Below are 52499 nucleotides of genomic sequence, written 5' to 3'. Positions count from 1 at the left end.
CCCCCCCCCCCCCACACAACCGACTTAGCCAGACAAAACCAACCGGCCGCAAGCTCTCCGCTGCATCGCGGGCACGGGCGCGCCGTATCGAAAGCCATTATGATGTTCACCATCACCAAACAATTCGCCTTTTCCGCCAGCCATCAGCTAGCCGGGCTTGATGCCGATCATCCGTGTTCGCGCCTGCACGGGCATAACTACATTGTCGAGGTGGAGCTTCGCGGTGCGGAGCTTGATGCGCGCGGCTTTGTACGCGATTACCGCGAACTGGCACCGCTTAAACAAATGATCGATGACGAGTTTGATCACCGTCACCTGAACGAGGTCCTTGGCCATGATCACGCCACCGCCGAACGTCTGGCGCTGTTCTTTTATGACTGGGCGCATGACCGCTGGCCCGAAGTCAGTGCGGTGCGGGTGTCCGAAACGCCGAAAACCTGGGCGGAATACCGGCCATGAGCGGAACGGAAATTGAGCCGAAAATTGAATCAGAACTGGCACACGATAAAATCCGCATATCGGAAATTTTCGGGCCGACCGTGCAGGGCGAAGGTGCGCTGATCGGCATGCCGACGGTGTTTGTCCGCTCCGGAGGATGTGATTTTCGCTGTTCGTGGTGCGATACGCTTTATGCCGTCGATCCGGCCTTTCGCGCCGACTGGAAACCGAATACGGCGGCCGAGGTGATGGATCGGGTTCGCACCCTTTCGGGTGGCAAGCCGATCCTTGTCACCCTTTCGGGCGGCAACCCGGCGATCCAGCCCTTGGGCGGCCTGATCGCGCTTGGCAAACGCGATGGCTTTACCTTTGCCATCGAAACCCAGGGCAGCATCGCGCGTGACTGGTTTGCCGATCTTGATTACCTGACACTCAGCCCTAAACCGCCAAGCAGCAGCACCGATTTCGACCCCGATGCCCTTGCCGCCTGCATCACCGCGGCGCAAGCCAATGGCGTGCTTGACGGCCCGGCGATTACGCTTAAATTCCCGATCCGCGACGATGCCGATCTGATGTTTGCCGACCATGTCCGCAAACGCCATCCCGATATCCCGGTCTGCCTGCAACCGGTCAACATCACCCCCGCCGAACCGCACCCGGACGGCCTTAACGGCGTTGATATAGACGGCCTTACGGAACGCTATCGCTGGCTGGTTGATCAGGTGTCAGAACGCGGCTGGTTTAACATCCGCGTCCTGCCGCAATGGCACGTCCATGTCTGGGGCAACCTGCGCGGGGTGTGATTCTCCGCTGCCCCTTGCACGGCAAAGCCCGCGCCACATTCGTTATGCGGGCATATATTTATGAAAAATAAACCATAAATTGAAAATAAATCATCCTGCAGACGACAAGCAATATCAGATAATTAGCCGGTTTTCCGAGGCGTTGCGGCCGCCCGCGATTTGCTTTTGCGCGCCATTCTGACCATTTCTAATAGGGAGGTCTATTTTGCCCTCCTGAACAGAAAGCAGGACAAAATGTCTTTTCGCAGCTTTTCACTGAACCATGTGAAGTCCGGGAAGCAAAAGCCCGCAGAACCGCTGGAAGGCCGCCCGGTCGATACGCCGGTGGCCCTGCCGGAACATTCGCCGCTTGAAGGTCCGCCAACCGTCAAACAGGCAGAAAATCCGGTCGCTAACCCCGCGCCATCCGCGCCACCGCAATAACCGGTTTCACAAACAGGCGGGGGGATTGCCCCCTCCGTCGGTTTTGGTTCCTGTGTCGAAGGCGCAAGGAGCTTGATCATGACCATCACCCGCAACACGCATCGGACCGTCACCTTTTTCCATCCGTTCCGGCTGGAAGGGTATGACGAGCTGTTTCAGGCCGGCACTTACGAGGTCGAAACCCTTGAAGAACTTGATCTGATGGCCGCGACGCGCAGCTATAAAAAAGTTCAGAGCAACCTGCATGTCTGGTCACGCGATGGCAAAACGACCGTTGCACGCCTGCTGGTTCTTGATCCCGTCATTCTTGATAGCGCCCTGGTTCTGGATGCCGATCCCCTGCGCGAGGAAGAACGCGCCCGGATGATCGGCACAACTGGCAAAGATGACGACCACGGCGACGCAGATGACGCAGGAGAAGACGATCACCCCGGCCACGCGACCACCGGTCCCGGCCCTGCCTTCCGTCCCTCCCAGCCCGATCACAGGACGCCATGAAATCATGCAGATCAGGATCGAGTTTTTCCGCGTGCATGACGGCTCTGACGCCCGTGCACGGTTAAATCGGATGGACTGCGTCACCTCCGATATCGAGGCCGCGATTGCGCAGGCCGAAGACCTTTTGAAAGGGGCGGGCATGCCGCAAAAACCAGATGCCTTTGCCCTGTTTGATGATTTGGGGAACGAGCTTTATCAGGCCCGTTTCACCCCGACCAATCCAAGATAGCCCCTTTGATATCGCCTGATCCCGCGCGCCCCAAAAAAAGGAGCCATCAATGTCCTTCAAGATGATCGAGTTTATGAAAATGGCCGCCGGGTCGCTTTCATTTCTGACCGTGACGGTATTCCTGTTCTGGACCATTCTGGGCTAGGGTCCGGTCATCACCAGAAAAAGCATCATAAGGCCGCCGATCCGAAAGGTCCGCTTGCGGATATGCTGCACATTCCGAAGGCCATCATCATGGCCATCGATGGCGTTTGTGACGATACCCTTTCGGGCAACCGTGCTTCGGCCATTATTATCGCTGGGTTTGGTACTGGTATTATGGCTGGTCTTCGTGCTGGGCTTGAAATGGTTTCTTTGATGGTTGCTTTGATGGTTGCTGGAGCGGATCATGTCGGCAGGTTCCTGTTGTGAAATCCTGCCGACCCAGCCCTATTGTGCGACGTCCGGCGTCCGGCCCTGCCCATCCGGCCCACCAGGTGTCGCTCCGGACGGCCTATTTTCTGCCGCTGCTCGCGCATTTGCCCGCACCGCACTTGGCGTATCCCCGGTCAGTTTCTTGAACGCCAGATTGAAGGTCGATTTCGAATTGAAACCGACACTGAGCGCCACATCAAGGATGGTCCGCTCAGGCTCGGCAATCAGTACCGCACGCGCTTCCTCGATCCTCGCCCCATTGACATAATCAAAGAAATTCTGCCCGACATGATGGTTTAAAACATAGGATAACTGATTGGGCGAAAGCCCCACCGCACGGGCGAGTTTTGGTAGCGAAACCAAAGGATCCAGCAGCAAGTCACCGCGTTTACGGATATCGTCAAGCCGCCTGAGCGCGGATGCCACACCGTCACCGTCAAGCAGCGGCCGCGAGATCGGCTCCGCGTCGCCCCCCCTTGCAGAAGACGCAGCAGGAGCCACCGAAACAACAGCACTGTTTGCCGAACCTTGTACTGGCTGGGTCAGGTCCTCTTCATCCACCTCGCCTTCACCCGGCCAATCGGGCATGACAAACAAAACCGGCTGGGTCGCGATTTCATAACTGAGAGCGAACAGCAGCAGCACAAATGCTACCCCGGTTCCCGACATCGCCAGGTCTTCAACAAAGAAAAATGCGGCAATCTTACCGATCAGGGCCGTCAGGAAGATCAGGCTGACACCACCAAGAATGACACCCATCCAGCGGCGCATCGCGTTGCGATCCACGCCGAGCTGTTCCTGTGCCTGACGGAAATACCGATGCGCCACCTTCCAGATCAGCAAAACATAAGTTCCCGCCTGCGCGAAAATCGCAAACCAGCAGAAACTGCTGATGGCGGCAGGAACAGTAAAACTATGTTGAAAATCATCGGAAATGGGCATGCCATTGGTGATCGACCATGCCATGAGATTCAGGACCACCCCAGCCAACACAAAATGCACCCAAGGCTGACGTGACGGCACGCCCGAAACTTCGCGGAAGTAAAGATAAACAGCAGGGGCAATCAGGAAATTGGCCGGAATAAATATCATTTCGACAACCTGATAGCCTTGCTGCGAAAAGAAAACCTCTGCGACATCTTCGAACAGGTTGAACGCCACAGCAGCAAGGAAAAGCATCATCCAGCGATTGGCGCGAAGCGCACGCGCACCTTCGGAACGCAACAGCAGACAAAGGAATGCTGCCTGCGCGATGCCAGCGACAGCCACAAACAGATCAAGATAGTCATATATATCGTTCATAAACGCGCTTTATCCCGTTTGATCGGTGCCCGGCATTGCCCCCTTACCGGGGTGAAGAAATGTCGTCCTATATCGTTTCAATATGCACGAACAAACACAATCGGCGTCCGACGATGCACAACCGGACGCCCGGCCGGACAAATTAAGCCAGTTTGTTTCAACGATAAGCGCGGTTAACCCCAGCCAAATCAAAACACTCGCCCGATTTTGTAACAAACCACCCTTATCAGTCGTCATTAAACCGAAACGTGCAGTAAATTGACTATATCAGTCCGATATACTAATAATCGATATATATCGAAGTGATATAGTTGTTCTGGCACTTTCCCCCGCCGGAACGATGATCGGATCGAGACGCATAACAGGATGGATACCGAACAGAATATGGATGTACGCACATTGTGCCTTGGCGCCCTGATGGGTGGTGAAGCAACCGGATACGAGATACGCAAAATGTTTGAAGATGGCACTTTCAGCCATTTCCAGATCGCGTCTCTGGGTTCGATCTATCCGGCACTGACCAAGCTGACCCAGGACGGGATGGTGACCTTTGTTGAACGCGAACAGGAAAATCGCCCCGACAAAAAGGTTTACCAACTGACCAGCGAAGGCCGCCGAACGTTTCTGCGCACATTGTTGCAAACCCGCCCGGGCGAGGATCGTTACCGGTCCGATATTCTGTTCATGTTGACCTTTGCCGAGGAACTGCCCATCGAGCTGACCGAGGCATTGATCGATGAATTCGCTGCCCGCCACGAAATGATGAAATTCGATATCGATCCGGACAATCCGCAAAAGGATAAATGTCCACTTACCCATGGACGCGATGAAGACGGGCAGCCGACCCCCGGTTGCCGTTTCGTCGCCGGACTTGGGCAGGCAATGTGCGAGGCGACACTGAAATTCATCCGCGAAAACAAATCAGGTTTGATCGAGGAATTGCGAACCCGCAAAGACAGGAAAGCCTGATCCGCCGACAACAATAACAACAGAACCAAGAATAACAAGAACCGCAAGGTTCACCACAAAGCGCCACTTTATCAAGTGCCACACGCATTCCGTTTGGGCATATCTGAGGGAATAGAACCATGAATGCTTCACGCCTTATCGCCATCGTACTTGCCGTCGGGGCGGTACTTTGGGTTGGGTCCGGATTACTGGGCGGGGACGATTCCGCCGAAACAGGGCCGACGTCAGTGGTCGAGAACGCAGACGGTGCGCAAGTCGCGAAAAATGGCGATGCGCCTGTGCCGACCACGTCACCTTCGGCCGGGCACGCCCCACATGCATCGGTCCGCGTCAGAACCAGCGAAGCCGTCGAACATGTCGATGTCCTGCGCATTTCCGGACGCACCGAAGCCGTGGTTTCCGTTGAAATCCGTGCCCAGATTGATGCCATGGTCGAAGAAATCGGCGCAATCAAGGGCCAGCGCGTGAAAAAGGGTGATCTTCTGGTCAAGCTGGCGGTTGAAGACCGTGCCGCGCGCGTGGAAAAGGCGCGTGCCCTTGTCGCCCAGCGCGAACTTGAAAACAGCGCGGCCAAAAGCCTTGCCGAAAAGAATTACCGTTCGAAAACCGGTGTCGCAGAAACCAAGGCCCTGCTGGAAGAAGCGCGGGCGGACCTGAAACTGGCACAGATCGAACTGAACCATACCGAAATTCGCGCCCCGTTTGACGGCGTGGTGGAAAACCGCCCGGCTGAAATCGGTGATCTTCTGTCGGTAAACGATCCGGTCGCGACCCTGATCCAGGCCGACCCGATGCTGGTGGTTGCCCATGTCCCCGAACATTCGATCGGCAGCGTTCAGACAGGCCAGTTGGCGCATATCACCCTGTTTGATGGGCGCGAGGCCGATGGTGTCGTGCGCTATGTGTCGCAGGCATCGGACAATTCGACACGTACCTATCGGGTCGAAGTCGAAATAGATAATACCGACCTTGGCATCCCCGATGGCATGACATCCGAATTGCAAATTCCAATCGGCACCAAGATGGCGCATCGCGTTGCCCCGTCGGTCCTGACGCTGAATGACGAAGGTCAGGTCGGCGTGCGCGTCATTGTCGATGGCAACAAGGTTGCGTTTTACCCGATCGAACTTCAGGGCGGAAACCGAGATGGTATCTGGATTGGTGGCCTTCCGGAAAAGATCGACCTGATCGTGGTCGGCCATGACTGGGTCAAGGAAGGCGCAACAGTCGAAGTCAGCCGGATTGAAACCGGCGATACCCCCGAAGGTTTGCAAAACATGGCCCCCGCCCCCAAGGAAACGGTCGCGCGTTAAGCGTGGCATGAGGAACCGGAGACAGAAACATGTCCCTCATTGATATTGCGCTTGACCGTTCGCGCACCGTTATCCTGACCCTGATCCTGCTGTTGGCAGCCGGTTGGGTGGGTTACAACGCGATCCCCAAGGAAGCCGACCCGGATGTGCAGATCCCGGTCCTTTATGTGTCGATGCATCATGACGGCATTTCGCCCGAAGATGCCGAACGGCTTTTGCTACGTCCGATGGAACAGGAACTTCGCACCATCGAAGGTGTGAAGGAAATGACATCGCAATCCTATCAGGACGGCGCCTCGGTCACGCTTGAATTCTATTCCGATGTTGATATCGACGACGCCCTTGCCGATGTGCGCGAACGCGTCGACATTGCCAAGTCAGAATTGCCCACCGATACCGACGATCCCGAAGTTCACGAGGTCAACCTGTCGCTATTCCCGGTTCTGGTTGTCACCCTTGCCGGTGATGTGCCTGAACGGACCTTGCTGCGTCTGGCACGCGACCTGAAAGACAATATCGAAGGTATACCCGCGGTTCTCGAAGCCAATCTTGCCGGCAACCGCGAAGAACTGGTCGAGTTTGTCATCGATCCGATGAAAGTGGAAAGCTATCGCCTGAACGGAGTTGATATCGTATCGCTGGTGCGCAATTCGAACGCGCTGGTGGCCGCGGGGGCCATCGATACCGGATCGGGCCGCTTCAACATCAAGGTTCCCGGCCTGTTTGAAACAGTCAATGACATCCTTGACATGCCGCTTATCGTTGACGGGGATTCGGTGATCCATTTCCGCGATATCGGCGAAGTCCGCCGGACCTTCAAGGATGCCGAAAGCTTTGCCCGTCTGAACGGCCAATCGGCCATCGCGATCGAGGTTTCCAAACGTGTTGGCGAAAACATCATTGATGTGATTGACCACATAAAGTCGGTCACCGCCGAAGCGGCTCAATCCTTCCCACCCAATATCACGGTCAGCTATTCGCAGGATAAATCATCAGATATCCGCACCATGCTGACCGACCTTCAGAACAGTGTTATCCTTGCGATCCTGCTAGTCATGGTGGTGGTGATCTGGTCGCTGGGCTGGCGGTCGGGGCTTCTGGTGGGCCTTGCCATTCCGGGTTCCTTCCTGACAGCAATCCTTGTGCTTTGGGCACTGGGCATGACGGTCAATATCGTGGTTCTGTTCAGTCTGATCCTGGCGGTCGGGATGCTGGTGGATGGCGCGATCGTGGTTACCGAATATGCCGATCGCAAGATGCTTGATGGATTGCCGCGCAAGCAGGCCTATCCGCTAGCAGCCAAACGCATGGCGATGCCGATCATTGCATCGACGGCAACAACCCTTGCCGCCTTCCTGCCACTGGCATTCTGGCCCGATATCGTCGGCGAATTCATGAAATTCCTGCCGATCACGGTTCTGTTTACCCTGTCCGCGTCGCTTGTAATGGCGCTGATCTTTGTGCCCACGGTTGGCGCATGGTTTGGCAAGCCCGGCTCTGCCTCAAGCGAGGCATTGGACGCGGTTGCCGCGGGCCGGATGGATCGTTTGCGCGATCTTAAGGGCGGAACAGGTTTTTATGTCCGTCTGCTTAAAGGCTCGTTGCGGTTCCACTGGCTGGTTGTACCGATGGCATTTGTCATCCTGATCGGGGTTTGGGCGGCATTTGGTATATTTGGTCGCGGGGTGGAGTTCTTCCCGGCGGTCGAGCCCGAAGTCGCCGCCGTTCAGGTCCGCGCACGCGGCAATATGTCCTATTACGAACAGGATGCGTTGTTAAAGGAAGTTGAGGATCGCATTCTTGGCCTTGACGCCAAGCATGAAGGCGAACACTGGTTCGATACCGTCTATGCCCGTTCCGGCCGCAGTGCAAGCAGCGGCGGCAACGACACCCCCGAAGACGTGATCGGTGTCATCCAGCTTGAATATGCCGACTGGCAGAAACGCCCGAAGGCGACCGAGATCGAACATCGCATCCTTGAAGAAACCGCCGATCTGGCTGGCTTGCAGATCGAAATTCGTGCCGCCGAAGCAGGCCCCCCGCAAGGCAAGGATATCCAGATTCAGCTGCGGTCGCTTTATCCCGATGCACTTGATGAAACCGCGACCAAAATCATGACCGGATTGCAGGAGATGGGCGGTCTTTACAATTTCGAAGACGGCAAATCGCCTCCGGGAATTGACTGGGAATACACGGTTGACCGTGCGCAGGCCTTGAAATTCGGGGCGGACATCAACCAGATCGGCAATGTGATCAAGCTGGTGACCAACGGGATCAATTTTTCAACCTATCGCCCGGATGATTCGACCGAGGAAATCGACATTGTCGGTCGTTACCCGGCCGAACACAGGTCCCTTGAAGAACTGCAAAGCCTTCAGATCGTGACCGACAAGGGGCTGGTGCCGCTGGCCAACTTCGTCAAACGCACCGCAAAACCCAAAACCGGGACATTGTCACGCGTTGACAGCCGCCGCGCCCTGACCGTCAAGGCCGACGTTGCCGAAGGCATCCTGGTCGACACCAAGGTGCAGGAGGTCAAGGCATGGATGAAAAACCTTGATATCGATCCGCGCGTTTCGGTCGAATTCAAGGGGCAGGATGAAGAGCAGCAAAAGTCGGCAGACTTCCTGAAAAATGCCTTCTCGGTTGCGCTGTTCATCATGTTTGTCATTCTGGTCACCCAGTTCAACAGCATCTCAAGTTCGCTTCTGATCATGGTGGCAATCATCATGTCAACGGCGGGTGTTTTCCTGGGGCTGATGATCACGGGACAAGCGTTTTCCATCGTTATGAACGGGATCGGGGTTGTGGCACTGGCCGGGATCGTGGTGAACAACAATATCGTTCTGATCGATACTTTCGACCGGCTCAAACACAGTGCGGACAGTATCGAAACCGCGATTCTGCAAACCGGGGCACAGCGTTTGCGACCTGTGATGTTGACCACAGTTACCACGATCCTTGGTCTGGTACCGATGGTGTTACAGATCAATATCGACTTTGCCGAACGTTCCATGTCGATTGGTGCCCCTTCGACCCAGTGGTGGGTGCAACTTTCGACATCCATCGCGTTTGGTCTGGCCTTTGCCACCGTGCTGACACTGGTCTTTACCCCCTCCGCACTGATGATGCGCCACAAGGCGGGGATCGGCTGGCGGAAGCTAAAGGCACGGATGGCGGATAAATTTGGCAAGGGCGGCACGCCACAATCTGCCGACCATAGGTCATAATCCCGACCACGCCAGACATAACAGTAAAAACCGCGCGACATTCCCCCCGACCCCGCCGCGCGGTTTGACCGGCCCCCAGCTACGCACCGGGGGCCGGTCGCTTTTTTTGGGGGGGTACACCATAAAATCCAGAGCGTCAGGACATAGTTCGATGGAGCACTCACCGCATTTCACAACCGCCCCAAGTGATAGGATAAATCCTTCGTTCGGATAGGACTCCTTACATAATTTGATAATGAGTTGGGTACTATCCTGACGACAAAACAATAACGATCCTTGTAAACTCGGGAACTGAACATGGGATTGCGGATGAAGTTCCGGCTTGGATGTGGTGCAATTTCCGGCCTGACTGGGCTTTTAGCCCTGCCCTTTATGGCAGCAACGGCCAATGCCGATGTGCCAGGCACACTGATCTGGACAGTGCCGCCATTTGCGCCCGCCTTCATCTCCGAAGATGGTAAACTGACGGGATATGCCGCCGATACCCAGAACTGGTTTATTTCGCGACTGGGGGATTATCAGCACAGAATTCAGGAAGTCCCCTTGGCACGGCTTCTGGCAGAAATGCGTGATAGCAGCAACCCGGAAAACGAGCACAACAATGCCCGATGCAGTACCACCCTGATCCCGAATGACGAACGCCGCAACTATATCAGCTTTGCCAAAACCATTCTTTTGCACTTGCCGATTTCAGTCGTTATCCGCGCCGGGGACGAGCAGAATTTCAAACCGTTCATGGATGAAGATGGTCATATTCAGCTTGCACAGTTGATGGCAAACCGGGAGATGGCCACCGCCCTTCGGATCGGGCGCTCCTACGGGGCGCTGATTGACAATTATGTCGAACGATATCGCAAAGCCCCGCAAATCATGCCGGTGGCCGACGACAGCAAACTTTTAAGGTTGCTGGCAATGGGGCGGATCGACTGGATATTCTATTTTCCGTCCGAAGCTGAATTTTACCGCCGCGATGTCACACCACACCAGCAGATCAAATCATTGCCAATCCGCGGTAACACCAATCTGCTGGAAGCCACAATCGGTTGCGCCAAAACACCAGTCGGACAACAGGCCATCACCCGGATCAACCAGATTGTCGATGCCAATCCTGATATGCCTTGGACAAATTTCTATGCCGCGTGGCTTTCCCCCCAGGACCGCGAATGGTTCCTTTCGGCCCGCGCGCAATACATTGATCCCAAACAGTTCGAAGCGTTACTGCAACCAACCAAATAGCATCAGCGTCGTGTTAGCCGGTGACAGAATGCGCACACATCCTATCCTAAAGTGACCGACATGACATGAAGGGGGCTGGAAAAACCATGCACATTCCGATCATCAAAACCCCCAAAAACCGGAAATTATTCCATAACAATGGGATTTATGGCGCAATTTTCTGTCGTATGGCTATTGATCCTCACCACCAACCCACCACCTTTGGATAAGCACAAATCGAAACATCGAACCGCGCATCTTGGCGATCGGAAGACTTGGCATGGGCAGACGACTTTTCAGTTCTCTGATGATTGCAGGATTATTGGCATTGCTGGCCTTGAAGCCATCGGGCGTGATGGCGCAGGACGTGCGGCCATCACCCCCTGAAACCAAAACCGATATCGTTTGGGCGATTGATGCAGACATGCCGGGCTTCATCAAGGTCGAAGACCGCTTGAATGGTTATGGCGCGCAGATGCTGGACTGGTTTATCGAGCGTATGCCCGAATATCATCATTTGATGAAAATCCTGCCACGCCGCAGTGCATATGACGCCATGCGCATGACCGACGATACCGGCCAGACGGTCTGTATTCCCGGAACGCAAAATACCCCGGAAAGGGCGCGCGAATTCATCCTGAGCAACACCGTCGCCCCCCTTCTGCCGTTGTCGGTTGTCGTCCCCGACAGCGCGCTGGTGTCATTCAAGCCCTATATGTTCGGGGACGGCACGATTGACCTTGAAGCCCTGCTGGGAGACACGTCGCGCTATACCGCGCTGGCTAAATCGCGGTCTTATGGACCCGATATTGATCGCATCCTGGCAGAGGCGATTGATTCCCCCAATGTTCTGCGCACCGACAATCAATCAAGTTTTCCTCTGATGCTGGAAATGGGGAGGATCGACTGGATGCTGGCCTTTCCGGTGGAAATCGAGTTCCATCGCCGGGCACAGGGCAAAGCATCCGATACGGTTGCACTGCCTATCGGGGGAATGCCGCGATTGCTTGATCTTGCCATTGCGTGCAACCGGTCATCAACCGGGATCGGTGCGATCACCAAGATCAATGACATCCTTGCCAGCAATCCTGACATGCCGTGGCTTGAATATTATGTCGATTATCTCGGTCACGCCGACCGTGCCCGTTTCAACGAAACACTGCGTGATTTCAAAACAACGCGTGATGTCCCTGCATCCGCGATGCAATGACATCCGTAAAACAAAACAGGCACCGTAAAAACGGTGCCTGGGAAAGTCTTGATCGGGTGTGATCAGTTCTGGTGGACCCTGTTAAGTCCCTCGTCGGGATCGTCGTCGGGTTCACCGTCATCGTCTTCTTCCTCGGCTCGGACTTCTTCCTGCTGGTTTTCAACGCCCATCCGGCGATAGGACCGATAGGACAGCGGGAAGGTTGCGAAATAGACCGCGGCAATCACCGACAGGGTCAACCACGGCGAGGACACCAGAAACGCCACAGACGCCCCGAATGCCAGCATCAGAGGCAAAACCCACGCCCGCGGAATTTTGACCTTTTTGAACGAAAAGGTCGGCATGCGCGAAACCATCAGTCCGGCAATCAGAACACCATATGGTGCGACGATATAGGGGCTGTCAAAAACGCCCCGCCCGAACTGGAAGGTCAGAACAATCGGCCACATCGCAAGAGCGGCTGCCGCCGGGGCCGGAACGCCGGTGAAAAAGCGATAAGCCCATGTCGGTAATTCCGGTTCACCCAGCATCTGGGTATTAAACCGTGCCAGACGCAACGCCATGCACACCGCAAACAGAAGCGACAAGGCCCAGCCGACCGGTCCGAATTCATGCAGCGACCAGAAATACAGCATCATCGCAGGCGCAACGCCAAAGCAGACAAAGTCCGAAAGACTGTCAAGTTCGGCCCCAAAACGGCTTGACGCGTTCAGCATCCGGGCCAGACGACCGTCAAGGCCATCAATGATCCCGGCAATCAGGATGGCGGCAACCGCGGCTTCCCATCGATCCTGCATCGCAAAACGGATCGACGTCAGCCCCGCACACATCCCCATCAGGGTCGCGACATTCGGCGCCAGACGGCTGAGCGATAATGCCTTGAACCGACGGGGGCGATGATCTTGCCGGATGCCGCCTGCCATTAGCGAATCTCCCCGACGGCCGCTTCACCCCCCTTGGCCGCAATATCGGCAAGGATGGTTTCACCCGCAATCGTGGTCTGGCCAACGATGACCTTGGGTTCGACACCTTCGGGCAGATAAACGTCAACCCGCGATCCGAAACGGATCAGGCCGAAACGTTCGCCCGCCTTAAGCTGCGAACCACGACCGACATCGCAAAGGATACGACGTGCTACCAGACCCGCGATCTGGACAACACCGAACTCGCGACCTTCCCTGTCACGCACCAGAAGGATCTGGCGTTCGTTGCTTTCCGATGCCTTGTCGAGTTCGGCATTAACGAATTTGCCGGGCACATAGGCCTCGCCAACGACTTCACCATTGACCGGGCAACGGTTCACATGAACGTTGAACACATTCATGAAAATCGAAACGCGGGTACGCGGTGTTTTGTCGTCCAGTTCAAGTTCCTTGGGCAGTGGTGCCTTGGAAATCATGCAGACGCGGCCATCCGCCGGGGAAATGACAAGATTTTCGTCAACCGGGGTAATACGGTCAGGGTCGCGGAAGAAATAAGCACACCAGAGTGTCAGGATCACACCGATCCAGCCCAGCGGTTCGGCAATCAGAAACAGAACCACGGTGATCGCTGCAAAAATCGCAACGAATTTCCAGCCTTCGGGATTGATCGGCACAAGAACAGATTTCAAAGTCTTTATTCCCTGGTTGCCATGGGTATGGGCATAACAATGACGGTATCGATACTACCGGTTGGTCGCGTTCTTAGCATCTAGTGATGACAAAGGGCAACGCAACCCGAAAGGCCCTGAATAAAAAAAGGGGCAAAACACCATTATCATGTGTTTTGCCCCTCGCAAAGAACAGCAATTACTGCTGGGCGGTTCCATTTTCCGGAAGCGCAAAAATCTGGCCCGGATAAATCAGGTCGGGATCACGGATCTGTTTGCGGTTCTGGTTGTAAATCACCCAGTATTGCAGACCATCACCATAGGTCCGGCGCGCAATCCGCCATAGGCTGTTGCCCGGTTGAACGACATAACGTGTCCCCGGCTCCAGAATCTGATCCGGGCGGGCACGTTCAAACGGCAGTTCAACACGTGCGGTCACCTTGTCGGACGCATCAAGCTGATCGGCGCGCAACTGATACTGGCCCGGCTCAATCGGTTCGCCAATTGTCAGGGCCCAGTTGCCGTCATCCCCGGTCGAGGCACTGCCGACAAATTTGTTGTCAAGGTAAACGCGAATGCTGGTGTTGTCATCGGCCTTGCCAGACATGGCAACCCGGCCCTGTTCGTCATAATCGACAACATCAATCGACAGGCGCGGCATCGCTGCTGCGGGAACTTCCGCCCCTTCCGGCATCGCCTGGGCCAGTTCACGCGCGGTTTCTTCGCTCATATCTTCGGGGGCCGGGCCCTGCATGACGCTCGCGGCACCACCTTTCTTGGGGACGCGCATGGCGATGATCGGCTGTTCTGCCTTGTCATCGTCTTTTGCCGCGTCACCGGACTGTTCGGCCGTTGCGGCTTCGCCTGATGCCGGTTTTTCAGGGATCAGAACCACGACATTGTCATCGCCCTTATAGACTTCGCCAGTGCTGTCTTCGGATTCAAGCGACAATTCCCGGTCACCACTTGCCAGCGGCTTATCAGGCAAAACCACCCATTCCCCGCGTTCATCAGCGGTTGCCTGCCCAATGACTTCGTCACCCTCGCGGATGCGCACGGTGCTGTTGGGGGCGGCGCGACCGGCAATCACGGCATTGCCATCTGGTCCAATGCGCACAACGTCAAAGCTCGGCGTGCGAACTTCGGGTGCGGCGTCGGTTTGTTCCGGCGCGACCTGCGGCGTATTTCCGGCATCCGGTGTCACGGCGGGCGGTGCTGTTGTTCTTGCCGGTGTATCGGCTTCATCTGCCGACTGTGTCAGCATATAATTCAACGAGATCGCAGCGACAATCAGCAGGACGCCAATGATGACGAGGATATAAGGTCTTTTCACCGGTAATATCCTTGAACGGTGGTTATGATTATTACGGGCGGCGTCGAAACCTTGTAACTATCAGTCATTAAGTCCCCCAAACGCCCCGCCCGACGCGTTAATTAGAACCTTGTACTACTTTCGGAACACAGTTTCCATAACGTAACAAACCGAGATTACAGTGCAACAGTTAGGCAAAGATGAATAGAATCAGCGCTGTTGGTCAAGCCTTGTGCCGAATTCCTTACGGAATGGCCTGCATTGTCGCCCCGATATAGGCCACAAGTGCCGCCACAAGCACTGGTAGCGCCAGAACCGATACCCGCACCAGCATCGCCAGAACCGCACCGCCCGCACCAGCATTAGCGCCCATATCGGCAGGCAAATGGGCGGCAATCCGCGCCGCCCCCGACCCGGCAAACACCACCAGAACCAGAACCGCCATTGCAAATGTCGCCCCCGGCGCCGCCAGCATCACACCCGATGCGCTTGCCATCAGGGCGGTACTGATCGCCAACCACAAGGCGGCGCGATATTGCGGGGCGGCCTTTTCGGAAATCAGCGCCACCAACAGGGCCACCGAAAGACCGGCCAGAAACACCACATGATCGTGCAGACCAAACTGGGCGGCGATAATCCCCTGCCCGATGGCAAGCGCGACAAAGGTCGCAACCGGGGCCGGTTTCGCCGCATCCTCGTCGCTTGTAACAACAGATTTTGTCGATGTTTTGGCGGATTTTGCCGATTTGCCGTTCTTTTTGCCCCTGCCCTTGGTCACAGCCGGGTCTTCGTCCTCTTCAAAATTGGGGCGCGTCACCCACAAAAAGGACGCACCGATCAGGATATAGGTGATCCACACCAGCGTCACCAAGCCGCCCGGATGATACAAAAGCCCGGTAACCGGGGCCACCAGAACCAGCCAGCCGCCAAGCAGCATCAACAAAATTGCGACAATCGCGCAAGCGCGCGCACGCAAATGTGCGAAATCAAGGATAGCGCCGCAAACGCCGCCCAGCACCAGCATCAGAAGTGCTGCCCCCACACCGCCCCGGGCGGTTGCAGGCAAACCGATGGCCGCCGGGACGGCAACCACCACCGCCGGAATAACCGCAGCCAGCACCATGCGCCGCGCAAGGGCCCGGTCAAGGCCCAGCCAAAGGGCAAGCATCAAGACCGTGGTAATAACACCAGACACCAGAATGGCGAGCCAAAAGGGACTGTCGACAAACACGTTGGGCGATCCTGCCTTCTTGTTGTTTCATTTCAACCTGCGCGAACATGGCCTGCGCACAGATGCGAATAGCCATCCCACAATCAGGTTCAGAACCTGTTAACCATCGGCGAAAAAATCACCTCGGCTTATCGCGCCCGATCATGGCGATTGCCAAGGCAAAAATGCGGCAAGGATCACATGATATCGATAACCCGATGTCACGGGAACTTCGCAAAGGAAACTATTGACCGGGTGACCGCGCAATAGGCTATGCTCGGCAGATAGACGGGCCACGTCGCCAGACGACAAACGCACCATCCACATGGCGCGATGTTCAGGCGAGAGTTACCTGCGAGATAACAACAAAGAGGCAGGTTGCCATGACAAGAGTTAAATCGATCTGTGTTTTTTGCGGCGCTTCGAACGGCAAAAACCCCCAGCACATGGAAAACGCGATTGCATTTGGCAAAATGATGGCCGAACGCGGCATAACACTGGTGTATGGTGGCGGCCGTATCGGATTGATGGGCGCAGTTGCCGATGCGGTCATGAAAAATGGCGGCAAGGTGGTCGGCATCATCCCGGCCCATCTGGATGACATCGAAGTCGGGCATAAGGGGCTTAGCGAACTGATCGTCTGCAAATCCATGTATGAACGCAAGGTCGAAATGTTCAAACGTTCGGATGCGTTCGTCACCCTTGCCGGTGGCCTTGGCAGCCTTGACGAAGCCTTCGAGGCGCTAACCCTTCGCCAGCTTGGCATCCATGACAAGCCGCTGGTGTTCATGAACGCCCTTGGATATTGGGACAAATGCCTTGATATGATTGATGGCATTATCGAAGACGGCTTTGCACGTGAAAGCAACCGCAATCTGTTTACGGTTGCCGAAACCCTTGATCAGGTTTTCGAACAGCTTGAAGCCGAACCCGCCCCTAAATTCGACCCGCGTGAAAAGCTTCTTTAAGCCCGATTAAACGGCCAGGATATCCAATCCGCAAGATATCGATTCTTGCGGATTTTTCTTTGTAAAATTCCAATCAACATACTGATATTACATTTATTTTAGGCACTTGACATATATCATCGTGATTGCATTTGCCGCCTGTTTTACTTCCCGAACCACCATCATTTGGGAGAGAGCAAATGAAATCGTATCGTGGTCTGGTCGGCAGCCTTGTTTCCATTGCTGCCATGCTGGGGGTCGCCGGGAACGTCCTTGCAGCAGAACCACTATCACCTTCTGACTTGCGCAAGACGGCCCTTGAGCATTTCGAAGTCATTCCGTCAATGGTACCAGCCGTCAAAGGCAACGCGGTCACACGCGAAAAGGTCGAACTGGGCAAGATGCTGTTCTTTGATCCGCGTCTGTCGGCCAGTGCGCTGATTTCGTGCAATACATGCCACAATCTGGGCATGGGCGGGGATGACAACCTTGAAACATCCATCGGTCATGGCTGGCAGAAAGGCCCGCGTAACGCCCCGACCGTTCTGAATGCCGTGTTTAACGAAGCACAGTTCTGGGACGGACGTGCGGAAGACCTGAAGGCACAGGCCAAGGGCCCGGTTCAGGCCGGAGTTGAAATGGCAAGCACCCCCGAACGCGTTGTCGAGGTATTGAAAAGCATGGGCGATTACGTCCAGAAATTCGTCCACGCCTTCCCGGGTGAAAGCGACCCGGTAACGTTTGACAACATGGCCAAGGCGATCGAGGCGTTCGAAGCAACCCTGATCACCCCGGCATCACGGTTTGACCAGTTCCTCGAAGGAAACGATGCCATCCTGACCAAAACCGAAATGGCCGGACTTGAACTGTTCATCGATACCGGTTGTGCATCCTGCCATAACGGTGTGAATGTCGGTGGCACCGGTTATTATCCGTTCGGTGTTGTCGAACAGCCGGGTGCGGAAATCCTGCCGCCCGGTGACAAGGGCCGCTTTGCCGTGACCCAGACGGCAACGGATGACTATGTGTTCCGCGCCGGACCGCTCCGCAATATCGAACTGACCGCACCCTATTTCCATTCCGGCAAGGTCTGGGACCTGGAGCAGGCGGTTGCGATCATGGGATCAAGCCAGCTTGGTGCTGAACTTGACAACAGCCAGATCAAGGCGATTACCGCCTTCCTCATGACCCTGACCGGGGAAGCGCCGCGGGTGGAATATCCAATCCTGCCGGTCAGCAGCAAAACCACACCCAAACCGGCCGCAATGGTCGCAAACTGATCCCACAGGGGTGTGGAAAAGCAGAAAGTAGCCGCAAAGGTGCGAACCCCGACACGCTCTTTGCGAACCTGCCGCCCGACACAACCCGGGCGGCATTTCTTTTGCCTATTTCAGTTCCATTCCCTCACCGCCAGAGGCCCGTGCACCTGATAACTGCATCACCCGGCGTTTATACATATCGGCAACCCAGTTGGTCGCCTGTTTGATACCTTCGGCCGCACGCAGATCGCGATGAACAATCAGCCAGATATCAGAATCCAGCGTCTCGATCGGGCGCGAAACCCGGGCCAGTGCCGGGTCGCTGTCCCCCAGAAAGCACGGCAAAATTCCCGCCCCGATCCCGGTGCGCAATGCATTTTGCAGCATCGCGGTATTGCCCGCGCGAAATAACGGTTTATTGCCGTCAATATGGGCCAGCAACCAGCGCTGGCTTTCATAAAGGTCGAATTCTTCCGAAAAACAGATCCACGGTGCATTGGCAAATACCCGATCCGGTCCCATACCCCGCATATCGTACGCCAATCTTTCGGTCGCATAGACAGCACATGAAATCGTGCCAAGCCGCTTGGTGATGAAATCCCCGGTCAAAGGCAAACCATGCCGGACGGCAAAGTCCGCCTCGCGCTTGGTCAGCAATTGCGTATCATCGGATTGCCGGATTTCAAGGTAAAGCCCATCGGGTTTGCTATCAATCTGACCTGCCAGAAACAGGGCCGACCACGCACTGGCGGTCAGGCGAACCTGCCGGTCGCGAATGCCCGATATCGCATCGCCCTGCCGATGGAAGGCAAAGGCGGCTTCTTCCATCGCCTCGGCGCGCGGGCGTAAATCGCGCCCGGCTTCGGTCATGCGCAATCCTTCTGGCAGGCGATCAAACAGCACCACGCCGACGACATCTTCAAGGGCGGACAAATGCCGCCCCAATGTCGGCTGGCTGACGCCAAGCTCCTGAGAGGCCGCCCTGAGGCTGCCGGTGCGCGCAAGTGCAAGAAACACGCGTATATGATCCCAGTCCGGTTTTTTGGTTGTCATCGGGGGCCTCGGTTGGTGGTGGGGCGCGATACAGGATTGAATAACGGATCATCAAAAAATCCCGTTGTTATTCATTATTGGATCACCGCCGATCCCGCAAGCCATGGTTGCGCGGGCACAGACATAGAGCCACAAGTATTTGCAAGGTATGATTATTCGGGATCGCCGGACTGAGGCAGATGTTCAAAAATGCTGCCCGGTCCGGTCCATTTGCCATCGGGCTCGGTCGGCCAGCGCTGATCGACGTCAGTGGCAAGATCGGCCAGCGTGACCGACGCAAACCGCTCAAGCAAAAGTTTCTCGGCGGCGTCAAACGAACTGCCAAGGGCGGCATTTACCGCCTGTTCAACCAGACATTCGGGATGTTGGACCGCAACCCCCACGGCAAAGATCGACGGATTGCCAAGCGCGTTATGGATATCAAGAAACGTGATTTCCGAAAGCGGGCGAATAATCACCCATCCGCCGCCATGCCCCTTTTCGGATCGCACATAACCGGCATCGCGCAACCCTGCCATCGTACGCCGAACCACAACCGGATTGGTATCAAGCATCCGGGCAATCATGTCGGACGTCATCGCCCCGCCAAACCGATCCATATGGATCAGGACGTGCAACATGCGGGAAAGGCGACTGTCACGGCGCATTGATGGTTTCCTTGGTCTGGCAATATCACGGCCAGACTATCGGGCTTTGGCGCATATTCGCAACACCAAAAGTTTCAAGACCCTTGACATTGCAAAATCACGATACTTATAAAGTTACATGATTCATTTTCAGTTACCGTACGGAGCCCCGATATGTCCGATACATTCGCACCCTCATCATCTGGCCATTCAGTTTCGATGCCGGACTCGCAAAAACTTTATGACGCGATCATCATCGGTGCCGGTTTTGCCGGTTTATCCGCTGCCATGCAGTTGGCCCGTGCCCGCAAAGAGATTTGCATCATTGATGCCGGATTGCCGCGCAACCGTTTCGCCGCGGCATCGCATGGCTTTTTCGGGATGGATGGCAAAAGCCCGGATGAAATTGCCCGTCTGGCGATGGGGCAAATTCGCGCCTATCCCACCGTCAGCATTGCGCATGGCATGGCAAAAACCGCGACCCGACTGGAACCGGACACCGCCGGAACCGGGGACGAAGACAGCAACCGTTTCAAGGTATCGCTGGAAGATGGCCGCCGCTTTCAGGCCCGCCGCCTGATCCTTGCTACCGGCGTGGTTGACACCCTGCCCGACATTCCCGGTCTGATGCCGCGTTGGGGCAAAACCGTGCTGCATTGTCCCTATTGCCATGGTTACGAAGTTCGTGACCGGGAACTTGGCGTGCTGGCAACCGGCCCGATGTCCACCCATCAGGCAATGATGATCCCGGACTGGGGCCCAACGACCTTCTTCACCCAAGGGAAATACGAACCGGAACCTGAAATCCGCACACAGATGGATACGCGCGGCATCACGATTGAACAAAGCCCGATAGTCGAACTGATCGGCACCGCCCCCGAACTTGATGCCGTTAAACTGGCCGACGGGCGCACCAAACCCATTCAGGCCCTGTTTGCCGGGCCAACTGTTTCAATGACCAATCCACTTGCGGAAATGCTGGGTTGCAGGTTCGAAGAAGGCCTTGCCGGACCGTTCATCAAGGTCGACGCATCACAGGAAACCAGCATCCCCGGCGTCTTTGCCGCTGGTGATGCCGCCACCGCGCGCCACAATGCCACACTGGCCTCGGCCGCGGGCGTTCTGGCCGGGGTTGGGGTGCATCAGTCGTTGATTTTTACATAGTTGAAACGCAATCACAGCAATCTCGCGACATGATTTTCACCCGGCCATCGGGGCATCCCGGTGGCCGCAATCATACTGGAGAAGGACCGAAAACAACATTCATACGAATGTCACTCTTCTGAAATCTTAGTGACAACGAAGCTCTATATGATCGCGGTTATGTTCAAAACAACAAATCAAGCGATCAGATGAACATCTCAATCCGGCAACGCCATATTATCGATATTCTGCGCCGTGATGGCTTTGCATCCATTGATGCATTGGCGGACCAGTTTGAAGTCACACCACAAACCGTGCGTCGCGACGTCAATATTTTAAGCGACGCCAATCTGGTGCGCCGACGCCATGGTGGGGCCGAATACGCCGGCGAGCCGGGCATGAACCTGTCATATGACAATCGCCAGGTGACCAACATTGCCGCCAAGCACGCCATTTCGCTGCATGTTGCCGGGAAAATTCCCGACGGGGCATCAATCCTGATCGGGATCGGCAGCACACTTGAATTGCTGGCGCTTAATCTGGCGGATCATCGCAACCTGACCGTCATCACCAACAATCTGAATGTCGCGATGGCGCTGGGCACAAATACCAGCAACCGGATCGTTATTCCTGGCGGCACTGTGCGTCTGCCCGATCGTGACCTGATCACACCGGACGCCGAAGAGATGTTCCATAACTACAAAGCTGATTTCGGTATTTTCGGTGTTGGTGGAATTGAAACCGACGGAACGTTGACCGACTTCGACCATCGCGAAGTCGCCTTGCGTCAGGCGATCATTGGAAACTGCCGAAATTCCATTCTGGTTGCCGATCAATCGAAATTCGGTCGCCCGGCCCCGGCCAAGGGCGGGCACCTCACCGATCCCGACATGATCGTCATTGATCAAAAACCCGGTGGTGATTTTAACGCCCTGTTCCAGCGCCAGGACATCCTCGACCGGCTGCAAATAGCAAAAGGCGAAACTCTCAAATGACGTCTCAGACCCCCGACACCCAAAGACCCTTTATCAGGATCGAAAATGTTTCACGCATTTTTGACGGTGGAAACGGTGTTCATGACCTTTCCGTTGATATACCGCGCGGCAGCTTTGTTGTTCTGCTGGGGCCCTCCGGCTGCGGAAAGTCAACCACGCTGCGTCTGATTGCAGGTCTTGAAACCGCCGATCAGGGTCGCATTCTGATTGAAGATCAGGACGTCACCGCAGTCCCGCCGTCAAAACGACAGCTATCCATGGTGTTTCAATCCTATGCGCTGTTTCCTCACCTTAGCGTCGCAGAAAACATTGTTTTTGGCCTGAAGGTTCGCAAATGCGCCAAGGCTGAAATGGCGAAACGCCTAGCCGATGCGCTCGGTGTGACCGGACTGGAAGGGTTGGAGAAACGCAAGCCTGCCGAACTTTCGGGCGGACAACGTCAACGGGTTGCACTGGCACGCGCCATCGTTGCCGGGCATCCGCTGTGCCTGATGGATGAACCACTATCCAATCTGGACGCAAAACTGAGGCATTCCGTGCGCAAGGATATTCGCGACCTGCAGCAACGCCTTGGCATCACGGTGGTGTATGTCACCCACGATCAAACCGAAGCGATGAGCATGGCAGATATCGTCATCCTGATGAAGAATGGCCGTATCGAGCAGGCTGGAACCCCGGCAGACCTTTATCTGAAACCCGCCACCGCCTTTGCTGCAAGCTTTGTCGGCAGCCCGCCAATGGGGCTATTGCCAGCAACCGCAATCCCGTCCGACGCCCTACCAAGCGGTGCACGACCCGACAATCTGATTGTCGGCATCAGACCCGAAGACATCAAACTTGATACCGACCAGCAAAACAGTGCTTCGGGCCTCTCCGCGACGGTCATATCCAGCGAGTTCCTGGGACCGGAAACCTTTGTCTATCTGTCAATAGACGGAACCGACGGGACAACGGCCCGCCTGCCCGGTCGTGTGCATCTTTCGCCCGGGACACAAGTCTCGCTCAGTTGGGCTGGCGTTGCTGCCCACTGGTTTGATCGCGAACACGGTCATCGTCTTTCGGCGGCGATGAACGACCATGCAACGCAAAAATCTTTTGTTACGACGACCAATCACTCAGCAATTCCGACATCGTAAAAGGACAGAAACCGATGCGTAATTCCATTACCAGTGCCGCTTTTGCTGCCGGTCTGCTTGCTTCGGCGGCAACCCCGGCCTTTGCCGCAACCGAACTGACAATGTATTACCCCATCGCCGTTGGCGGTGCGTTGACCGAAGTAATCGACGGCATGATTGACGGTTTTGAAGCCGAACATCCCGACGTCAAGGTCAATGCGATTTATGCCGGAAACTATGACGACACCCGACTGCGTGCGGTTTCTGCAATCAAAAGCGGCGATCCGGCGCAGCTTTCGGTGATGTTTTCGATCGATGTCTATGACCTGATCGAACAGGATTTGATCATTCCGTTTGATGATGTTGTCAAAACCGCAGAAGACAAGGAATGGCTTAACGGCTTCTATCCGGCGCTGATGGCCAATGGCAAAGTCGACAACAAAACCTGGGGCATCCCGTTCCAGCGTTCAACCATCGTCATGTACTACAACAAGGACATGTTCCGCGAAGCCGGTCTTGATCCTGAAACTCCACCCCAGACCTGGGAAGAAATGGTTGCCGCGGGCAAGGCGCTTTCCAAAGACGGCAAATGGGGTCTGATGGTTCCGTCCACCGGATATCCTTATTGGATGTTCCAGTGCTTCGCCATTCAGAATGGCAAGGAACTGATGAATGCCGACGGAACGGAAACCTATTTCGATGATCCTGCCGTTATCGAGGCTCTTGAATATTGGCGCGGCCTCGCCACAAAAGAAAAGATCATGCCTGAGGGCACGATTGAGTGGGGCACACTTCGTCAGGCTTTCGTGCAGGGTCAGACCGGCATGATGTGGCATTCGACAGGCAACCTGTCTGCTGTCAAAAAAGAAGCCAAGTTTGACTTCGGTGTTGCCATGCTTCCGGCGCACAAAAAGCCCGGTTCACCGACCGGGGGCGGCAACTTCTATATGTTCAAGGGTTCCAGCCCGGAACAGCAGGCCGCGTCGCTTGACCTGATCAAATACATGACCGCGCCGGAACGTGCCGCAGAATGGTCAATTGCAACCGGTTATGTCGGCGTTACCCCGGCATCCTACGAAACCGACGCGCTGAAATCCTATGCCAGCGAATTCCCGCAGGCTGTGATTGCCCGCGATCAGCTTAACGTCGCGATCCCGGAATTCTCGACCTATGAAACGGCCCGTGTTCGTGAATCTCTTAACAACGCCATTCAGGCGGCCCTGACCGGAGAAAAATCGCCGAAACAGGCCCTGATCGACGCCCAGGAAGATGCCAACCGTCTTCTTAAGGCGTTCAACTAAGCCGATCTGCTGCCGGGACGGTTTCCCCCCGTCCCGGCCCTTTTGCTTTCTTCATTTGAAATCCTTTTGAATTCAGGACGTGGCCTCGATGGGTGATCAGCCTCGAAACGATCTGGCAGCAATACAAAGACGCAAACTTGCTCTTTACGGTTGGATGCTGATGGCACCGTCGTTGGCGTTGCTTAGCCTGTTTGCATTTTACCCGGCCATCGCGACCTTCTTTGGCAGTCTTTTTACCCGTGGCACAACACGCCGCCCCAGCAGCTTTGCGGGATTTGAAAACTATCTTGATCTGTTTGCCGATCCGACATTCTGGACCGTGGCAGGCAACAATCTGATTTATGCCGGGGTTACAATTCCGGTTTCGATCATCTTTGCCCTGATCATGGCGCTTTGGGCCAACGCGCATATTCCCGCACGAAGCTTTGTGCGCAGCGCCTATTTCACGCCGACAATCCTGCCGATGATTGCCGCGGCGAATTTATGGTTGTTTTTCTATACCCCCGATCTTGGCATCATTGATCGCATTACCGGATTTTTCGGCGCGGAACCGACCAACTGGCTAGGGCAGCCCGAAACGGCACTGGCCGCGGTCATCATCGTGACGATCTGGAAAGAAGCCGGGTTCTTCATGATCTTCTATCTGGCAGCCCTTCAGACCATTCCGCCGGACCTCCGCGAAGCGGCCCGCATTGAAGGGGCCGGTCGCTGGACCTATACACGACGGGTGCTTTTGCCGCTTTTGATGCCAACCACGATATTCGTCTTTGTCAATGCGCTGATCAATTCGATCAAACTGATCGATCATCTGTTCATCCTCACCAAAGGCGGGCCGAACAATGCGTCAAAACTGATCCTTTACTGGATCTGGGAAATGGCATTCGCCTATTTCGACCGCCCGCATGCCGCGGCAATGACCATGATGGTTTTGCTAGTACTTGGTATCGTCGCAATCGTGCAATTCCGACTGGTTGAAAAACGGACCCATTACCGATGAACGTACATCTCGACACCCGCCCATCACACATCGCCCAACCACATATTCGGTTCCCCGATCTTGCCAGGATTCTCGATACGCTGGGCGCATGGGTTCTTGCTCTTGTCTGGATTGCGCCGCTGTTATTTGCCCTTTGGGCGGCACTGCAACCGTCGGGCAGTGCACTGGCACTTGATTTCAGTGCACCACTGACCTTGCAGAATTTCATTGATGTCTGGAATGCCGTGCCTTGGATCGGCTATTTCGTCAATACGCTTACGCTTGTGTCCCTGATCCTGATGGGTCAGCTTGTTTTGTGCACATTGGCCGGTTTTGCCTTTGCCCGGTTTGCGTTCCGCGGCCGTGATGCCCTTTTCATTCTGGTGCTGTTGCAGTTGTTCATCCTGCCAGAAGTTCTGATTGTCGAAAACTATGCCATAGTTGCCAAACTGGGCCTGTTTGATACCGCCCTTGGCATCGGCCTGCCCTATATGGCCAGCGCATTTGGCATTTTCCTGCTGCGTCAGGCCTTCAAATCCGTACCGCTTGAACTTGAAGAAGCCGCACGTATAGAGGGATGCAGCTGGATGGGCGTTTTGTGGAAGGTTTATGTCCCTGCGGCCAAGCCGGTTTATCTGGCGTATGCGCTGGTGTCGGTGGCGACCCACTGGAACAATTTCCTGTGGCCGCTTATCGTGACAAATTCACCGGAAACCCGGCCCTTGACCGTGGGGCTTTCATTGTTTGGTGCGCCGGAAACCGGTGTTGATATTTCGGTGATCAGTGCTGCCACCATCCTGACCATTTTGCCGCTTCTGATCGCCTTCCTGATTTTCCAGCGCCAGTTCATTCAGGCATTTCTGCGTGCCGGGATCAGATGAACCGAAAGCTGTCCCGTTGACCCGGCGATACAAATTTGAATAACGCCACTTAAATATCGGGCATGGCTATTCATTCCTGAATCCAACAGACTGGCAACGTTCATAACTTTTGAAGTTTTTTCATATGCCGGTTCTGATCCTGCTTGTCAGCACAACAGTCGTCTGGGCGATGCTTCTGGTGTGCAACCGGATTGCATTGACAGCGTTTGATGTCGATGTTTATGCCATGACCTGCTGGCAGCTGGTTTTTGGCGGGCTGGCACTTGTGCTGATGGCACCAGGAAGGCTCATTCCGTGGCGGCAATTCACCTTGCCGATCAACTGGGCATATGGGTTTTTGCGCGTTCTGACCGGGGTCAGCTGGACCGCGGCACTGGTCTATATCAGCGCGCCTGAAAGCGGAATTTTATCACAAACCGGCATGCCGATGGCGGCCCTTGCCGCGGCCTTCATCCTTGGCCGCGCACCGGGCAAGGCGGAATGGTTCGGCCATGCAATCCTTCTTGCCGGGGCAGGCTTCCTTGCGTGGCATCTGCCCGACGGGTTTGCCAATCCGGCAGTGTGGCTGATGCTGGCATCCGAGGTTACGGCGATTTCATCGTCGGTTCTGGCGGAAAAACACCCGGACAACCAGATCAAAGATGCGTGGTCGCATCTGCGATTTACCGGGGTTTTGTTGCTGATTACCGCATCGGTATTTTTGATCTTCCCGCCGCTGATCGGTTTTATCAGCCCGGTTCCGATCCCCTATACCTCGCTTGACGGGTTCTTCGGGATCGAGACCATATTGGCCGGTCTGATCCTTGGCACACTATTGCGCGGTCCTGCCATGGTCCTGACATTGCGGTCGATCAAGACAGCCGGGATGGAGAAATACATCCTTGCGACCAGTATCCTGCCTTTCATCCTTCTGGGCCTTGAAATGCTGGCCGCGCGATTTGACCTGACGCCAGCCCCGACCCATGACAGCGTTTTCTGGATTTCGGCCCTTCTGGTGATGCTGGGCATTGTTCAGATCACCTATTCGAAACGTCGCCATTCCAGACGCCTGAAGGCGCTTGGTGCAACCACCCGGCCGGGGCAGCCCCCACTGCCCCGGCCTGAGAACGAAAAGAACAATAAGCCCCCGTTGCGCCACCAATGCAGGGTCGCCCGGCGGTCAGGAGCCCCTTTCTTCTGACCGCATCCCCAAACGGCCAGCCTCCCAAAAAATTGGCCGTCCGACCCTGTTTCCATCCGGTGGTCTCCCTTCCGGATGGACCGAAACGCCCGGGTTCCCCGCCCGGGCGTTTCCTGTTTAATGGCAACGGATACTTCCCGATAAGATTGCCCCAAACAAGCATCTGAAACTTGAAATTGATACCACCGTAAATTGGCCTAAACTGTCTGCACCAAGACCGGGCAATAACGGGCCAAGCAAGCACCCGAAAAAAGGGGCGCAAACAGAGCGGGGATTTCCAATGGCAAGTCTGCAACAGCCGGACAATTACGAAACACTCAAATCCAAAATCGATACAGCCGCCATCGTCGGCCATACCACCGACAACACGGCGAAAATCTGGGTAAGGGCCTATATGACCGGGCGCTGGACACTGATTGTCAGTGTGCGAAAACTGCCCGAGGATGCCTATGATCTGTCAGGCAAAAGCCTTGCTGCTATGAAGGCCGCAAACAGTGATATCGTTTTTATGGAAGAACGCGAATTCACCCGTGAAACCGACCTGACCATGACGTTCGAGGTAGACAACCTTGAACCAGATACCCGCTATTACTATTACCTTGCATCGGACAAGCTTGATCTTGAGCGCTGCATCGAGATGGGCGGCGAACATGATTACTGGTTCCGGACATTGCCCAAAAACCCGCAGTCATTGCAGTTCGGGTTTTATTCCTGCCACGACCCGTTTAGTGTCAAACCTAACAGCGAAGGCGCATGGGACAAGTTTTATGATGTCCTTAACGAACGCCGTGCAGATTTTGTCATTGGCGGCGGCGATCAGGTTTATTGTGATACCAATCACGCATCGCGCATGCAGGACGTCTGGGTGTGGCTGAAGAATAACAAAAACGCCTTGCTGGCCGCCTATCGCACACCTGATGGCAACCTCGACGAACCCGCAATCATTGATTATTTCACCAAGCTTTATCGCACCTATTACCGGATTTACTGGCAGTTCGAACATCTGCTGTCTGTTTACCGGCGTTTCCCGCAATACATGATATGGGACGATCACGAGATCATGGACGGCTGGGGCTCGCTGACCGCGGATGAGCGCAAGGCCAAGCTCGCCAATTTCTTTCAGGATGATGACGAGGACGCCAATTACGCGCTTGTAATGCTGATGTTCAAGGCCGCAGCGCGGGCCTATCTTGAATATCAGCATGCGCATAACCCTGACAGCATGATCGTCAATGGCAATCCCGATGCCAGCCACTGGGATTATAAATTCGATCAGGGAGCCTATGGCTTTTACATGCTTGACGTGCGCGGCCATCACGATTGTGAATTACCCGACGGACAGCGATTATTGGGGGCGGAACAGCTCGAACGCTTCAAAAGCTGGATCAATTCGGCCGCAACCAAAAAGAAAAAGGCGATCTTTATCTGTTCGCCCGTGCCCGTCGTGCACTGGACGGAAAGTGCCGTAAACACGCTCGATTTTGGCGGTCAAAAGGATGATTTCATGGATGAATGGGGCCATGAAACCAACCACAAGGAACGAAATGCGATGCTTGAATTGCTGCTGGCGCGATCCGCTGAAAGCAGCATCCCGATTGTGATCCTGAGCGGGGATGTCCATTGCGCCAGCGCGTTTCAGATCACGAATGGCAAAACCTATCCTCGTGCACGGTTGTTCAATGTAACGTCAAGTGCGATTTCACGCAAACCGGCACCGGGCATTGCCACCGCCGCCATGCAAAAATCGGCCGATATAGACGGGTTCGATGGCGGTCGGTTTGAACAGATGTTCCGTTTTGCCGGGGAAAACAATTTCGCGCTGATCAATGCCGATTGCCGGGATGGTGACCTCAAAATAAGCGCCACCCTTTACTGGGCCGAACCCGGATCGGAAAGTGTCACACAGAAGGTGATCAAGCTGGTTGGCTAAAAAAAACCGGTCCCCGGGGGAACGGGGACCGGTCAGGCCGCACTCAAGCTTTCGCTTGCGGGGTCGGGGGAACGATGTGCGGCCTTTTCTGTCTGGTTGGGGAATATCCTGTTTTCAGTGTGCGTCGACGGATGGTTTGCCCGATCCTGCCGGACGTGCGAGCGGCAGAAGCAGCAAAGCCAGAATGAAGATGCCGGCCATGGCAAGCTGCACGTCGTTGAACGAAATCATACTGGCTTCGCGCGTGACGATATTGACGATGGATTTCATCGCACTAGCCTGCGGATCAGGAAGGCCCAGCGCGCTATATCGTGCTGTCATGGTCTCCAGATAGTTCTGAAACGCCGTGCTTGATGTATTGATATGTTCGGCCAGATGGGCGAAATGCAGGTCGGTGCGTTTATCAAGCATGGTATTGATCGCAGCCAAGCCAATTGCCCCGCCAAGGTTGCGCATCAGGTTATAAAGGCCGCTGGCGTTTTTGATCTTTTCCGGTGGCAAGGTGCCAAGTGCCAGATTGGTGATCGGCAGCATGCAGAACATCAGGGCAAAACCACGCACAGCCTGCGGCAGGATCAGTTCGTGAAACGATACCTGACTGTTCTGAAAACCGTTCAGGGCAACCCCCACCGCAAACAGCGCCAGACCAAAGCCCAGCACGACACGCGCAGGCAATCTGGCCGTCAGTTTCCCGGCAATCGGGGCAGAAATGAACTGGCAAATGCCGGTGACCGCCATGATGGTGCCGATTTCCAGACTGTCATAGCCGCGCACACGGCTTAGCAACAGCGGCAGGATATAGACACTGCCATAAAGCCCGATGCCAAGGGTGAAACTGAAGATGCAGCCCATGGCAAAGTTGCGATCCCTGAACGAGCGCAGATCGACAATAGGATGATCATAGGTGAACATCCGCCGAAAGAAATAGAGCCCCGAAATCACGCAGATCAAGGCACCATAAACAATGGCGCGTTCATCAAACCAGTCATCTTTTGGGCCCTCGTCCAGCACATATTCCAGACTGCCGAGAAAGGCTGCCATCGCAAGCAATCCGCGCAGATCAAAGCCACGGAGCAGCGACCGATCGCCACGATCAACATCAAGCGTTACCGCGACGACAAGCGCGATCAGCATGCCCGGCACAACATTGATCAGAAACAGCCAGTGCCAAGAAAACGACTGCGTCAGATAACCGCCCAAAGTCGGCCCCACAGTCGGCGCCATAGTGGCAATCAGACCAATCATCACCGAGGCGGTATTCCGTTTATCCGCCGGGAAAATGATATAGGTCGTGGCAAACACGGTCGGGATCATCGCCCCGCCAAGGAAACCCTGCGCGGCACGGAACCAGATCATGCTTTCGATTGACCAGGCAAAGGCCGAGGCGATGCTGAAAATCGTAAAACCGATTGCAGAGGCAACAAAAAGCCAGCGGGTTGAGATCAGGCGTGACAGGAAACCCGAAAGCGGGATCATGACGACTTCTGCGATCAGGTAACTGGTCTGGACCCAGCCGATTTCATCGGGGCTTGCTGACAGACCGGCCTGAATGTTTTCAAGCGAGCTTGCGACGATCTGGATGTCAAGGATCGCCAGAAACATGCCAACCACCATCGCAACCCAGCCAATAAACTTGGTGGTATCGACATGCTGCACCGGATCATCGGGAAAGGCTATGGAACCGGGGCTGGTGGCGGCACTACTCATTTCAGTTGCGCTCCGAGAGTTCCGGGGTCGGCGTTACAACACTGGCAAGGCCGGAACCCGCCGCATGCTCAGCACCGTCACCATCACGCACATCGACATTCACAACAACCGACAGGCCCGGGCGCAGGGCCTTGGCAAGGTCACTGTTATCAAGGGCAATACGCACCGGGACACGCTGGGTGATTTTGGTGAAGTTGCCGGTGGCATTTTCGGGCGGCAGCAAACTGAACTGCGCACCGGTGGCAGGGGCAAAGCTTTCGATCCGGCCGGTGATATCAGCATTGGGAAAGGCATCGACTTCTATCCGGACCTTCTGGCCCGGTGCCATATGGCCGATCTGGGTTTCCTTGAAATTGGCCACAACATAAACACCCGGAAGCGGCACAAGCACGAGCAACTGCTCGCCGGGCTGAACCAGTGCGCCGGTCTGAACCGACCGATTACCAATCACACCGTCAAAGGGTGCGTAGATGCGCGTGTCATCAAGGGCCTGCTGCGCGATATCGCGCGCGGCTTCGGCCTGTGATACGGCGCGTTCGGCTTCGACCTTCTGCGCACGCAGAACGCCGATCCGCCCCTGCTCGACCGCAAGGGTCGCATTGGCAGCAGCCACCTGTGCCTGTGCTGTTTGACGGTCGGCCTTGGCGTAATCGAATTTCTGTCGGCTAGCCGCCCCCTTTTTCACCAGATCCTCGTAACGCGTATAATCCTCGGACGTGCGATCAAGTTCGACCTTTGCAATGCGGACATTGGCCGCCGCCTGATCGATGGCAGCCATCTGAAGGGTGATCTGCTCGTCCATGGTCTGAACCGCGGCACGGCGCGCATCAAGGGCGGCCTCGGCCTGTTTCAGTTCGGCACGATAATCTTCGTCCTTGATGGACAACATCAGTTCGCCCTTATGCACAGGCTGGTTTTCGGCAACCCGAAGGTCGCCGACATATCCCGAAACCTTTGGCGAAATCGCGACTTCGTCAGCCTGTAAATAGGCATTGTCGGTCGATTCGTGGTACTGACCTTCAGTCACCCAGTAGAACCCGTAATACCCACCGCCACCGATAATCGCCGCAGCGATCAGGGGCAGTATGACTTTTTTTACACTCATCGTCCGTTTGATCCTTTTGGTATTGATCAGTACCATTTGAACCCTTATGGTACCAAACAGTACCAAACGTCAAGTGCAGAATTGGAACAGTTGCTTGTCCGAAATGCGAAATATCGACCCGAGAACCCTGAAACGTCGCGAAGCGCTGATTGATGCGGCCCGTGAACTTTTTTGCGAACATGGCCTTTCGGGCACGACACTTGAAATGATCACCGCCGAAGCTGGCGGCTCCCGGCGAACAATTTACGAATTGTTCGGCAACAAGGACGGCGTATTCGAAGCGGTGATTCGCAATTGCACGGGACGTGTGGTTGCTGTCATGGCCGATCTGGAATTGTCACAGATGCCGCTGCGTGCGGCCCTGATCCATTTTGGCGAAACGCTGATGACGCTTCTGACCACGCCGGAAACCATTCGCTATATGCGGCTGTTCCTGTCAGAAGTCCCGCGGTTCCCGCATCTGGGCAAGGTGTTTTATGAAAGCGGCTTGATGAGCGGCCGCCGGATCATCACATCCTACTTCGAACGTCAGATGGAAGAAGGCAACTTCCCCAAAAGCGATCCGAAACAGGCCGCCGTGTTTTTCACAAGCCTGCTTAAGGCCGATTACGATTTCCGACAGATGACCTATGTCGGCTGGGAACCGCACGCAAAGGATTTGCACGCCCATGTAATTGCGGCGGTCGATATGTTCCTGCGCGGATACGGAATAGACCCGGCCAAGGTTGACCAGAAAACCCCGGCGCAGGCATAAGCCTGCGCACCGAACGACTTCCGGCTCAGAACATGACCAGCAGGCGATAGGCAATCGGCCCCATCATTGTGATCACCCCGATCCAGACAAGCGCAAGGCCCCATCCCCGGTCGCGGAAGCTGTATCCGACGCCCAAAAGGCAGAAGCCGACAATGCAGAGCGCGATGATGATGTTGGTTTCATAAGGCAGGTTCATGGAAGCCCCCATATGGTTCCGGTTTGACGGTGCCGGAGTCTTCCCCCTGAACCCGACAAATGCGAGTTTGACCCATTCCATAACCTTTTTCTTTGATCAGGATCATATGCCGTCACATGCCATGTCCCCTGCCCGTGGGATGTGCATTAATTCAGGGAATGGCGTAAATATCGGGCAAACCAGCGTTTTCTAGGGCAGCATCAACATCGGCCAAGGCACAAAAACCCAGCAATTTCGGCCTTGCGCGAAAGTCTTAACAAGGATGTCGCGCCGCCCTCTTTGATTTTCTGATTTCATCCTGTATGTTGCGCTCTCCCGACGCGGCCAGGGCGCTCCCTCGCGCGCCGGATGAAATGTCAAATGGCAGCCGCGCTGTATCCTGGCTGCGGCCAGAAAGGGAGTATTCCATGAGCAAGATTCAAGTGAAGAATCCCGTCGTCGAGCTCGACGGCGACGAAATGACCCGGATCATCTGGGACTTCATTAAAACCAAACTTATCCTGCCGTATCTCGACATCGATCTTAAATATTACGATCTGTCGGTTCAGAAACGTGACGAAACCAACGACCAGATCACCATTGATGCGGCAAATGCCATCAAGGAACATCGTGTTGGCGTCAAATGCGCGACCATCACGCCGGACGAGCAGCGCGTCGAGGAATTCGGCCTGAAGAAAATGTGGAAGTCGCCGAACGGCACCATCCGCAACATCATCGGCGGTACCGTTTTCCGCCAGCCGATCATCTGCTCGAACGTTCCGCGTCTGGTTCCGGGCTGGACCCAGCCGATTGTTATCGGTCGTCATGCTTTTGGTGATCAGTACCGTGCGACCGACTTCAAGGTTCCGGGTGCAGGTAAACTGACCATCAAGTTCCAGCCGGCAGACGGCGGCGAGCCCATCGAACACGAAGTCTTCGACTTCCCGTCTTCGGGCGTTGCCATGTCGATGTACAACCTTGATGACAGCATCATCGGTTTCGCACGCGCCTGCATGAACTATGGCCTTGCTCTTGGCTGGCCGGTTTACCTGTCGACCAAGAACACGATCATGAAAGCCTATGACGGCCGCTTCAAGGATCTGTTCGAGGAAGTCTTCCAGAACGAATTTGCCGACAAGTTCAAAGCTGCTGGCATCACCTATGAACACCGCCTGATCGACGACATGGTTGCATGTGCGATGAAATGGAATGGTGGTTTCGTCTGGGCTTGTAAGAACTATGACGGCGACGTTCAGTCTGACACCGTGGCACAGGGCTTTGGCTCGCTTGGTCTGATGACCTCGGTTCTGATGACGCCGGATGGGCAGACCGTAGAAGCAGAAGCAGCCCACGGCACCGTCACCCGCCACTATCGCCAGCACCAGCAGGGCAAAGAAACCTCGACCAACCCGATTGCGTCGATCTTTGCCTGGACGCAGGGCCTTAAGTACCGTGGCGAGTTCGATGCCACCCCGGACGTCGTGAAATTTGCCGAAACCCTTGAAAAAGTCTGTGTCGACACTGTCGAAGCTGGCTTCATGACCAAGGATCTGGCGCTGCTGATCGGTCCGAACCAGAAATGGCTGACCACCACGCAGTTCCTCGACAAACTTGACGAAGGCCTGAAAGTTGCCATGGGTTGATTGCCCGGCACCTTCCCTGAATGATGAAACCCCGCCGGTGCGAACTGGCGGGGTTTGTCGCATTTTATGGATGTTTTTTTTTCAGGAAGCCGCCGCCGCACGGACGAAACGGCCACGCTGATAATCGTCGAAGGCCTGCATCAGTTCCTGTTTGCTGCTCATGACGAACGGGCCATAGCGAACAACCGGTTCGTGCAGCGGACGGGCCGCAATCAGAAGCATTCGCCCGCCTTCGGGGCCGCCTTTAAGGGTGATGCTGTCACCGTCTTCAAGCACGGCCAGATGATGCGTGGTGATGGCTTTATCGGCAACAATCGCATCCCCGATAAAGACATAAACCATGGCCGCGTGGCCTTCAGGCACCGGCAGAGTCACCTCGCGACCAGCCGCCAGTTTGGCATCAATAAAGACCGGTTTGGTGGCAATCCCGTTAACCGGGCCGGTTTTGTCCATGAATTCACCGGCGACAAGGCGCAGATCAACACCGTCTTCGGGGCTGAATTCGGCAACGTCGCGGCCTTCAATATTCTGGTAACGCGGGGTAACCATCTTGTCCTTGGCCGGCAGATTGATCCAAAGCTGGAACCCTTGCAAAAGACCATTTTCCTGTTCCGGGCTTTCGGAATGCAAAATCCCGCTGCCGGCGGTCATCCACTGCACACCACCCGAACGCAGAACACCTTCATTACCCATGCTGTCCTTATGACGCATGGCACCTTCGACCATATAGGTCACGGTTTCAAAACCACGATGCGGGTGTTCGGGGAAACCGGCAATATATTCGTCAGCATTGTCGGTTGAAATGGAATCGAGCATCAGAAACGGATCAAGCATATCAAGCTGCGGCGATCCAACCGACCGTTTAAGCGATACGCCTGCCCCGTCGGATGTGTCCATCGCGCGAAGTACGCGCGCAACACCGCGCGGTTTTTTGCCCTGTTCAGACATCAGGTCCTCCTGTCAGCAGCCGGGAATTTATCGGGCTGCGATCTGTGAAACTTCATATCCCCCAATCTGGCAGAAAACTGTCGCGAAACAATGGCCAATCAAGCATCGAATTGTTTCCCATAACACCCCAATCAATCAAAAAGGCACGAACATCATAGCAAATGTTCGTGCCTCTCAATGTATCGGGGCCGCGCAGATAACCCGCACGACCCTGATATCGAACGCAATCAATGATTACCCAGCCAGCTTTGCCGCCAGTTCGGCAACGTGTTTGCCCTGGAATTTTGCAATATCAAGCTCATTGGTCGAAGGCGTGCGCGAACCATCCGCCCCGGCAAGCGTTCCCGCACCATAGGGCGAACCACCTGTAATTTCGTCCATATTGGTCAGCCCCGAACAGCTATAGGGCACACCGACAATCACCATACCATGATGAAGCAACGTCGTATGGGTCGTGACAATCGTGGTTTCCTGACCGCCATGCTGGGTCCCGGTCGAGGTAAAGACCGAACCGATTTTGCCGATCAGTTTGCCTTTGGCCCACAAACCACCGGTCTGATCAAGGAAGGTGCGCATCTGGCCGGGCATATTACCAAACCGGGTCGGAACGCCAAAGATGATCGCATCATATTCCGGAAGATCGTCAACTTTCGCCACCGGAGCCACTTGGTCAAGCTTGGCACCAGCACCTTTGGCGACATCTTCGGGCATGGTTTCAGGAACGCGCATGACGTCAACATGCGTACCGGCAACACCACGTGCGCCTTCGGCCACGGCATTTGCCATGGTTTCGATATGTCCGTACATCGAATAATAAAGAACCAGAACCTTGGCCAATTTTGCCTCCTTGAGTTGAAAATCCGTCGCCATCAGCATGCGACAACTGCCGCCTGACGGAAACAGTCAGATTGGAAACAGTCTATTTCGCTTAACCTACCCGGATCAGAACGCGCGCATCCCGGAACTGTTCCAGACCGCGACACGCCAACTTAATCAGTCCTGCTGCGGTCGCACCGCCAGATATTCGACAACCTGATCGGGGAAGTCGGTAAAGATGCCATCAATCCCGGCATCGTCAAAGATCGCCTTAAGCGCGATATCCATATCGCCCGCCCATTTCGGCAACTGGTCAGCCCGCAGGGTATAGGGATGGACTTTCAACTGCGCGCGCTGGGCTGCGATCAGGGTTGGTGTCATGATCGCCGTGCCATCAGCACTAAGCCCTTCGATGACCTGTGGCAACCAAGGGCCAATACCATCCACCACAGTTGCCATTTCGGCCACACCATCATCGGTTTTCAGATAATCGTAGTCCGTGCCTTCGGGCGCACCCCATTTGTTTTCACCCAGCAACTGAACCAGCTTGCCCTGATATTTCAGATCATTCCGGATACGCTTGGTTTCGGCCCAGTCGAAGCTCTGAACAAAGGAATTGGATTCCGTCGTGCCATAACCCCAATGTTCCATGATCTTGATGACCGCGGCCGTTACATCCTGCCCTTCGGACTTGTGCCATGCCGGGTCCTTGATTTCCGGATAGATGCCGACATCGCGCCCGGTTGATTTGTTAAGTCCCCGGATCATGGCGATTTCTTCTTCAAAGGTCGGGATTTTGAAGATGGCGTATTCGCCGGGGAAGCGATCCGGATATACCTGCTCGCCGGTCTCGGCTTTGAACCGTTCGGTAACGTTCAGACTTTTGAGTTCTTCAAGCGTGAAGTCGATGGCGTAGTACCGGCCATCTTCACGTTTGCGGTCGGGGAATTTCTTGGCAACGTCGGTCGTGGTATCGATATGGATGTCATGCAGGACAACCGGCACACCATCCTTGGACATCACCACGTCCTGCTCGATGAAATCCGACCCCATGCCATAGGCAAGTGCCTTTGCCGGAAGGGTATGTTCAGGCAGATAGCCCGATGCTCCGCGATGGGCGATCACAACCCTTTCAAGGGTACTGTCCTGTGCCATTGCCGGTGTGATCGACAGTGGCAGAATGGCAAGTGCCGTTCCCAGAATGGCTGAACGCGCAGATTTCATCAGCATCCCATAACTCCTTATTTCCGCATGGATTTTGCCTAGCATAGTGACGAAACGATGCGGCAGGAACAAGGCAGAAGGCGATAGCACAAAGTTTCTTGAAACTGTTACGCCTGATCGCCTTCCATGGATTGCTTTGCAACGAGTTGATCACCCCAGAAGTTCATCCGCGATTTCGGCCAGAAAATCGGGCAGCACATGATAGGCGTATGGTGCATAAAGTCGTTCATGACGTTGGTGATATTCCCGGCCCCACGGACCGATATTAACCACCGGATAGGTCAGGGCATTGCCAACCGGACGATCGACCAGTTCGGCAATCGGGGTGCTGGCGGCGATGATATCGATATCGGCGACATCGGTCACATGGCCGAAAAAGCTCATATCCGAGATGCCCATGAAATAACCGCGATCACAGATCCGCGTTTCGTGACGGGCCTCTATCGTGGCGCGGGCACGGCTGATCGCATCCAGGAACTGCCGGTCCATATCCTTTGCGCGATCAACATGAACAGCCGGATAATGCAAACCGGCCATACCGGTCACTACGGCCGGGCCGCGCAGATGTGCCTCGGCCAGCATAGCACGGACCAGAATACGGGTACGATTCAGCGGATTGTTATCCTTTGCGGTTTCAAGGGCCACCGCCTCAATCCGATCAAGCGCATAGCTGCCGCCGGATGCAAACGCCATATCACGCAGTTGTGCAACCGTTACCATGCGCAAGGGTGGCAAAGGTGCCGGGGCAGCCTGCCCGTTGGATTTAGCATAGCGGGCTGCGTTGCTGGCAAATCGTTCAAGTGCGCGTTTTCCGGCATCCTTTACGATGTCGGTGAAATCGCCCATCAGCTCGGCACAGCTTTTCCCCATAACCAGCCAGTTAAACGCCATCCAGACATGTTCAGGCGTGGTGACTTCGTAGATATCGCGCACATCGCGGGCCTCAAGACAGACCGGGGGCGGGGCGGTTTCATGCATGCCGCGATCACACAGGTTACTATTAGCCTCGATCGCCTGCATGATTTCCGATGCGATGGCATGGGCGGAAATGCCGTCAAACGGATAACCGACATGGGTTGGCAAACCGGCAACAAGGGCAAAGGGCAAAAGCTTTCCGACCGAGCCATGGAAAATTGCGCGCCCGGCCTCGCCATTTCCAGGGTCACTGCTGGCGTCCAGATTGATCCCGCCGACAATGTCGAGGTTCCATCGCCCGATCAGGTCAGGCAACGCATTGCGCAGGCTGCGCATACCGCATGAATTGCGTTCTTCATCAGGCGTCAGGAACAGGACGACATTGCCCTTCCGATCCGGCTGCTGGCTGAAATGTTCAAGAAATGCAATGCCCGCCGCATCGCCGCTTTTCATATCAAGCAATCCGCGCCCCGGGATGAAATCACCGGTCTGAAAATCGCGAAGGGCAAGTGCCTCGGCATCGCTAAGATTTTCCCGGCCCGAAAGATCGGCAATCAGGGCCTCGCGCAGCGCATCGGGCTCAAAAGCCAGATGTTTCAGATCATGATAATTTTCAATCGAAACCACATCAAAATGCCCGGCCATCGCCAGTGTTTTGCGACCACGCCCGCGCACCAGTGAGACAACGCTTTTTGCCATCCGGCTGCCACCCGCCACCGGATGGCTGTCGATCACGGCGATATTGTCGGGGTTATCCTGAAAATAAGGAATTTCATGCAAAATATCGATGATCAGCCCTGTGATATCGGCTTCCCCGGCACTGCCGGTAACACTGCCAAAACGGGTCAGACGGTCGGCGATTTCAGCAGTACGGGCATAAGGTGCCCATCGTTTTCCCGGCATGGTCATGTGCTTGCTCCCTGATGACGTAACAGCAGGATATGCTTTGCCGAAATCAGTTAAAATGCCAGTTTGATACAATTTTCGATTGGAAATTGATTATTCCATCAGGATAATTAAGGAAATCATCAAAGCGGAATGAAATTATGGATGACCTTGACCGCCGCCTTCTTGCCGAATTGCGCGTCAATGGGCGTGCTTCTGTCCCGAAACTGGCGCAGCTTTTGGGGGTTGCAGCCGGAACGGTTAAAACCCGCATGGACCGCCTGATCGATCAGGGGGTGATTGCCGGGTTCACAGTACGTCTGCGTGATGACGCAGCCGATGGAACCGTCCGGGGCGTGATGATGATCGAACTATCGGGCAAGAATGTGAAAACACTGGTGGCGAGCCTGCGTAAAAACCTTGGCTTTGCCGCCCTTCACACCACCAATGGCGAATGGGACCTGATCGCGGAAATTCAGGTGCCCGCCCTTTCGGATTTTCATCAGGTTGTCACGACCGTGCGCGCCATGGAAGGCATTGCCAAAACCCAAAGCTATCTGTTTCTGGGGCCTGCCTGATATATCGGACAAGCAAAAGCCGACAGGCATTTAACGGTTTAGCGCTCCGGTCATCCGATCAAGCCCCTCAAGGGTCAGCGGATACATCCGGCCTTCCATCAGCTTGTGCATGATCTGGATCGAGCCGTGATATTGCCACCAGTTTTCTGCCTGCGGATTGATCCAGGCGGCATGTTGGAAATGATCCAGCAAACGTTGCATCCAGACCGCCCCGGCTTCCTCGTTCCAATGTTCGACCGAACCACCGGGATAGGTGATTTCATAGGGGCTCATGGTGGCATCGCCGACAATCACCAGCTTGTAATCCGCACCATACGTCCGGATTACATCCCATGTTGAAACCTGATCGGTGCGGCGGCGCGCATTGTCCTTCCAAAGCCCCTCATAGGGGCAGTTGTGGAAGTAATAATATTCAAGATGCTTGAATTCGGTTTTGACCGCGGAAAACAGTTCCTCGCAGACCTTGATATGGTCATCCATCGACCCGCCAATATCAAACAGCATCAGGACCTTGACCGCATTATGCCGTTCGGGCCGCATTTGAACATCAAGCCACCCCTGACGGGCAGTGGATGAAATGGTACCGGGCAGATCAAGCTCATCTGCCGCCCCGGTCCGGGCCCATTTGCGCAAACGCCGCAGGGCCACCTTGATATTGCGCGTGCCGATTTCAACACTGTCATCAAGGTTTTTAAACTCGCGTTTGTCCCAAACCTTGACCGCGCGCCGATGGCGGGATTTATCCTGCCCGATCCGCACCCCTTCGGGGTTATAGCCATAGGCGCCAAAGGGCGATGTCCCGGCGGTGCCGATCCATTTATTGCCACCCTGATGACGGCCTTTCTGTTCCTCAAGCCGCTGTTTAAGGGTTTCCATCAGCTTTTCCCAACCGCCAAGAGCCTCGATCTCGGCCTTTTCCGTGTCGGTCAGGAATTTTTCGGCAAGCTTGCGCAGCCATTCTTCGGGAATGTCAGCCTTGGCAACTTCGTCCATGCCGTCAGCCAGATCAACCACACCCTTGAAATGGGCGCCAAAGACCTGATCGAACCGATCAAGATGGCGTTCGTCTTTCACCAGTGCTGCGCGCGCCAGGTAATAGAAATCCTCGACCGCATAGTTCGCAAGGCCCTTTTCGACGGCCTCAAGCAGCGTCAGATATTCGCGCAAACTGACCGGAACGCGGGCTTCTTTCAGCTTGTAGAAAAAGCCGGTGAACATGATCGTCTAACGCCCTTCACGCCGCGCCATGAAGGCAAGACGTTCAAACAGATGGACGTCCTGCTCGTTTTTCAAAAGCGCCCCATGAAGTGGCGGCACGGCTGTTTTGGCGTCCCTGGCCCGCAATGCTTCGGGCGACAAATCCTCGGCCATCAGAAGTTTTAGCCAATCAAGCAGTTCCGAGGTAGACGGCTTTTTCTTAAGCCCACCAACATCGCGCATGTCGTAGAACAGGTTCAATGCCTCGGACACCAGACGTTTCTGGATATCGGGGAAATGGACAGCAACGATTTCGGCCATGGTTTCGGCATCCGGAAAACGGATATAATGGAAGAAACACCGGCGCAGGAACGCGTCGGGCAGTTCCTTTTCATTGTTCGATGTAATGATCACGATCGGGCGGTTTGTGGCCCGGATGGTTTCCTGTGTCTCGTAGACAAAGAATTCCATCCGGTCGAGTTCCTGAAGCAAGTCATTGGGGAACTCGATATCGGCCTTGTCGATTTCGTCAATCAGCAGAACCGGCGCGCTTTCATCCTCGAACGCTTCCCAAAGCTTGCCTTTGACGATGTAATTGGCAATGTCGTGCACGCGCGCGTCACCAAGCTGGCTATCGCGCAGGCGCGAAACCGCATCATACTCATACAATCCCTGCTGGGCGCGTGTGGTTGATTTGATCGACCAGATAATCAGCCTCTTGCCAAGCGATTTTGCAATTTCCTCGGCCAGAACGGTTTTGCCGGTTCCCGGCTCGCCCTTGACCAGAAGCGGCCGTTGCAAAGTGATCGCGGCATTGACCGCCACCATCAGATCCTCGGTCGCGACGTAATTTTTCGTGCCCTGAAACTTCATTTTTGCCCTGCAACATAAGTTGACGTTTACGTTAACCTAGGGCGTTGCGAGCCGGGCGGCAAGGGACGAGTTTAACAACCCGCCAACTTCAACGTTCTTGTAGAGTTCAAGCCGATAGCCTAAGGTTAGTGAAAATCATACAAATTCCAGACTATTTTAAAGTCTTGGTGCCGGGGGAGTTACAAAGCTGCGCGATTGCGATTGTGCAATGCGTCTGGGGGAAGCTTGTGTGACGTATCTTCAGAATTATCAGGTTCTATCATCGCGTGATCTTTATGAAACCCGCGCTCTTCTGGCCGAACTGAATTCCATTGATACACTGGACCTGATCGAACGCCCCGCATCTTTCGATGTCTCGATCCATGGCGTTGCCTTGGGCGATTTGCAAGTTTTGCATTCGTCCTTTGGGGATTGTCGCATTCAGCTTCGAACACCAGAAAGCGATAACGATGCCCTATTCATGATCATCCCGACCGAAGGGGGGGGATCGGTGCAGCATCAAGGGCAGAATTACACAATTTCGGCCAGACGCGGAATAATCCGCGACATGCGCGTTCCGCTTTTCGCCGACGAAGACCGGTTTGCCTGCTTTGGCGTCCGTTTGCCGAGAGACGTCGTCGCAAGGCATTGCCGGGTGCTTTTGGGCAATGACATGCCAAACATCGACCCGGGGTTCGAGATCAGCATTGATCTGGACACCGCGCCGGGTCGGCATGTCTGCAATACCCTGAATTACGTCGCACAAGCACTTGATGGTCCGCTTCACAATCTCGACAATGCCATTGTCCTGAACGGTCTTCAGGATCTGCTTTTGACAAATATCCTGATGATGCTTCCGAATTCCTGTTCGGAGCAACTAAATGGAAAACCGAAATCGAACGCGGTTCCGCATTATGTCAAACGGGCGCGCGATTACATTCATGCCTACGCCCATACAGCGATCACACTCGAAACGCTGGTACAACATGCGGGTTGCGGTTATCGGACATTACAAATGGCCTTTAACGCCGCTTATGGTATGTCGCCAATGGCGTATCTGAGATCGGTGCGCCTGAACAACGCCTATAACGACCTTCTTAATGACGCAGACGGAGCAGGCGTTGCCGAGATTGCCATGAAATGGGGCTTTGCCCATGCCGGTCGCTTTGCCCGGATCTATGCAAGGCAGTTCGGTGTTTTGCCTTCCGAAACTCTGCGCAAACGACAATAATCTATGACCATCACCTGTTGTCACGGGCAGGTTTCAGTTTATGCAGATCGGGGGTGGAAATGATCGCATCACCGCCTATAATCCCATCGAAACTCGATAAATTTGATGTTCCGGGCAACGGGATGAGCACAAGGTTGGGAGAATTTGCATGACCACTATGTCCTTTGCGGATATGGGTCTTGCCGCGCTTAAACGCCGCCAATATAACGCCGCGATCAATATGTTGCGGCAGGCACTTGGCGAGGATGAGGATAATCTTGAAGCACGGTTCGGACTGGCGCGTGCCCTTCATGAAAAAGGTTCGCTGACCGAAGCACTTGGCGAATATCGCACTGTGCTGCAATCTGATGAAGGCAACGAAGAATGCCTGCATCACATTGCACGCGCCCTGCTTGAAAATGGTGATGCCCGTTCGGCACTTAATCATGTCGATATCGTTTTGCGCCTTCATCCGACCGACCCGGATTTGCTGGTACTGCGCGGGCAGGCATTGCTGGACCTTGAACAGCCCGAATATGCGCTGAGTGCTTTTCAGAACGCGGCCCACCACCGGCCGGGTGATACAAAAATACATCAGTTGATCGCCGCGGCACATCGCGCCAACGACGATCCGGAAGGTGAAAAACGCGCAATCGAGCAGCTTTTACGCATTGATCCAGCGTCACTTGCGGCAAAAAATGATCTGGGCGTTATCCATCTGCGCGAAGGTCATCTGATTTCGGCGTTTGAGGCGTTCGAACTGATCCTGAGCCAAGATGCCGAAAACCCCGAAGCCACCCTTAACCGGGCGATCACCCTGGCGGTGATGGGCGGTATGGATGATCAGGCGATCTGGGATCGGGTGATGGAAATCAGTGCCGATCTCGACGGGATCGAAGAAACCCGCGCGCTTGCCGATGACCTTGCGAAACTGCCGGACAAGGACCGCAAAGACAGCGAAAAGGCGGCCAAACTGATTGCCTGCGCCGCCTATGCACCGGTTGATGTCTGAGTCTGTATTGCGAACTTATGCCGCCGGAACGTCCGCGGTTGTCTGACGGATGCGCAGCCAGCCCAGAATACCAATTACGCATAGCATCGCCGCGATAAAGCCAAGGAAGAACGGCGCATAGCTGGCGATCCCGGCCAGAACCCCGCCGATCAGGACAGCGGTGGCTTCGGCCAGAACGTGGGCGGACCGATAAACGCCAAGCGCCTGCCCCTGTTCATGCGATCCGGCAGCGTTGGAAATAAACAGGCTGGTCGTCACCTCGCACCAGGCAATACCGAATGCCGCCAGACACATCGGCACAAATATCCACACCAGCCCATCGGGGATCAGGAACGTGATCAGGCCGATCCCCAAAAACAGATGACCAAGGGTCCCGACACCGATCAGGCCGCAAATCTTCTGCGCACGATCAACCGTCAATCCGGCAAGGATCAGCGGGATCGAAATGATTGCCGAACACATGCCAAGGAAGCTGCTGGTGACGTCGTAATTCTGCACCAGATAGACCCCGAAAAAGGCAAAGAAGATATAAACCGCGATATAGCTGAAGAACGAAATCACATAACCCGGCAAAAGGTCGGGGTCCTTGATCGTGGCCCATACAGAGCGGGTGGCGGGTGGCGTCATGCCCTTTGGCGTGCCGCGACGGCGCGCATATTCAGGAATGCGCAGGATCACGAAGACCACCAGCAGGTTAAAGGCATACATACCCGCGGCAAAATAGAACGGCCACGAAACGTTAAAGGACGGATGAATGGTCGGGTCGGAGAAAAAGCCGCCCATCAGCGGACCGATGATCCAGCCAACATTGATCGCGACCGTGATCAGACCAAAATTGCGCACCTTGGTTTCCGGCCGGCTGATATCCGATGCAATCGATTGGGCAATCGCCATATTGCCCTCGCACAGGCCCGACACAAAGCGTCCAATCAAAACCAACGGCAAATTTGCACTCGCCACACCATAGGCCGTCACAAGATAGCCAAAGGCCGCCCCGGTCAGCGACGCCATAAGAACCGGGCGGCGGCCAAGCTTGTCCGATACCCGCCCCAGCCACGGTGCACCGATAAACTGCCCGATGGGATAAAGCGCCATGGCGACACCCAAAAGCATCGTGCGGTATTCGGTGGGCACCGAGGGATCAAGAAAACCCAGTTCGGGTTTCAGAAACATCGGGCTGAAAACAGGATAAGGCAGGCTGAACCCGGCAAAACCGAACAGCACGGTCAAAAAGACCGCGGACATGGTTTTGGTTTCCTGGGACATGGGGCGAATACTCCGTGGGGCGTTTTGGTAGTGGCGGTTAATTGATAACGTCGCCAGCGGCTATTTCAGATCGGCATAGCGGGCGGCAAGGTCGCGCACGATCTGGCGAGCGTCATCGACATGCCATCCCGCCCCGGCCAAAAGATCGGCCAGACTGTCGCAGAAGATGTCAATCGCATTGCTGCGCAATTCAGTGCCATAATGGCGGTCGGTTATTTCTGAAAGGGCCAGGGCATTCATGCCAAATGAAAGCCCCCAACTGCCAAGATTGAGGTTGCGGGTCTGCGCGATCACATCGCCCGATACCCCCAGTTCATTGGCAGCATCGGACAGGAAGCTTTGGAACATTTCGGTGATACGTCCGATCCCGGCGAGCTGGCTTTGATGGTGCGACGGGGTTGCGCGCTGCCAGATCGATGGGGCCAGAGCGAGATATTCGGCCTCAAACCATTGCGGGTGATCAATGGAAAAGCGGATATCAAGCAGGCTTGCGACAATGAACTTTTCCATCGCACTGCCGTCATGAGCACGGGCATAATCGAAAAACCCGGCGCGTTTTTGCCCCGCCAGAATCGCAAGCCCAAGCAGCAAGTCCTCCTTGCTGGCGAAATGGGCATAAAGTGTGCCAACCGAAATATCGCAGGCGCGGGCCAGATCAGACATCTTCAGTTCGAAAAACCCGTATTCCGCAATCAGCTCGCCCGCGCGTTCAAGGATCAGTTCCTCGCGCTGCTGACGTTTTTCAATGCGGTTTGGCCGCTGTCTCAGCGGCTGCTTTTCCGGGTCGTTCGGGGCTGCCATATCCCTGCCTTTTCAATAAATGACGTAAAATCGAATTTGGTTCATTTTTTAACGCCAAACAATCGCGAATTTTGCATGGGTGGCATTCATCCGAACACTCAACGGATGCACCCAAACGCAGAAAACAGGGAACCGGCTTTAACCTTATACGTTTAACACTGGATCGCTGTCCCGGTTTCGGCTTTGCCAACGGGCGGCATTTGTCGCCACGCAAAGCACACGGCAAGAACAGGACCGCAGTAAATGTTTCACCGATTTATCCGGATATGGGAATTTCTTGGTCACAGCTTGTGGTTTATTCCGCTGCTTTATGCGATTGGCGGTGCCGCTGTTGCCTTGCTGGCAATTCGCCTCCCGGGCGAGGACATGATTGCCAGCCTGCCGGATTTCTGGCCGCGTTTCGGAACGGTTCAAACGGTACAGGACCTGACATCAACCCTTCTTGCCACTCTTGTGACCATGACCACCTTTGCCCTGTCCGTAACCATGGTGGTTCTGACACTTGCCGCCGGATCACTGGGCCCACGCACCATTCGCAATTTCATGGGCGATCCCAAAACACAAAATGCACTGGGCAGCTTTGTCGGATCCATTCTGTTTCTGATCACGGCCCTTGTCATCATGGGGGGCCAGGGCAAGGAGGATCAGGTCCCGCAAATTGCCGCCATAACCGGGATTCTCCTTTTTGTCGTAAGCCTGTTTGTCCTGATTCTGTTTGTGCATCATCTGGGCCGATCCATTGTGGCGGATCAGGTCATCCAGAAAGTCGGCGGAAATCTGGAAGAAACGATTGCATCGTCGCTGGAAACGCTTTCACGACCAATCGACCATGCAGCAGAAGCCGGATGCACCCTGCCTGATGCGGGAACAATCAACCCTGACAGAGCCATCAAGGCCGCAAAATCTGGTTATGTACAGGGCATCGACTATGAGGGTTTGCTGGAGGTTGCGACCAAGGCAGACATTCATATCGCCCTGACAATCCATGCCGGACAGCATGTGATTGCCGAAGACATTATCGGAGAAATCAGCACAAATGCCGCCAATGCAACAGACGACATCGGCGAATACCGGAATTTCATTACCGAACAGATACTGATTGGCAATCAGCGCACCGCGATGCTTGATATCGAGTTCGCCCTGCGCCAGCTGGTCGAGGTCGCCCTGCGCGCATTGTCACCGGGCATCAATGACCCGTTTACCGCAATTGCAGTGATTTATCGTCTGGGCCGGGCCATGCCACAGGCGATGAATTTTCATTCCCCGTTGGGCCTTTGGCGGGACGAGCAAGGACAGGAACGGATATGTGCCCATCTTTCGGATTTCGGTGAGATGCTGGACGCGGCATTTAACCAGATCCGACAATCAGCAAGCACCAAGCCCTATGTGTTGTTGCCAATGGCAGAAGTTCTTGAAAGTCTGATCGGACAGGCCAAAACAGCCAAACAGCAGGACACCCTGCGCGATCATGCGCGCCTTATCGGACGGACGGCCGCGCGAAACATCGCCGAGGCGGCTGATCGCAGGGCGGTTGAACGTGCCGTCAACCGTGTCCTGCGACAGCAACAGGCCAAAGACGATTATTCAGCGGCCTGAACACGTGAATCGCGGGTCAGGTTATTTGCGATGCGCGTCACCGTGCTGCCACTGATCAGAACCAGCGAAAAGGCAATAGGCCAGGCAATGACAAATGCCCGCCCCCAGCGCAGCAGAAATTCGGGGTCGATACCAGTATTGATCAGTGTCACCAGCCCGGTCATCAGGGTCGACAGCCAGATCGACATCAGACCGGAAAATACAAAACGATAAAAACGTGCCGGAAGCATGTGAGGCTCCTTTGATTTGGTTCCCGTTTACGGTGGGCATGGAGCGGACAATGCGATAATCTCATTTTTGGGAATAGTGGATATTTTCGGGATTTGAGTTTCCACATATGGAACATGCGCAACTGGACGATTTCGCCCTTTTCATTCGCATAGCCGAACTTGGCAGCCTCCGGCAGGCATCGATTGCCCTGGAGGTTCCGATGGCGACACTTAGCCGACGCCTGCAAAAGCTGGAGGAAAAGCTGGGCTGCAAACTGCTGCTACGCGGCAGCGGACGGTTCGCCCTGACTGATGCCGGGCATACCTATTTCGACCAGTTACGCCCTCTGGTCACCGAAATGAACAGAACGCTTGAAAGTATCGACACACGCCATAACGAGCCTGCCGGGATTTTGAAGATCGCCTTGCCTGTCAATCTCGCCCGAAGCTGGCTCGCCCCGTTTTTCAGCACTTTTCTTCGTAAACATCCCCATATCGATCTGCGGCTGACCCTGTCCAATCGTGTATTGCCGCTTGGCGAATTCAATTTTGATGTCGCCATCCGCGTCGGCAAGCAAACCCAGCAATCTCTCGTCCTGCGCAAGCTGTGTGACACCTATCTGGTTGCCTGTGCCGCCCCGGAATATCTGGCGAAATTCGGCACACCGACATCGCCCGAAGAACTGCGTTATCATGCGATGATTGTCGCAAGTCCGCTTCGAACCTGGCGGTTGACCCACCGCAAAACAGGACGCAACGAGGTATTTAGCGTTGATGGCCGGTTTGACGTCGACGAGATCGAACTGGCATCACTTATGATAGAAGAAGGCCACGGCATCGGCCTTGTACCACACAGCATTATCAGCAATAGGCTGCGGGCTGGACGACTTGTAGCGCTTCTGCCCGACTGGGAAACCGAACAGCGCGATATCTTTGCTGTTTGGCCCGAAACCGATTTCATGCCCAAACGCCAACGTGTTTTCATAGATGAACTGGTGGCCTTTGCCACGCAAAACCCGGCAGACCGATAACCGGAAACCATCAACGCATGACCGGCGGTGGCATGCGTCGTTCAACCGACTTCGATTTCACGATGGATGTGTTGGTTTCCGCTTTGTCGACAATGCGGTCCAGCAATGTATCAAGTTCCCCCATCGAGCGAACATACAGACGCGCGATATAACAATCATCGCCCGTGACCTTGTCGCATTCCCCGAATTCTGGAATTTCTTCGATCATCTGCTGAACGATATGCAATTTGCCCGGCAGCGGACGAATGCGTACGATCGCCTGCAGCGGATAGCCAAGTGCTTCGGGATTTACATCAATAGTAAAGCCCCGAATAACGCCGCGTTCCTCCAGACGCCGGACCCGTTCCGCCACGCCGGGGGATGATAGCCCGACACGGGCTGCCAGTTCCTTTTGCGAGATACGCGAATCACCAATCAGGATTTTCAGTATCTTCTGGTCGATTTCATCGATCACTTTACTTTTCCTATAAATATTCGAAATCAACTTCATATAATTAAGTAAAGAGCCGACATTTTCAATCTCAGACCATGGAACAAAGCCGAAAAAAGGCGCAAATTTCATCCATAAAATCAGTTTAACGGAGCATTCCGATGGATGAAAAACTGCGCGGCACGGTCGAAATGACCGCGGCCATGACGATTCTGGGCACAATTGGTTGGTTCGTTGTGATGTCGGGGCAATCCGCTCTTGATGTTGTTTTCTGGCGGTGCGTATTTGGGGCTGGGGCCCTGCTTGTCGTTTGCGCTGGCATGGGGTTTTTACGCGGACTTTTGAACCTGCGGATATTGGGTTGGGCCGCGCTTGGTGGTGTTGCCATCGTGACAAACTGGTTCCTGTTATTCCAGTCCTATTCGATGGCATCGATTTCCATTGCAACAGCCGTTTACAATACCCAGCCCTTCATGCTGGTGATGTTCGGTGCATTGCTGTTTGGTGAAAAACTGACAGCCAATAAATTTGCATGGCTTGCGATTGCATTTGGCGGATTGCTGTTGATCATATCGGGCAAGCCCGATGGCGGCTTTACCGGCACCAATTATGCAGGCGGTATCGCGATGGCATTGGTCGCGGCCTTTTTCTGGGCAGTGGCTGCCATCATTACAAAAAAGCTGAAAGGTACCCCGCCGCATCTGATCGCGCTCATTCAGGTTTGTGTCGGCATTCTGCTGCTCGCCCCCTTTGCCAATCTTGATAACCTGCCCGATACGCCATCAAGCTGGGGCGCGCTTGTCACGGTTGGCGTGGCTCATACCGGGATCATGTATGTGCTGATGTATGGCGCGGTTCAGAAACTACCCACCCATTTGCAAGGGTCACTGTCCTTCATCTATCCAGTCGTCGCCATTCTTGTCGATCTGATTGCGTTTGGCTATCGCCCGGATACCGCCCAGGTCATCGGAGCAGTGGCGATTGTGATTGCCGCAACCGGCATGAATCTTGGCTGGCTACTGATCAAACCCAAACCGGCCCATCATCCGACACAGTAAATAAGACTCACGGCATAAAACATACAAAGGGGGTAGAAAGATTCTCCCTTCTCACCACACATGTTTAGGCGCGCCAAGATTAAAAACAGCAACCACTAACTAACCTCCACCAAACGCACTACTTTGAGAAAATTTACGATTGACGATATACAACCAAAAATTAACATTAGGAATTCATAGTAGAGCGAACAGAAAGTTTGGGGGCATTGTTATGGACGCATTTCTCTTTCACGTACGGCGTTTCGCAGGATGGATTTTGGGGGTCGTTGGCGGAGTACTGTCATTTCTTTCATCATGGGATTTAGTTGAAGACGCCAAATTCGATCAAACAACTCTTTCAATAATGGCAAATACATTTATTTACATTACTGTAATATTACTTTTAATTTTCGTTATTACTCTATACTACAATAGCTCAAGAAAAGAAAAATACGCAAATATAACAACCTCTATACATAACATAAATCATCACATAAGAGATTTAAACAACTACTTAATCGAGAATAGACCATCCGACGACGCATCGATACAGGAATACAATTCTTATTTAAGCCAATCAAAAACATATATATCTCACATTCTTGATTTTAGCGCCGATATATTTCGTTCACTTACTTCAACTAACTGCCGAACAAGCATAAAACTAACCTACGAGAACAATGGAGAGTTATACTTCTATACTTATGCAAGAGATAGCGCATCAGCAGGTCGCTATAGAGATCGTGACCGAAAAAGAGTGCGAGATAACCACGATCCTCTAAATAAAAACAAGCGGTTTGCTCAGTTGTTCAGTTCAGATGAATCTCACTGGCATTATTTTAGCAACAACCTTTCGAAGGACTCTGAATTTCAAACGACAAGTATGACAGCTTACAAACCAGAGTTAACAACTGGCCTTAATTCTCACAGGAAAAGATTTTCTATGTTCAATTGGCCATTGCCATATCGTAGCACAATTTCATGCGTGATACGTCAAGGGTCGTGCAATTTGATGGAAGAAAGAGATTCTGAGGTACTTGGTTTTTTAACCGTAGACAGCGAATCAAGGGGTGTGTTCATCGAAAAATGGGACACTCAGATTGTATTTGCAGTTGCCGATGCCATATTTACACCACTCAAACAGGTTATTAAGATTCAGGCCATAGTTAACTCTATGCAAAATCAGGATAAAAAAAATGGAATTCCAAGCCCAACATAACTTCTGGTAGAATATAAATAACAATAAAAATAAGTTCCTTCAGCATAACAACCGAGGAAGCCATGATGACAAAAACGTCTAAAACTCCGAGGCAAAGCCCGGCAAGATGCCGGAAGTCGGAAGGCGAGTTGGTTTTAATCACTCACACGGAAGACGGAAATGTTTATCAAGTGGAACTTCAAGGCCTTGAGCATCGTGATGAAAGAACCTTGGTATTAACAACACCTAGACCGATGGCTTTGGCTGACGCAGGGTAGGAACACACGATAATTGCGAAACGAAATTGTGCAAGAAAATCCAATTAAAAGGGCCCCGATCGGGGCCCT

49 protein-coding genes and 1 pseudogene are annotated in these 52499 nt (G+C 54.5%); 30 read left to right on the top strand and 20 right to left on the bottom strand.

The features are described 5' to 3' along the window. The 6 genes from queD to SMB34_RS21065 form a co-directional block, all read left to right on the top strand. Positions 1 to 459 (top strand): 6-carboxytetrahydropterin synthase QueD (queD, locus tag SMB34_RS11615; RefSeq protein WP_240478815.1); only part of this gene is annotated, 459 nt, incomplete at its 5' end. Further along, positions 456 to 1241: a 7-carboxy-7-deazaguanine synthase QueE gene (queE, locus tag SMB34_RS11610; protein ID WP_051682263.1), complete on the top strand. Its 786-nt coding sequence runs from the start codon at positions 456 to 458 to the stop codon at positions 1239 to 1241. The genes queD and queE, both read left to right, overlap by 4 nt. Before the next feature lie 234 nt (positions 1242 to 1475). Further along, on the top strand, positions 1476 to 1664 hold the full coding sequence (locus SMB34_RS11605) for a hypothetical protein (RefSeq protein ID WP_007090506.1): 189 nt from the start codon (positions 1476 to 1478) through the stop codon (positions 1662 to 1664). Positions 1665 to 1742: 78 nt separating this feature from the next. Next, entirely contained in the window at positions 1743 to 2162 is a 420-nt protein-coding gene (locus tag SMB34_RS11600; RefSeq protein WP_037990279.1) for a hypothetical protein, read from the top strand. 4 nt (positions 2163 to 2166) lie between these two features. After that, positions 2167 to 2391 carry a hypothetical protein gene (locus SMB34_RS11595; protein ID WP_037990276.1) on the top strand — a complete coding sequence of 75 codons (225 nt, stop codon included), beginning with the start codon at positions 2167 to 2169 and terminating at the stop codon, positions 2389 to 2391. Positions 2392 to 2625: 234 nt separating this feature from the next. Next, entirely contained in the window at positions 2626 to 2802 is a 177-nt protein-coding gene (locus SMB34_RS21065; RefSeq protein ID WP_156962676.1) for a hypothetical protein, read from the top strand. A gap of 18 nt (positions 2803 to 2820) precedes the next feature. Here the strand turns inward: SMB34_RS21065 and SMB34_RS11585 are convergent, their stop codons facing one another. Beyond that, entirely contained in the window at positions 2821 to 4107 is a 1287-nt protein-coding gene (locus SMB34_RS11585) for a helix-turn-helix domain-containing protein (protein WP_037990272.1), read from the bottom strand. A gap of 366 nt (positions 4108 to 4473) precedes the next feature. Between SMB34_RS11585 and SMB34_RS11580 the strand changes: the two genes are divergently transcribed. The 5 genes from SMB34_RS11580 (at position 4474) to SMB34_RS11560 (ending at position 12044) form a co-directional block, all read left to right on the top strand. Next, positions 4474 to 5076, top strand: coding sequence for a PadR family transcriptional regulator (locus SMB34_RS11580; protein WP_007090511.1), 603 nt, complete (start codon positions 4474 to 4476; stop codon positions 5074 to 5076). Positions 5077 to 5195: 119 nt separating this feature from the next. Beyond that, positions 5196 to 6389: an efflux RND transporter periplasmic adaptor subunit gene (locus tag SMB34_RS11575; protein ID WP_037990271.1), complete on the top strand. Its 1194-nt coding sequence runs from the start codon at positions 5196 to 5198 to the stop codon at positions 6387 to 6389. A gap of 29 nt (positions 6390 to 6418) precedes the next feature. Beyond that, entirely contained in the window at positions 6419 to 9619 is a 3201-nt protein-coding gene (locus tag SMB34_RS11570) for an efflux RND transporter permease subunit (RefSeq protein ID WP_037990270.1), read from the top strand. A gap of 297 nt (positions 9620 to 9916) precedes the next feature. Next, positions 9917 to 10855: a transporter substrate-binding domain-containing protein gene (locus SMB34_RS11565; protein WP_007090514.1), complete on the top strand. Its 939-nt coding sequence runs from the start codon at positions 9917 to 9919 to the stop codon at positions 10853 to 10855. Between the two features lie 259 nt (positions 10856 to 11114). Continuing rightward, complete coding sequence (locus SMB34_RS11560; RefSeq protein WP_007090515.1) at positions 11115 to 12044, top strand: hypothetical protein; 930 nt, start codon at positions 11115 to 11117, stop codon at positions 12042 to 12044. A gap of 62 nt (positions 12045 to 12106) precedes the next feature. Here SMB34_RS11560 and pssA read toward each other — a convergent pair whose 3' ends face one another. From pssA to SMB34_RS11540, 4 genes and pseudogenes are all read right to left on the bottom strand, one after another. Then, a complete protein-coding gene (gene pssA, locus SMB34_RS11555) occupies positions 12107 to 12967 on the bottom strand; it encodes a CDP-diacylglycerol--serine O-phosphatidyltransferase (RefSeq protein WP_007090516.1) in 861 nt (286 codons plus the stop codon). Continuing rightward, positions 12967 to 13671 (bottom strand): annotated as a pseudogene (locus SMB34_RS11550) (phosphatidylserine decarboxylase); the annotation flags it as partial. The pseudogene SMB34_RS11550 and the gene pssA, both read right to left, overlap by 1 nt. A 163-nt stretch (positions 13672 to 13834) precedes the next feature. Continuing rightward, complete coding sequence (locus SMB34_RS11545) at positions 13835 to 14968, bottom strand: Ig-like domain-containing protein (protein ID WP_037990267.1); 1134 nt, start codon at positions 14966 to 14968, stop codon at positions 13835 to 13837. A gap of 223 nt (positions 14969 to 15191) precedes the next feature. After that, positions 15192 to 16178: a hypothetical protein gene (locus tag SMB34_RS11540; RefSeq protein ID WP_037990266.1), complete on the bottom strand. Its 987-nt coding sequence runs from the start codon at positions 16176 to 16178 to the stop codon at positions 15192 to 15194. Positions 16179 to 16540: 362 nt separating this feature from the next. On the opposite strand from SMB34_RS11540, the gene SMB34_RS11535 reads away from it, so the two are divergent. Next, on the top strand, positions 16541 to 17125 hold the full coding sequence (locus tag SMB34_RS11535) for an LOG family protein (protein ID WP_037990265.1): 585 nt from the start codon (positions 16541 to 16543) through the stop codon (positions 17123 to 17125). 179 nt (positions 17126 to 17304) lie between these two features. Further along, positions 17305 to 18384 (top strand): cytochrome-c peroxidase, encoded by a 1080-nt coding sequence (locus tag SMB34_RS11530; RefSeq protein ID WP_051682262.1) that lies wholly within the window; start codon positions 17305 to 17307, stop codon positions 18382 to 18384. A 105-nt stretch (positions 18385 to 18489) separates the two neighbouring features. Here the strand turns inward: SMB34_RS11530 and SMB34_RS11525 are convergent, their stop codons facing one another. Next, positions 18490 to 19416, bottom strand: a complete 927-nt coding sequence (locus SMB34_RS11525) for a LysR family transcriptional regulator (protein WP_007090522.1) — start codon at positions 19414 to 19416, stop codon at positions 18490 to 18492. A gap of 152 nt (positions 19417 to 19568) precedes the next feature. After that, positions 19569 to 20063, bottom strand: coding sequence for an Rrf2 family transcriptional regulator (locus tag SMB34_RS11520; protein WP_037990264.1), 495 nt, complete (start codon positions 20061 to 20063; stop codon positions 19569 to 19571). Between the two features lie 153 nt (positions 20064 to 20216). Here SMB34_RS11520 and SMB34_RS11515 point away from each other — a divergent pair, with 153 nt between their 5' ends. The 8 genes from SMB34_RS11515 (at position 20217) to SMB34_RS11480 (ending at position 29563) form a co-directional block, all read left to right on the top strand. Continuing rightward, positions 20217 to 21206 carry an NAD(P)/FAD-dependent oxidoreductase gene (locus tag SMB34_RS11515; RefSeq protein WP_084716578.1) on the top strand — a complete coding sequence of 330 codons (990 nt, stop codon included), beginning with the start codon at positions 20217 to 20219 and terminating at the stop codon, positions 21204 to 21206. Between the two features lie 188 nt (positions 21207 to 21394). Continuing rightward, positions 21395 to 22180 (top strand): DeoR/GlpR family DNA-binding transcription regulator, encoded by a 786-nt coding sequence (locus SMB34_RS11510; RefSeq protein WP_007090525.1) that lies wholly within the window; start codon positions 21395 to 21397, stop codon positions 22178 to 22180. Beyond that, positions 22177 to 23316: an ABC transporter ATP-binding protein gene (locus SMB34_RS11505; protein WP_037990263.1), complete on the top strand. Its 1140-nt coding sequence runs from the start codon at positions 22177 to 22179 to the stop codon at positions 23314 to 23316. The genes SMB34_RS11510 and SMB34_RS11505 overlap by 4 nt, the downstream gene beginning before the upstream one ends. A 14-nt stretch (positions 23317 to 23330) precedes the next feature. Continuing rightward, the gene (locus SMB34_RS11500; protein WP_037990262.1) at positions 23331 to 24596 is read left to right on the top strand and encodes an ABC transporter substrate-binding protein; all 1266 of its coding nucleotides are present in this window, start codon (positions 23331 to 23333) and stop codon (positions 24594 to 24596) included. An 88-nt stretch (positions 24597 to 24684) separates the two neighbouring features. Next, positions 24685 to 25593, top strand: coding sequence for a carbohydrate ABC transporter permease (locus SMB34_RS11495; RefSeq protein WP_007090528.1), 909 nt, complete (start codon positions 24685 to 24687; stop codon positions 25591 to 25593). Further along, positions 25590 to 26453 (top strand): carbohydrate ABC transporter permease, encoded by an 864-nt coding sequence (locus SMB34_RS11490; protein ID WP_007090529.1) that lies wholly within the window; start codon positions 25590 to 25592, stop codon positions 26451 to 26453. The genes SMB34_RS11495 and SMB34_RS11490 overlap by 4 nt, the downstream gene beginning before the upstream one ends. A 124-nt stretch (positions 26454 to 26577) precedes the next feature. After that, positions 26578 to 27633 (top strand): DMT family transporter, encoded by a 1056-nt coding sequence (locus SMB34_RS11485; RefSeq protein WP_037990261.1) that lies wholly within the window; start codon positions 26578 to 26580, stop codon positions 27631 to 27633. A gap of 280 nt (positions 27634 to 27913) precedes the next feature. After that, positions 27914 to 29563, top strand: a complete 1650-nt coding sequence (locus SMB34_RS11480; protein WP_037990259.1) for an alkaline phosphatase D family protein — start codon at positions 27914 to 27916, stop codon at positions 29561 to 29563. A gap of 114 nt (positions 29564 to 29677) precedes the next feature. Here the strand turns inward: SMB34_RS11480 and SMB34_RS11475 are convergent, their stop codons facing one another. Together SMB34_RS11475 and SMB34_RS11470 are read right to left on the bottom strand one after the other, a co-directional pair. After that, a complete protein-coding gene (locus SMB34_RS11475; protein WP_037990258.1) occupies positions 29678 to 31270 on the bottom strand; it encodes a DHA2 family efflux MFS transporter permease subunit in 1593 nt (530 codons plus the stop codon). A gap of 1 nt (position 31271) precedes the next feature. Further along, positions 31272 to 32375, bottom strand: a complete 1104-nt coding sequence (locus tag SMB34_RS11470) for an HlyD family secretion protein (RefSeq protein WP_037990287.1) — start codon at positions 32373 to 32375, stop codon at positions 31272 to 31274. Positions 32376 to 32478: 103 nt separating this feature from the next. Between SMB34_RS11470 and SMB34_RS11465 the strand changes: the two genes are divergently transcribed. Continuing rightward, positions 32479 to 33129 carry a TetR/AcrR family transcriptional regulator gene (locus SMB34_RS11465; RefSeq protein WP_240478816.1) on the top strand — a complete coding sequence of 217 codons (651 nt, stop codon included), beginning with the start codon at positions 32479 to 32481 and terminating at the stop codon, positions 33127 to 33129. A gap of 25 nt (positions 33130 to 33154) precedes the next feature. Here SMB34_RS11465 and SMB34_RS11460 read toward each other — a convergent pair whose 3' ends face one another. Continuing rightward, positions 33155 to 33406 carry a hypothetical protein gene (locus tag SMB34_RS11460; RefSeq protein WP_037990256.1) on the bottom strand — a complete coding sequence of 84 codons (252 nt, stop codon included), beginning with the start codon at positions 33404 to 33406 and terminating at the stop codon, positions 33155 to 33157. A 326-nt stretch (positions 33407 to 33732) separates the two neighbouring features. Here SMB34_RS11460 and SMB34_RS11455 point away from each other — a divergent pair, with 326 nt between their 5' ends. Next, positions 33733 to 34947, top strand: coding sequence for an NADP-dependent isocitrate dehydrogenase (locus tag SMB34_RS11455; protein WP_007090536.1), 1215 nt, complete (start codon positions 33733 to 33735; stop codon positions 34945 to 34947). An 81-nt stretch (positions 34948 to 35028) separates the two neighbouring features. Here the strand turns inward: SMB34_RS11455 and SMB34_RS11450 are convergent, their stop codons facing one another. The 4 genes from SMB34_RS11450 to SMB34_RS11435 form a co-directional block, all read right to left on the bottom strand. Then, positions 35029 to 35895 carry a pirin family protein gene (locus SMB34_RS11450; protein ID WP_037990255.1) on the bottom strand — a complete coding sequence of 289 codons (867 nt, stop codon included), beginning with the start codon at positions 35893 to 35895 and terminating at the stop codon, positions 35029 to 35031. Between the two features lie 234 nt (positions 35896 to 36129). Then, positions 36130 to 36732 (bottom strand): NAD(P)H:quinone oxidoreductase, encoded by a 603-nt coding sequence (wrbA, locus tag SMB34_RS11445; protein WP_007090544.1) that lies wholly within the window; start codon positions 36730 to 36732, stop codon positions 36130 to 36132. Positions 36733 to 36888: 156 nt separating this feature from the next. Further along, positions 36889 to 37941, bottom strand: coding sequence for a glycerophosphodiester phosphodiesterase (glpQ, locus tag SMB34_RS11440; RefSeq protein WP_037990254.1), 1053 nt, complete (start codon positions 37939 to 37941; stop codon positions 36889 to 36891). 144 nt (positions 37942 to 38085) lie between these two features. Then, positions 38086 to 39759, bottom strand: a complete 1674-nt coding sequence (locus tag SMB34_RS11435) for a M20/M25/M40 family metallo-hydrolase (protein ID WP_037990252.1) — start codon at positions 39757 to 39759, stop codon at positions 38086 to 38088. A gap of 137 nt (positions 39760 to 39896) precedes the next feature. Here SMB34_RS11435 and SMB34_RS11430 point away from each other — a divergent pair, with 137 nt between their 5' ends. Further along, positions 39897 to 40313 (top strand): Lrp/AsnC family transcriptional regulator, encoded by a 417-nt coding sequence (locus tag SMB34_RS11430; RefSeq protein WP_007090547.1) that lies wholly within the window; start codon positions 39897 to 39899, stop codon positions 40311 to 40313. Between the two features lie 30 nt (positions 40314 to 40343). Here the strand turns inward: SMB34_RS11430 and SMB34_RS11425 are convergent, their stop codons facing one another. Both SMB34_RS11425 and SMB34_RS11420 read right to left on the bottom strand, forming a co-directional pair. Further along, positions 40344 to 41531 carry a vWA domain-containing protein gene (locus SMB34_RS11425; protein ID WP_037990250.1) on the bottom strand — a complete coding sequence of 396 codons (1188 nt, stop codon included), beginning with the start codon at positions 41529 to 41531 and terminating at the stop codon, positions 40344 to 40346. 6 nt (positions 41532 to 41537) lie between these two features. Next, positions 41538 to 42383, bottom strand: a complete 846-nt coding sequence (locus tag SMB34_RS11420) for an AAA family ATPase (RefSeq protein WP_037990249.1) — start codon at positions 42381 to 42383, stop codon at positions 41538 to 41540. Positions 42384 to 42612: 229 nt separating this feature from the next. Here SMB34_RS11420 and SMB34_RS20685 point away from each other — a divergent pair, with 229 nt between their 5' ends. Together SMB34_RS20685 and SMB34_RS11410 are read left to right on the top strand one after the other, a co-directional pair. Next, entirely contained in the window at positions 42613 to 43593 is a 981-nt protein-coding gene (locus SMB34_RS20685; RefSeq protein WP_167332763.1) for an AraC family transcriptional regulator, read from the top strand. A gap of 148 nt (positions 43594 to 43741) precedes the next feature. Next, positions 43742 to 44584 (top strand): tetratricopeptide repeat protein, encoded by an 843-nt coding sequence (locus SMB34_RS11410; RefSeq protein WP_037990247.1) that lies wholly within the window; start codon positions 43742 to 43744, stop codon positions 44582 to 44584. 15 nt (positions 44585 to 44599) lie between these two features. Here SMB34_RS11410 and SMB34_RS11405 read toward each other — a convergent pair whose 3' ends face one another. Next, positions 44600 to 45850 (bottom strand): MFS transporter, encoded by a 1251-nt coding sequence (locus tag SMB34_RS11405; RefSeq protein ID WP_037990246.1) that lies wholly within the window; start codon positions 45848 to 45850, stop codon positions 44600 to 44602. Between the two features lie 60 nt (positions 45851 to 45910). Beyond that, positions 45911 to 46651 carry a TetR/AcrR family transcriptional regulator gene (locus SMB34_RS20680; protein ID WP_051682259.1) on the bottom strand — a complete coding sequence of 247 codons (741 nt, stop codon included), beginning with the start codon at positions 46649 to 46651 and terminating at the stop codon, positions 45911 to 45913. A gap of 243 nt (positions 46652 to 46894) precedes the next feature. Here SMB34_RS20680 and SMB34_RS11395 point away from each other — a divergent pair, with 243 nt between their 5' ends. Continuing rightward, a complete protein-coding gene (locus SMB34_RS11395; RefSeq protein ID WP_037990244.1) occupies positions 46895 to 48247 on the top strand; it encodes a DUF2254 domain-containing protein in 1353 nt (450 codons plus the stop codon). Here the strand turns inward: SMB34_RS11395 and SMB34_RS11390 are convergent. Then, positions 48232 to 48477 carry a DUF2798 domain-containing protein gene (locus SMB34_RS11390; protein ID WP_037990243.1) on the bottom strand — a complete coding sequence of 82 codons (246 nt, stop codon included), beginning with the start codon at positions 48475 to 48477 and terminating at the stop codon, positions 48232 to 48234. The genes SMB34_RS11395 and SMB34_RS11390 overlap by 16 nt on opposite strands. Before the next feature lie 107 nt (positions 48478 to 48584). On the opposite strand from SMB34_RS11390, the gene SMB34_RS11385 reads away from it, so the two are divergent. Then, positions 48585 to 49487, top strand: a complete 903-nt coding sequence (locus SMB34_RS11385) for a LysR family transcriptional regulator (RefSeq protein WP_037990241.1) — start codon at positions 48585 to 48587, stop codon at positions 49485 to 49487. A gap of 10 nt (positions 49488 to 49497) precedes the next feature. On the opposite strand, the gene SMB34_RS11380 is transcribed toward SMB34_RS11385, so the two are convergent. Beyond that, complete coding sequence (locus tag SMB34_RS11380; protein ID WP_037990281.1) at positions 49498 to 49941, bottom strand: Lrp/AsnC family transcriptional regulator; 444 nt, start codon at positions 49939 to 49941, stop codon at positions 49498 to 49500. 137 nt (positions 49942 to 50078) lie between these two features. Here SMB34_RS11380 and SMB34_RS11375 point away from each other — a divergent pair, with 137 nt between their 5' ends. Both SMB34_RS11375 and SMB34_RS21060 read left to right on the top strand, forming a co-directional pair. Then, positions 50079 to 50975, top strand: a complete 897-nt coding sequence (locus tag SMB34_RS11375; RefSeq protein ID WP_037990240.1) for a DMT family transporter — start codon at positions 50079 to 50081, stop codon at positions 50973 to 50975. A 211-nt stretch (positions 50976 to 51186) separates the two neighbouring features. Next, the gene (locus SMB34_RS21060; protein WP_156962675.1) at positions 51187 to 52173 is read left to right on the top strand and encodes a hypothetical protein; all 987 of its coding nucleotides are present in this window, start codon (positions 51187 to 51189) and stop codon (positions 52171 to 52173) included. Positions 52174 to 52499 lie beyond the last annotated feature (326 nt).

It is taken from the genome of Thalassospira permensis NBRC 106175, from assembly GCF_000714555.1.
GTDB lineage: Bacteria > Pseudomonadota > Alphaproteobacteria > Rhodospirillales > Thalassospiraceae > Thalassospira > Thalassospira xiamenensis.
This window is presented reverse-complemented; position numbering and strand designations above follow the sequence as displayed.

Coding starts and splice junctions, on each gene's coding strand:
- SMB34_RS11565 (WP_007090514.1), top strand. CDS start 9,917: ATGGGATTGCGGATGAAGTTCCGGCTTGGATGTGGTGCAATTTCCGGC.
- SMB34_RS11435 (WP_037990252.1), bottom strand. CDS start 39,759: ATGACCATGCCGGGAAAACGATGGGCACCTTATGCCCGTACTGCTGAA.
- SMB34_RS21060 (WP_156962675.1), top strand. CDS start 51,187: ATGGACGCATTTCTCTTTCACGTACGGCGTTTCGCAGGATGGATTTTG.
- SMB34_RS11460 (WP_037990256.1), bottom strand. CDS start 33,406: ATGGAATGGGTCAAACTCGCATTTGTCGGGTTCAGGGGGAAGACTCCG.
- SMB34_RS11505 (WP_037990263.1), top strand. CDS start 22,177: ATGACGTCTCAGACCCCCGACACCCAAAGACCCTTTATCAGGATCGAA.
- SMB34_RS11560 (WP_007090515.1), top strand. CDS start 11,115: ATGGGCAGACGACTTTTCAGTTCTCTGATGATTGCAGGATTATTGGCA.
- SMB34_RS11535 (WP_037990265.1), top strand. CDS start 16,541: ATGACAAGAGTTAAATCGATCTGTGTTTTTTGCGGCGCTTCGAACGGC.
- SMB34_RS11600 (WP_037990279.1), top strand. CDS start 1,743: ATGACCATCACCCGCAACACGCATCGGACCGTCACCTTTTTCCATCCG.
- SMB34_RS11475 (WP_037990258.1), bottom strand. CDS start 31,270: ATGAGTAGTGCCGCCACCAGCCCCGGTTCCATAGCCTTTCCCGATGAT.
- SMB34_RS11495 (WP_007090528.1), top strand. CDS start 24,685: ATGGGTGATCAGCCTCGAAACGATCTGGCAGCAATACAAAGACGCAAA.
- SMB34_RS11575 (WP_037990271.1), top strand. CDS start 5,196: ATGAATGCTTCACGCCTTATCGCCATCGTACTTGCCGTCGGGGCGGTA.
- SMB34_RS11405 (WP_037990246.1), bottom strand. CDS start 45,850: ATGTCCCAGGAAACCAAAACCATGTCCGCGGTCTTTTTGACCGTGCTG.
- SMB34_RS11515 (WP_084716578.1), top strand. CDS start 20,217: ATGTCCGATACATTCGCACCCTCATCATCTGGCCATTCAGTTTCGATG.
- queE (WP_051682263.1), top strand. CDS start 456: ATGAGCGGAACGGAAATTGAGCCGAAAATTGAATCAGAACTGGCACAC.
- SMB34_RS11395 (WP_037990244.1), top strand. CDS start 46,895: ATGTTTCACCGATTTATCCGGATATGGGAATTTCTTGGTCACAGCTTG.
- SMB34_RS11595 (WP_037990276.1), top strand. CDS start 2,167: ATGCAGATCAGGATCGAGTTTTTCCGCGTGCATGACGGCTCTGACGCC.
- pssA (WP_007090516.1), bottom strand. CDS start 12,967: ATGGCAGGCGGCATCCGGCAAGATCATCGCCCCCGTCGGTTCAAGGCA.
- SMB34_RS11430 (WP_007090547.1), top strand. CDS start 39,897: ATGGATGACCTTGACCGCCGCCTTCTTGCCGAATTGCGCGTCAATGGG.
- SMB34_RS11410 (WP_037990247.1), top strand. CDS start 43,742: ATGACCACTATGTCCTTTGCGGATATGGGTCTTGCCGCGCTTAAACGC.
- SMB34_RS11480 (WP_037990259.1), top strand. CDS start 27,914: ATGGCAAGTCTGCAACAGCCGGACAATTACGAAACACTCAAATCCAAA.
- SMB34_RS11520 (WP_037990264.1), bottom strand. CDS start 20,063: ATGCGCCGTGACAGTCGCCTTTCCCGCATGTTGCACGTCCTGATCCAT.
- SMB34_RS11580 (WP_007090511.1), top strand. CDS start 4,474: ATGGATACCGAACAGAATATGGATGTACGCACATTGTGCCTTGGCGCC.
- SMB34_RS11470 (WP_037990287.1), bottom strand. CDS start 32,375: ATGAGTGTAAAAAAAGTCATACTGCCCCTGATCGCTGCGGCGATTATC.
- SMB34_RS11525 (WP_007090522.1), bottom strand. CDS start 19,416: ATGACAACCAAAAAACCGGACTGGGATCATATACGCGTGTTTCTTGCA.
- SMB34_RS11450 (WP_037990255.1), bottom strand. CDS start 35,895: ATGTCTGAACAGGGCAAAAAACCGCGCGGTGTTGCGCGCGTACTTCGC.
- SMB34_RS11390 (WP_037990243.1), bottom strand. CDS start 48,477: ATGCTTCCGGCACGTTTTTATCGTTTTGTATTTTCCGGTCTGATGTCG.
- SMB34_RS11570 (WP_037990270.1), top strand. CDS start 6,419: ATGTCCCTCATTGATATTGCGCTTGACCGTTCGCGCACCGTTATCCTG.
- SMB34_RS11420 (WP_037990249.1), bottom strand. CDS start 42,383: ATGAAGTTTCAGGGCACGAAAAATTACGTCGCGACCGAGGATCTGATG.
- glpQ (WP_037990254.1), bottom strand. CDS start 37,941: ATGCTGATGAAATCTGCGCGTTCAGCCATTCTGGGAACGGCACTTGCC.
- SMB34_RS11465 (WP_240478816.1), top strand. CDS start 32,479: ATGCGAAATATCGACCCGAGAACCCTGAAACGTCGCGAAGCGCTGATT.
- SMB34_RS11455 (WP_007090536.1), top strand. CDS start 33,733: ATGAGCAAGATTCAAGTGAAGAATCCCGTCGTCGAGCTCGACGGCGAC.
- SMB34_RS11605 (WP_007090506.1), top strand. CDS start 1,476: ATGTCTTTTCGCAGCTTTTCACTGAACCATGTGAAGTCCGGGAAGCAA.
- SMB34_RS11585 (WP_037990272.1), bottom strand. CDS start 4,107: ATGAACGATATATATGACTATCTTGATCTGTTTGTGGCTGTCGCTGGC.
- SMB34_RS11510 (WP_007090525.1), top strand. CDS start 21,395: ATGAACATCTCAATCCGGCAACGCCATATTATCGATATTCTGCGCCGT.
- SMB34_RS11485 (WP_037990261.1), top strand. CDS start 26,578: ATGCCGGTTCTGATCCTGCTTGTCAGCACAACAGTCGTCTGGGCGATG.
- SMB34_RS11490 (WP_007090529.1), top strand. CDS start 25,590: ATGAACGTACATCTCGACACCCGCCCATCACACATCGCCCAACCACAT.
- SMB34_RS11375 (WP_037990240.1), top strand. CDS start 50,079: ATGGATGAAAAACTGCGCGGCACGGTCGAAATGACCGCGGCCATGACG.
- SMB34_RS20680 (WP_051682259.1), bottom strand. CDS start 46,651: ATGGCAGCCCCGAACGACCCGGAAAAGCAGCCGCTGAGACAGCGGCCA.
- SMB34_RS21065 (WP_156962676.1), top strand. CDS start 2,626: ATGGCCATCGATGGCGTTTGTGACGATACCCTTTCGGGCAACCGTGCT.
- SMB34_RS11425 (WP_037990250.1), bottom strand. CDS start 41,531: ATGTTCACCGGCTTTTTCTACAAGCTGAAAGAAGCCCGCGTTCCGGTC.
- SMB34_RS11500 (WP_037990262.1), top strand. CDS start 23,331: ATGCGTAATTCCATTACCAGTGCCGCTTTTGCTGCCGGTCTGCTTGCT.
- SMB34_RS11530 (WP_051682262.1), top strand. CDS start 17,305: ATGAAATCGTATCGTGGTCTGGTCGGCAGCCTTGTTTCCATTGCTGCC.
- SMB34_RS11385 (WP_037990241.1), top strand. CDS start 48,585: ATGGAACATGCGCAACTGGACGATTTCGCCCTTTTCATTCGCATAGCC.